Raw genomic sequence first — 57,671 nt, 5'->3', positions numbered from 1 at the left:
ATCGCGACCGGATACGGCGTGTTAGTGCGCGGTGAACGCCACGTGCGGCGCGGCGTGAACTCGACCTCGTTCGGGGCGAAAGTCGTGACATGTCCATCACGATCGCGCATTGCAGCGTGCGCCCAAATAGCGTGTCCGTCGCGGCTGCGTACCTTGAAGGCCATTAAAGCCGATCCGTCGAACAGATTAGCGCCCAACCAGTCCCATCCCACTGCATTCGCATCGAGCAGGGTGCTCGACCATTCGTGATCGAGCCACGCAATGCCCGTTACCGCAGTGGCAGCTTGCGATGAACCGCCTCCAGTGACGGGCCTTGTCACGCTGCCCGACACACGCAGTTGCGGCTCGCTGTAGTAGTAGCTCGCCTGTTCCGGTCGCGGGCCCTTGCGGGAGTAGCCGCGCTCGCCTTGAATCAACGGTGCCTGTGTCGGTGTCAGCGTGAGATGCAACGTGAATTCGCCCGCATCGACGGCGACCTCGTAGCGGCCATCCGCGGCACGGACGATTTTCCATGCATCGAGCTTCACGTCGGTGTTGGCGGGCTTCGCATACGCAAGCCCGAACCCCTGGCGCGCAATCCGTTGATCGTGCACGAGATGACCCAGTGCCGGATCACTCAGCGCCGCGTGCGCAATGATCAATTGAGAAGGCGCAAAAGTACTCGGGTCCGCGGCATCGTGGCCCGTTGCGGACCGGAAGAAAGTGATCTGGAAACCAAGCGGCTTGTTGTCCGGCGTGTTGAGCCAGCCCGTCGCGTACCACCACTCGGTGCGAAAATCGGCGTGAGCGCCAGTGTCCATCGGCAGCACGATGGGACGTTCTTTCGTGACGACGGCAAACTCCGGCGCTGCGCCGAATGCTGGCGAAACAGTGAGTACGGTAGAAAGGAACAAGACAGAAACTCGCGGACGTACACGCCAAAACCGCGCAATGCGAAGCCTGATCTCAACCGCAAGGCGAAGAACCGCCGCGCGCCGCACGAGTCCGCACGTCGACGAGAAGCGCAGCCGCGTTCGCATCACCAGTCCTCCTTGACGGCGCGCAGCGCATCGACGGAAACCGCGCCGCGTCCCGCGAGCACGGCCGTCGAGCACGACGACGCCAGCATCACCAGTGCAACGGTGCCGAGAATAATCCACGGAACATGCAGCGACATGCTCCAATGAAACGATTGCGGATTGACGACGAATACAAGAATCAGGCTGATCGCAAACCCGAGAACGAAGCCCATTGCAATGCCGCATGCCGTGAGCAGACCGCCCTCGAGTGCGAGTACTGCGAGGATCTGCGAGCGCGTTACACCGACATGCCGCAGCATGCCGAACTCACGAGCGCGCGCGAGCGTCTGTGCGGAGAACGTTGCGGCCACACCGAACAAGCCGATAACAATCGCGACCGCCTCGAGAAGATAGGTGACCGCAAAGCTCCGGTCGAAAATCACGAGCGTGCGCGCACGAATGTCGCCGGGCTGCGCGATCTGCAACATCGCGCCGAAAGGTAGTGCGCGCAATCCGGCTATTACGCTTTCGACGCTCGCGCCTCGTTCGACGCTTACCGCGACATCGGTCGCACTCATGTCGGTGGTGAGGCGCCGATAATCGGCGAGCCGTATCTGTATCGCACCGCTTTGCCGCACATAGTCGCGCCACACGCCGGCCACGACGAACGCGTGTCCGCGCTCGCCAATCGGCAAGTGAACACGCTGTCCGAGCTTATAGCCGTATAGATCGATCATTGCTTCGGATACCCAAACAGGTGTTTCGTCGCCGTGCAGATCACGAATACCGAGTACAGGTCCCGTCATTTGCAGATTCGCGCCGGGATCGGCCACATCGATTTCGCGGGCAAGTATCGCGATGTCGGGGCGCGCGGGGTCGAGTGTGATATGCGACGCGCGCGTAAAGGCCGCTCTCGCAACGCCTGGGACGCTTGCAAGCCGGCGCTGCTCATCGGCGCTGAGGCCGCCGGTGTCGCCGTTCTGTGCGACCCGTACATAGAGATCGGCCGATAGCAGATGCACGAGCCAGTCTTCGACGGACACGCGAAAGCTCGCGACCATGATCGCCATCGCCACGATCAGCGCGAAGCTCGACAACACGCCGCCCATTGCAATCGACGCATGACCCGGCGCATTTGCAAGGCGTGCGAGCGCAAGCGTACTCGCGACGCCGCTGCGCGGCCGCGCAGCCAAACCGCGACTCGTTGCACCGAACACAAGGGCGGTCACGCGCGGCATCAATGCAATGCCGCCGATAAGTAACAACGCGACGGCCACATAACCGCCAATGGGCGCGTCGAACCAGGGCGGCGCTTGCGTCAGCAGCGCCGCGATCAGCAGGCATAGCAATGCAGGCCACGGCGTGGCGAGCCGCGCGAGCGCGCCTTCTTCGGCGCCTGCCTTCAGTGCCGACGCGGGCCGTGCGCGTGCCGCTTCGAGTGCCGGCGCGAGACTGCCGAGAACAGCCACCGCGATGCCGAGCGTCAAAAAGAGTGCGCTTGCAAGCGGTTCGAAGCCGACCTGCGGTTGCACGCCGGGAAAATAGCCGCCACCGAGATCGCTGCCAAAAAAGCGCAACGCGCCCGCAGCAAGCGCATAACCCAGCGCAAGGCCGCATAGCGAACCGAGCAAGCCGAGCAGCGCGCCCTCGAAGAGAATCTGACGCAATAGCTGGCCGCGTGTCAGCCCGAGCACGCGCAACATCGCGAACTGCGCGCGACGACGCACGACACTCAACGCCTGCGTCGAAAAGACGAGAAACGCGCCGGTAAAAAGCGCGACGAGCGCGAGCACGTTCATGTTGATTCGATAGGCACGCGAGAGCCTGTCAGTGCGGCTTTCGACGTCGCGCGTTTCCGCAATGATCCATTGGCTACCTAGCTCTTTCTGCAGATCGCGCTTGAAGCGCTCGCGGTCGACGCCACGTTTGAGCTGCACGTCGATGCGCGACAGTTTGCCGACCTTGCCGAATTTCCACTGAACGGCCGCAATATCCATGATGGCGAGCCGTTGTCCTGGCCGTGTTCTGGCGATGCCGCCGGCCACGCGCAAATGCACGAGCGCGGTGCCGTTTTGCAGCACGATCTGGTCGCCCGTCTTCACATGCAGCCATTGCTGCGCGGCGGTGGAGAGAAACACGGCGTCGGAGGCGAGCGTGTCGAGCGGCTGCGCGGCTGACGGAACGCCGATCAGATCCGGCGCAATGCGGCTCGCCCTGAACACGTCGATGCCGAGCACGGGCAACGCGGCGTTATATTCATGCACGCTGACGTCGAGCGCCAGTACGGGGCTCGCGAGCGCGACGCCCGCTCTTGTGGCCACGCGCGGATAAATTGACTCGTCGAATAAAGGTTGTGCGCCGCGTACTTGCAAATCTGCCTGGCCCGAAAGACTGCGCGCCGCAGCGGAGAACTCGTTGAAGGCTGCACTGTTGATGAGTTGCACTGCATAGCCAAGCGCCACGCCGAGCGCGATCGTTGCAATTGCAACGAGTGCCCGTCCGCGATGACTGCGCCATTCGGCGCCGAGCAGCCAGCGCGCGAGAGTGCGATGCCCGCGCGTGCGCGCGGGGCGGTACGAATCAGCGGGCGTCATCGACTGAACGCGCTGCAGGTTGCGAGCCGTATTCCGCGCCTGAACGCGCCTGTGCTTGCGATGCGGGATGCAAGGCGCCGTCGCTGAGAATCAGAATGCGATCGGCAATCGCGGCCGCGGCCTGCGAGTGTGTGACCATCATCGTTGCCGCGCCGGTCGCCTTGCTTTGCGCGCGAAATAACGCGAGCACGCCATGCGCTGTGTCGGGGTCGAGGTTGCCCGTCGGCTCGTCGGCGAGGATCAAAGTAGGGCGATGCACGAGGGCGCGCGCGATGGCAACGCGTTGCAGTTCGCCGCCCGACAGTTGCCGCGGAAAATCGTCGCCACGGCCTTCGAGCCCGACTGTCGCGAGCATGTCGAGCGCGGCGGAAACGGGCAGTTCATTTAACAGCAGCGGCAATGCGACGTTCTGCGCTAGCGTCAGATGTGGCAGCACGTGAAAGGCCTGAAAGACAAAGCCGAGTTTCTGACGACGCAAACGCGTCGCGGCATTGTCATCCAGACGCGAAACGGCAGCACCGCCGATCATCACCTCGCCGCTGTCCGCCTGATCGAGGCCGGCGATCAGATTGAGCAGCGTCGATTTGCCGACGCCCGAGTCGCCCATGATCGCAACGAATTCGCCGGGCGCGAGCATGAAATCCAGATTGGCGAGTACGACTCGACCGCTGCCGTACTTCTTGCTCAGCCCGCGGCACTCGAGCGCGGGAATCGCATCTTCGTCACGAAACTGCATGCATGGTCCGCAAAGTACTGTTGATCGCTGAGTATATTCGGCTTCTGTAAGGTGCGTCGGCGCATCGGCTTATTAGTGTCGCGCGGCGCCTTGCGCGAAAGTTGGCTGACGCTCGCGCCTTCTTTCGGGCGCGCGACAGAACAAAAATCTTTCGCGCTTTATAAAAAAGCTCTCCGCTACACGCCGAAAAAGAGCAATCGGGGAATGCCGTACGACGAGTACCGCGAGTGCCTTGCGTGCGGCGCCTTGAGCGGACCCAAAAAAGTTCTCCCAAAGAGCCGGCAAAAGTCCGCTTCCTTCAGCAACTGCGCGACGTCGCCACCAGGTTTCGTGGGATTGTGCAAACGCACATTTTAATTCGTTGCGCAAGAGGCCACGGGCGCAACAATCCATTGTCTACGGCATTCGCGCATTGTTGCGATGCAAAATTATTCTTATCTTGGTAACCTTCCACCCTTGTCATTCGACTGCGGGTAAACGTGAACTCCGGCACTGCCGATTCACGCGAGTCCGATCAATAGAAGCCTACATTTTCGCTTCAATACTTTCCAAATAGAAAGCATTGCGGCGACGTTTTGTACTCCAAGTTTCGATAGAGCACATGCCATTGCCTCTTCTTAGTCTACTTATCTGGATCCCTATCGTCGCCGGCCTGGTGCTTCTGCGCGCGGGCTCCGACGCCGCACGCGGCCGCACGCGCTGGCTCGCGTTGATCGGCGCCGTCGCGGGTTTCGTGCCGGTGATTCCGCTGGTCGCGAACTTCCGCAATGACGTCACGTCGATGCAATTTGTCGAGAACTTCCGATGGTCGCCGACATTCGACATCGCGTGGCACGTCGGCGTCGACGGTATTTCGCTGTGGCTCGTCGCCTTGACCGCGCTGACGACGATCATCATCGTGGTCGCTTCATGGGAGTCGATCACCGAGCGAACCGCGCAGTACTTCGGCGCCTTTCTGATGTTGTCCGGCTTTATGCAGGGCGTATTCACGTCGCTCGACGGCATGATGTTCTTTGTCTCGTTCGAAGCCACGTTGATTCCGCTCTATCTGTTGATCGGCACATGGGGACATTCCAATCGCTCGTATGCCGCAGTGAAGTTTTTTTTCGTGTCGTTCCTCGGCTCGCTGATGATGCTGATGTCGATGCTGTATCTGTACAGCGAGACGCATAGTTTCGATCTCGCGTTGTGGCGCGAAACGCGGCTTGGCACGATGCCGCAAGTACTCATTTTCCTCGGCTTTCTCGCGGCATTCGGCGTGAAAGTGCCGATGTGGCCGCTGCATACGTGGTTGCCCGACGTGCACCTCGACGGCCCCACCGGCGCGGCGGTGATGATCGGCATGCTGAAACTCGGCGGCTATGGCCTGCTGCGCTTCGCATTGCCGATCGCACCGCAGGCCAGCCACTTTTTCGCGCCGATGATGATCACGCTCTCGCTCGTCGCCGTGATCTACGCAAGCCTTCTCGCGCTCGTGCAGACCGACATGCGCCGACTGCTCGCGTATTCGACGGTGGCCCATATGGGACTCGTTACGCTGGGTCTTTTCGTGTTCAACCGCATCGGTCAGGCCGGCGCGATTGTGCAGATGTTGTCGTATGGCGTGGTGTCCGGCGCGATGTTGTTGTGCACAGGCATGCTTTACGATCGCACGAAAACTGCCGCCATTGACGAGTACGGCGGCGTTGCGAATACGATGCCGCGTTTCGCTGCTTTTGTGATGTTGTTCTCGATGGCGAATATCGGTCTGCCGGGTACTTCCGGTTTTGTCGGCGAATTCATGGTGCTGATGGGCGCGATTCGCTTTAACTTCTGGATCGGCGCAATGGCGGCGTCCACGCTGATTCTGAGCGCGGCTTACACGTTGTGGATGTACAAGCGCGTGATTTTCGGCGCGATCGCAAATGCGCGAGTCGCGGGATTGAAAGATCTCGGTAAGCGCGAGTTCGTATTGCTCGGCGCAATGGCGTTGCTGGTGCTTGCAATCGGACTGGATCCGAAGCCTTTCACCGATGCAATCGATCCGTCGGTCGGTACGCTGCTGGCGCAATCGGAGCGCTCGATGCGTCCTGAGCCGACGCGTCGCGATGGCGTCGAACACCTGCAAGCAGCGGCGCCGGCGGCGGTTGTTGCGGTGACGCGCACGCCAGGGTGATAGGGTAGTGTAAGGCCGGAATAGTCGATTCCTGTTCGGCAAAATGCGCGCACAATAGACGCGGACGCAGACGCAATATGCGGCATAGGCCGCATATGTCGCATCTGCCGAACCGAGCACGAATCGCACTTTTCATGCAGTCAAACACAGGAGAGCCCATGAGTCAGCAGAAAGCCGTGGAGTATTCCGCAGCGTCACCCGAAGTCAAAGCCGTGTACGACGATATCAAGGAGACGCGTCAGGTCGACGACGTCAACAACTTCTGGAAGTACATCGCGCAGCATCCGCCGACTCTCGCGCGCACATGGGACACTCTGAAAGACGTGATGAAGCCCGGCGCGCTCGATCCGTTAATGAAAGAGTTGCTCTACGTGGCCGTGAGCGTGACGAACAACTGCGGTTATTGCGTTGCGAGTCACACGGCCGCCGCTCGCCGTGCGGGTATGACCGACGAGATGTTCGGCGAACTGCTTGCAGTAGTTGGCATGGCTAACGAAACCAATCGCCTCGCGGTGGGATACCGCGTGCCGATTGACGCAGCGTTCGAGTAGCCCGATTCACGCCTTGCCGCGCCACGCGGCAAGCAAGCCGGGCAAGTCGCTCATGTCCCGAAACACCTGCACGACGCCCGCCGCGCGCAACGCGGCTGCGCTGCTGTGCCCGAATTCATTCGGGCAGTAGCCGAACACCGTCGCGCCCGCCGCGACGCCGGCAGTCGCGCCTGTCACCGTATCTTCGACGATCGCGCAGCGCGCCGGGTCCACGTTCAGCGCCGCCGCCGCTGCCAGATAAACATCGGGAAATGGCTTGCTGCGGGGCGTTTCGTGACCGCTAAAGATGCGGCCCTCGAAGCACTCTAGAATGCCCGCCTTCGTCAATTGCAATTCGACTTTCACGCGGTCCGCGCCGGACGCAACGGCAATGCGTCCATTCAACGCTGCATGAATAGCGCGAACCGCTGTGACAGCGCCCGGAATGGCGGCCAGTTCTTTATCGAGCGCTGCGTTGCGGCGCGCGCGGAATTGCATTAGCCAGTCGGTGGTGATCGCCACGCCGGTCCGCGCTTCGATCAACGGCGCTTCATCCTTCACGGCCTTGCCGACGAAAATCCGCATGGTCTCTTCGATGCTCAATTGCCAGCCTAATTCGCCGAGCATTTCGGTGAGCACGCGGTTCGTAATCGGTTCTGAATCGACGAGCACGCCGTCGCAATCGAAGAGTACGGCGTCGAAGGGGAAATCGGCCATCGGTTGGAGTAGGGCAAGAGGTCGCGGAACCGGCAAGAATACCTCAACGGCCCGCGAGGCGCTGCGCAGCCTCATTCACGAGCCGCCCTCGCGATAGCCATCGCTCAGCGTCTTCATAAACGCGATGATGTCCTGAATGTCCTCCTCGCTCATCGCGGGCTGGTCGCCCGGTTTGCGGTCGAAAGGCGCGTCGGAAACATCCACGTTCGCGTGATATTGCGCGGGCAAATCGTTGTACTTCTGCACGTGGCCCGATGCATCGCGCGGATAGATTTTTTCCGGCGACGTGTTACGCAGATTGTAGAAGTCCATCACCTGCTTCAGGTCGTGATAGACGCCATTGTGGAAAAACACCCTGCGGTTCGCGACATTGCGCAGCGTCGGCGTGAGGAACATGCCGCAGTATTGCGTCTGTTTCGCGAGATCATCACGAAACGGCCCACATACCCCCATATCGAAGAACTTCGGGTCCCTGTTCGCGGGAATGGCGGGATTGCGCGGCACGCCAAGCGCTTCATATTGCGTGTCGGTGAACACGGGCGGCAGGCCGTCCCTGGTCGGCTGACTCAAATGGCAGCCCGCGCAGTTGGCCTTGTCTTTATCGTTGAACAATTGCAGGCCGTGCAGTTCGGCATGCGTGAGCCGCGCTTTGCCTTCGAGCCAATAATCGTACTTGCTGGTGAATGCGTGAAACGACGGATCTTCGATCTGATAGCGGCCCACTGCGAACATCGCCTCGGAGATCAGCAGGCTCGGGTTCGCAGCAATCGCCGGCCCGAAGATCTGTTTGAACTGATCGATGTACTTTGTCTGTAGCAGCTTGTGCGCGACGTCTTCCGGCGTCTTGTTGGCCATTTCCACTGGATTCGTCAGCGGGCCAATTGCCTGGTCCTGCAAAGTATCGGCGCGGCCGTCCCAGAAGAGTCCGCCTTGCGGCACCATCGCCGGAGCGGCGGGCGCGGCGAGGGCGGTCTTCTGTGCGCGCTGCACGCCGGCGGCTTGCGAAGCGAGTTGCGTGAGATCGACGGGCGCGTCGGTGTCGCCCTGATCGGGGCCAATGCTGAACGGCGCCTGCCGATACAGATAAGTGAGCGACGGCGGCGGACGATAACCCGCTTCATTCATATGCGCGCCACCGAGCTGAACCGGAAATGCGTTGTCCGGCGAATAGGAATTCTTTGGCGAGTGGCACGACGCGCAGGATTGCGTGCCCGAAGCCGACAGCGACGGGTCGAAGAAAATCTGCTTGCCGAGCAGTGCGACGGCGCTCAACGGCGCGCGAGCCGGTCGCATTAGATGCACGGGTTGCGGATTCGCACCGGTGATGTCTTCAACGATTGCGCCGACAGCAGCCGGCATGCGCTCGGGATAAACCAGTGCATACGCGCCAAGCGCAACGGCCGCAATCACGCTGCACACAGCGCCCCATGCCGCGAGTTTCAGCAGCGAGCGGCGCGTGACAATGGGACCCGGTTCGCCGCCGGCGGGAAGGGTCGGCGGCAGGGCGGCGTCTGAAGATCGGTTCATGGCGATGATGACGAATAGTGCTTCGTATACGATGAAAAAAGCGAATCGAGCCAGCATGCAGGGGCTGGCTCGACGCCTGATTACGCTTGTGCGATGAGTTGCGCGCGGCCGTCGAAAGACGGCAAGGTTCACGCGCAACCCAGGCTCACGCTTACGCTCAGATTGCCGGCGCGGTCGCGAGCTTCGTGCCGAGGTTCTGATCGAGATACAACGGCGGATTGTTGCCCGACCCCGCGAAGTCGAACATGTTCATGATGCTGCCCGCGGTCGCATCGAATGAACCGCCACCAATGCGCTGGCCACCCAGCCAGTTGTCTTCGATGAACTTCACGACCGATGCCTGCGTGATCGCCGTGTCGTCGACGAAATTAGCCTTCGCCCACGGCGACACCACGACAAACGGCGTGCGCGTGCCCGGACCGCAACGGCCGTTCACCGCGCCGCCGTTCACGCCTTGCGGCTGCACCGCGCCGGCTGCCGTGCATTGGCCCGCCGCGCTCAGGTTGTCGCTGCCCGCCACGGTCTTGCCGCCCGCCGATTGCGCGGTCGTCGAGTCGAACGACGAACTCGTCGGCGCCTTGTAGCGATGGTCGTACCAGCCGTCCGAATCGTCATAGGCGATGATCACGGCCGTGTTCTTCCAGTCAGGCTGCTGTTGCAGGAAGTTGACGACCTTCGTGACGAATGCCTGTTCGTCGATCGGGTCCGAGTTGCCCGGATGGCCGTCCTCGACAGCCGGCGCCTTCAGGAAGCTGACCGACGGGTAGTTGCCCGCCTTCACCGCGGCAAAGAAATCATCGGTGTCGTACTGGTGATGAACCGGCGTTGCCGTGTTATCCAGCGGATCGGTCGCACCGATCACAGCCGTCGACGAAGGACGCGTATGCGCGAGGTTCGCCGTGCTCGCGTAGTACTGGAACCACGCATGGTGCTGCACGTAGTCGGTCTTCGTCGCGTTGAGCACCTGCGAGAACGTCGAGCGCGCGCAACCGGTGGTGCCGTTTGCGTTGACCGTCTGCAGATTGAAGCCGCCCATGAAGCCGCCCCACGTGATGTTCTTCGCGTTGAGCAGGTCGCCGATATTCTTGTTGTTCGACGACATCGTGCCCGTCACGGCGCTGTTCGCCGCGAGGGTGCAGACGTCGCCCGTGGGATCCAGGTCGCCGACCATCGTGAAGCCGCCGGCCGAATCCGGAATCGCGTTGCCCGACGTGCCGCCCGCAACGATCACACCGTTGTTCTGTCCGGACACGACTGCGAGCGCGCCCGGTGTCGACGGACCATACGTGTCGGTGTACGCGTTCTGGTTCATCGCGAAGTGCTGCGCGTAGTTCCATAGCGCCGTGACTGTGTTGCCGTCGAAATAGCCGAGCACCTGGCCCTTGGTCGCGAATGCGCCCGTGCTGCCGGCGATGGTGGAACCGGCGGCCGTGAAGAGCGGGAACGAGTCCATCGCGCCGTTGTTGTACGCGAGCTGTTCCGCGGCGTACGCGTGGTTCTGGCTCGACGTGTTCGCCTGCGAGCGGTCGAGGCGAAACGGCAGCAGATCCGCGGCGGGAAGGCCGAGACCGGCAATCGTCACGGCACCGACCGTGCGGCCCGCCGTATTCGGCGACGTGGAAAGCGCATTCGGATTCGTCGCGATCAGATTGTTGTTCGCGAGGTTGTTGACCGCCGGTGTGCCCGCGGCTGCCGTGAACTGCGGCTCGCCCACGGGATTCGCCGCTTGCGGATAAGTGGCGAAGTAGTGATCGAACGACACGTTCTCGCCGAAGATCACGACGACGTGCTTGATCGGCGTCGCGGTCGCCACGGCGTCCTGCGCGGTCACCGTGGGCGCCGGCGACGAAGCCGGCGTCGACGACGCGGTCGAATTGACGCTGTGATCGCTGCACGCGGCGAGCGTCAGCAACGCGGCAAACGGGATGGGTAACAGGGTTCTGCGCAACATGTGACAGGCTCCAGATTCGACTTCGCCGTTCAGCGCTTCCATTGATGCACGTGTGGAGTCCGCTGAAGATCTTGTTTATTGGAAATGGTGCTGTGCCTGTCGACGTGCGCGCGGCAGCCCCGACAGGCTGCGCGCATTGAAGCATTCGATGATTAAGATTTAAGGGCGCGCATATTACGCTGGCTCTCGATCGCCATTCATTTGCATAACGCTTCCTGACGGTCTGCTGTCATGCTGTGCCGCGAGCCGCGCGGCAATTGGCGGGAGCGGGGCGCCGCGCGCGGGATTTGCTCGAGCAACACGAGTCGGCACGCCAGATGCTGCAACACGCGAACCCGGCTCGCGCAGTGCGCCGTCTCCACGGTTAGCTGCCGCCATTCGTTACTTCTTTCGAGGACTTTGCCATGACAGTGAAGCTCAAACCCGTCTCCCAGCAGGTCATCGTCATTACCGGCGCGACGAGCGGCATCGGTCTTGCGACCGCGCGTCTTGCCGCCAGCAGGGGAGCGCGCCTGATGCTGATCGCGCGCGACGAGGAAGCGCTCCGCACGCTCGCCACCCAACTCGGCGATCAGGGGGCGCTGGTTGAATACGCGGTCGCCGACGTGAGCAACCAGGCGCAATTGCAGGCCGCCGCGGACAAGGCCATCGCGCGCTTCGGCGGATTCGACACATGGGTGAACAACGCGGGCGGCTCGATTTTCGGACGCTGCGCCGATGTCCCCATCGACGAGCAGAAGGAGTTGTTCGAGACCAACTTCTGGGGCGTCGTGCAGGGATCGATGATCGCGCTTGCGCACCTGAAGCAGCGCGGCGGTGCGCTCATCAACCTGGGAAGCGAGCTATCCGATATTGCATTGCCGCTGCAAGCCGCTTACGTTGCGTCCAAACATGCAGTGAAGGGATACACCGACACGCTGCGCATGGAGTTGATCGAAGAGCGCGCGCCAGTTTCCGTCACGCTGATTAAACCATCGGGCATTCATACGCAGTTCGTCGAGCACGCGCGCAATCATCTCGACGTGCAGCCGAAGTTGCCGCCGCCCGTCTATGCACCGGACATCGTCGCCAAGGCGATCCTGCATGCGGCGTGCACGCCGGTTCGCGATCTGTATGTGGGCGGCGCATCGGCGGCGATGGTGACGTTCGCTCGTCGCGCGCCGAATCTGTACGACCGTGTGATGAGCCGCATCGGCATTGCTTCGCAACGTACGCAGGAACCGCCGCGCACGCCGGACGGCAATCATGGCGACGACGGCGCGTTGCGCGAGCGTTCGGGACAGAAGCGCAGGGTGCTGGAGTCGAGCCTGTACACGCAGGCGTCGATGCATCCGCGGCAAACCGTCATGCTCGCTGCCGGTGCAGCCGCGGTGTGGATGCTCGCGCGCTATGCGAGGTCGTCGCATGCGGGGCGCGTGTGAGCGGCGCGCCGTTGGACTTGTGATTCACATACCGGGACAAAGGGTAGCGCCGTATGCGCGTAAAGCAGTGCGAGGCGCAACCCTTCGTCGTCCGATGCAATCCGGCAGGACGCCGTTGATCATGTGAAGCCGGGCGTTCAACCTCCGCCGTTCGGCGTGGCCACGGTCAGCTTGTTGGACACCGATTTCACACCGGCGACATTCTTCGCCACGTCCTCGGCCTGCGGAATCTGCGCGCCGTCAGGCACCGATCCGGTCAGCGTAACCGCGCCGCCGCGAGCCCGAACGTATACGTTCGACACGTCGAAGCCTTGTGCCTTGGACAACGCCTTGCGCACGTCGAGGCCGAGCTTGCGGTCCGTCTTTTTCACCGCTTTTGTGCGCGCAGTCGACGATGCGGTCGTGTCGGCCATTGCCGCATCGCTCGCTTGCGCATACGCGCTCGACGCCGTGGCGACGCACAATGCAATGCCGAGCGCCTTTAAAAGATTGACTGTTTTCACGTTTTCTCCATCCTGGAAAAGTTAATGTCGCTTCGTTGCATGCAAAAAAACACACGCCTGTGAGCGGTTTTCTTCTCACTGGGAGCGTCCTGTTTTGTTCAAGCGTGCCGCGGCGGCGCTCCCGGCGCGCTTAAACAATAGCTCAGCACGCGCGCTCATGCAGAAAAAAACTGGCCGTGGCGCGAACTGCCGAGGTGCTGGCAACCACACGCGCGATGCGGTTTGGCATTAAGCTCTGACTGCGGCCGTGCATGGCATCATCGCGCGGTATCCGCGGCAGTGAACGATGCGTTCTGAGCAAACTGAATGCAATTGCCAACTTGAGAGGAGTTAGCCATGAAGCCCATTGCCATCAAACAGATGATGCTCGGCCTCGCCGTATCCGCGCTGGTAGCAGGCGGCATGCCGCTTGCCGCCGCGCAAACCACGACCGACACGAACGCGCAGACCGCCCAACCTGGCGCGACCGGCGCGACCGGCGCGAGCAGCACCGCCAAGCCGACCAAGGCGGAGCGCAAAGCGGCACGCAAACAGGCTCGCGCAAAGAAGAATGCCGAGTTGAAGAAGCTCGAGGATGCGGGCTATCAGCCGTCGCGCAACGACCCCAACTATCCGGACGATCTGCAGAAGGCGCAGAAAAAAGCGGGCATCGGTACGGGCGCGAGCCAGTAGGTCCTCATCCGCAATCATTGCAGTCGTGCGGCGCGATGCTCGTGCTGCACGCGTAAAAACGCATGATAAGGCGCTGACATCGGCAGCCTTCGCAGGCGGCTGCTGCAATGGCTCGCCGCTCGTTGAGAGCCCTTAGCGGACGCGTTGTCTCCTGGCGTTTCGCGTGTCATCTGCGTTTCGCCAGACGATTCCCGACGCGAGTTGGCGTTGACCACCAACGTCTGTTGCGCCGCGACACCCCCGCATTTCGTATTTCCTCGCCGTTTTTTTGCTCCAAAAAAGCCTTCATTTGGCTTGGAACGACATCTTCGGCGCACTTCGTCGATATGCGTCAAACCCTTGCGCAGCAAGGCTTCCACGCTGGCGCGACAGCAACCACGCGACATAGGTGTCGTATTTCCACATGTGGTTGTCGCAAATAGTCGGCTAGTCGCACTTTTTTCTGGCAACTATGTATGCACAGCGCGGACGGACGTCCGCCACAGCTTTGCATGGGACCAGAGTAAGGTGCTAAAGCACCAACTCTGCCCGACAGCTTTGCATGGGACCAGAGTAAGGTGCTAAAGCACCGACTCTGCCCGACAGCTTTGCATGGGACCAGAGTAAGTGCTTTGCACCAACTCCGGCCCACATAGGAGAGCATTCAATGAATTCCCCCAAGGTCGTGGTCGAAGGGCTGTGCAAGGTGTTCGGCACCAACCCGAAACAGGCGCTCGGCATGCTGGCAGGAGGCGCGACGAAAGAAGAAGTGTTCGCGCGCACCGGTCAGATCGTCGGCGTTCACAACGTATCGTTCGAGGTCAAGGAAGGCGAGATCTTCGTGCTCATGGGCCTGTCCGGCTCCGGCAAGTCGACGCTGATTCGCCTGATCAACCGGCTCGTCGAGCCGTCGGCAGGCAAGGTGCTGATCGACGGGCGCGATGTCGCCAGCGTGCCGCGCGGCGAACTGACCGCGCTGCGCCGCAAGGACATGAGCATGGTGTTCCAGTCCTTCGCGCTGATGCCGCAACGCACGGTGCTCTCGAACGCGGCGTTCGGGCTCGAGGTGGCGGGCATCGGCCGCAAGGAACGCGAAGCGCGCGCGATGGCGGTGCTCGAGCAGGTCGGCCTCGCGCCGTTCGCGCAGAAGCTGCCCGCGCAACTCTCGGGCGGCATGCAGCAGCGCGTGGGTCTCGCGCGGGCGCTGGCCGTGAACCCGTCGCTGATGATCATGGACGAAGCGTTCTCCGCGCTCGATCCGCTCAAGCGCAAGGAAATGCAGAACGTGCTGCTCGATCTGCAACGCGAGCAGCAGCGCACGATTCTGTTCGTCTCGCACGATCTCGAGGAAGCGATGCGCATCGGCACACGCATCGCCATCATGGAAGGCGGCAAGGTCGTGCAGATCGGCACGCCGCAGGAGATCATCACCAATCCCGCCGACGATTACGTGCGCGCGTTCTTCGAAGGCATCGACACGAGCCGCTATCTGACGGCCGGCGATCTGATGCAGACCGACGCTGTGCCGCTGATGCATGCGCACTCGCCGCAGATCGACGTGTCGAGCGTGGCCGCCACGCTGAACGGCAGCGCCGATTACGCTTTCGTGCTCGACAGCGAGCGCAAGATTCGCGGCTTCGTGTGCCGCGACGAAACGGGCAACGCGTCCGCGAAGCTGAACTACGTCGAGTGCATCCGACGCACGACGCCGCTCGACGATGTGGTCCAGCGCGTCGTCGCGAGCCGCGCGCCCCTGCCGGTCGTCGAAGCAGACGGCTCCTACTGTGGTTCGGTCAACAAGACGAACGTGCTGCACGTTCTCACGCGCCATCGAGGTTCCCATGTCTGAAATCATTCCACTTGGCGCCTGGGTCGATCACGGCGTTCACTATCTGCTCGACCACGACGCAAAGACTTTCGATTCCATCGGCAAGGTCATCGAGAGCTTTGCGGCGATCGTCGAACACGGTCTGCAAGCGGTGCCCATGTGGGCGCTGATGGCGTTTTTCGTCGGCATCGGTTTGTGGCGGGTGGGCTGGCGTTTCGCGCTCTTCACGTTGCTCGCGATGCTGCTGATCTACGGCACCGGCTTCTGGGATCAGATGGTCATCACGCTCGGCCTCACGCTGTCGTCCACCTTCATTAGCCTCGTGCTCGGCGTGCCGCTCGGCATCTGGACCGCGAAGAGCCGCACCGTCGAGATGATGGTGCGCCCCGTGCTCGATCTGATGCAGACCATGCCCGCGTTCGTCTATCTGATTCCGGCCGCGATGCTGTTCGGTCTTGGCCGCGTGCCCGGCATTCTGTCCACCGTGATCTTTGCGATGCCGCCCGCAGTGCGTCTCACGTCGCTCGGCATCAAGCACGTGAACCGCGAAATTGTGGAAGCGGGACAGGCGTTCGGTTGCACGCCGTGGCAGTTGCTCTACAAGGTGCAGTTTCCGAACGCGCTGCCGTCGATCATGACGGGCGTGAACCAGACCATCATGATGGCGTTGTCGATGGTGATCATCGCGTCAATGGTCGGCGCAGGCGGTCTCGGCAACGACGTGCTCGCCAGCATTCAGCGGCTCGACATCGGGCTCGGTTTCGAGAGCGGACTCTCGGTCGTGATGCTCGCGATCATTCTCGACCGCATCACGGAGAGCTTCGGCCGCTCGCCCGGCATGGCACGCGCGCCGCTGCTTTCGGGTGTGCGCAATCTGATGAAGGTGCGCCGGGCGCCGGCGGCGCAGCATAGCTGAGCCGCCCATGAAGCGCGACGCGATCACTCCGATAGAAGCCCCGTCCGGGTCGCCGCTTTCCCGACTCGCGCACGTCGGCTTCCTGACGCTGCCGAATTTTTCGATGATCGCGTTCACGAGCGCGGTCGAAGTGCTACGGATGGCTAACTATGTTGGCCGCGCGGAGCACTACAGATGGTCGGTCATTACACCGGACGGCGAGCCGGCGCGGGCCAGCAACGGCATCACCGTCAAGCCGACCACCACGCTCGAACAGGCCGGCATGCCCGATGTGCTGATCGTCTGCGCCGGATGGCACGTGCGCGATTACGTGGACGACACGGTGATCGCGCTGCTGCGCGACGTGGCCGCGCAAGGCATTCCGCTCGGCGGCATCTGCACCGGACCGTATGCGTTGCTCGCGGCGGGTCTGCTCGACGGTTATCGCTGCACCGTGCATTGGGAAGACATGTCGCCGCTGCACAAGAGCTTCCCGCATGTGCGTTTCGCCGACGAGCTGTTCGTGATCGACCGCGACCGCATGACGTGCACGGGCGGCACGGCGCCGCTCGATCTGATGCTGAACCTGGTCGGCATGCGTCTTGGTCACTCGGTGGCGGCGCAGGTGTCCGAGCAGTTCATCGTCGAAAGGATTCGCGGCTCGACCGACTACCAGCACATTCCCGTCGATGCGCGCGTCGGCTTCACGCGCGCCGAACTGATCGAAGTCGTGCGGCTGATGGAGGCCAACATCGAAGAGCCTCTGTCGCTCGACGAACTCGCGCGGCTCGTGCGTTTGTCGCAGCGTCACTTGCAGCGCATGTTCAAGATGTTCCTGAGCGTATCGCCGACGCACTATTACCTGACGCTGCGCCTGCGCCGCGCGCGTGAACTGCTGCGTAACACCGACGCGTCGATCGCGCGCGTGACGGCGGTCTGCGGGTTCCATTCGCCGTGCCATTTCAGCAAGGCGTATCGCGCGCAATTCGGTCATGCGCCGAGCGTGGAGCGGCGGCTGTCGGCATAAAGAGCAGTCAAGCATTCATCACCCTGAGACCCTGAGGAACCGCCATGAAACGTTTGTGGGCTGCGTCGTTGTGCGCGCTGTCTGTGTCGTCCGTCACTTCCGCTATTGCCGCCGAACCTGCCGCGTGCCGCGACGTGCGCTTTGCCGACGTCGGCTGGTCCGACATTGCGGCGACGACCGGGCTTGCATCGACGGTGCTCGAGGGACTCGGCTACAAGCCGACCAAAACGATCGCTTCGGTGCCGATCACGTTTGCCGGCGTGAAGAGCAAACAGATCGACGTGTTCCTCGGCTACTGGTCGCCGACGATGGACCCGATGATCGATCCGTTCAAGAAAGCCGGCCAGGTGAATGTGCTGCCCACACCCAACCTGACCGGCGCGAAGTACACGCTGGCGGTGCCGGATTACGCGTATCAGGCGGGCATCAAGTCGTTCGCCGACATCGCGAAGAATTACGACAAGCTCGGCGGCAAGATCTACGGCATCGAGCCGGGTAACGACGGCAATGCGCTCATCAAGAAGATGATCGACAGCAATCAGTATGGGCTCGGCAAGTTCAAGCTCGTGGAGTCGAGCGAGGCGGGCATGCTGGTCGAAGTGAACCGCTCGATTCGCGACAAGAAACCGATTGTGTTTCTCGGCTGGGAACCGCACCCGATGAACGTTCAGATGAAGATCGATTATCTGTCCGGTGGCGACGACGTGTTCGGTCCGAATTACGGCGAAGCAAAAGTGATGACGGTGACGCCGACCGACTATGCGACGCGTTGCCCGAACGTCGCGAAGCTGGTGTCGAATCTGCATTTCACGACCGACATCGAGAACCACGTGATGATGCCGATCATGAACAAGGTCGATCCGAATAAAGCCGCGCGCGAGTGGCTGAAGGCGAATCCGGCGGTGCTGGATCAGTGGCTTGCAGGGGTGAAGACGTTTGATGGTAAGGATGGGTTGCCGGCGGTTAAGGCGTTTGTGGCGGGGAAGTGAAGCGGGAGTTTCGCGCCGCGTTAGGTATGCGGCGCGAAAATTGGTGCTGCGCGATTTGAGGCCATGAATAAGGGCCTCAAATCGAGATTTCGAATTGGACGCTTCGATCCAATACCTCAAATCGCCTGCGCCCGCCCCGGAAACGTCTCATCATAATCACCGCTACCTTCCGCTTCCGCCGCCGTGCCGCGCTGCTCGCGGTACATCATCGGCGGCAAACCGAACTGCTTGCGAAATTCGCGTCCCAGATGCGACGCATCGGAAAAGCCGCAACTCGAAGCAATGTCAGCCACCGTTTTGTCCGAACTCGTCAACAACCACGCAGCCGTGCGCAACCGCACCTGCTTCGCGTAAGCCTGCGGCGCCTTGCCGGTTTGCGCCTTGAAAAGCCGCTCCAATTGACGCGGCGACAAGTCCAGCTTGCGCGCCAGTTCGTCGAGCGATAACGAACGCCCCACGTGCTGTTCCATCAGCAGAATCGCACGCTTAACCTTCGGATGCGCGGCAGGCGCAAGTCCCGGCGGATGCGGCTGCGGCGCGTTGCCTTTTTGCATGTCGTCGACGAGCAGAATGCGCAGCGCCTTCTGCACCGTCGCCGTTTCGAAGTGGCGCAACAGAATGGCTGCGGCCACGTCGATGGACGCGCGTCCGCCCGAACACGTAATACGCCGCCGATCGATCACGAACAGCCGGTCCGCCACCAGCGCCTCTTCATTGACCGACGGAAATCGCTCGATGAAGTCCCAGTAGTGAAACCAGCTCACGCAAATCCGATAGCCGTCGAGCACGCCCGCGCGCATTAGCGAGAACACGCCGGTGCACATGCCGACGAGCGTGGCATCGGCCGCGGCAGCGCGTCGAATGAAGGCGAGTGTCGCGTCGCTCGCAGCCGGTCCCGAATGCAGCAGGCCGCCCACCACGACCACGTAATCGAATGGCTCGGCGCCGTCGAACGTTTCCCACGGCGTGATCTGGATGCCGCAGCTCGCGCGCACCGGAGCAAGGGTTTCCCCTATCACGCTCCACGAGCAACGCACGGGTTTACTGAAGTCGCCCTCGTCCGCGGACAGACGCAGCAGGTCGACGAAACCCGAGAACGCCGTCAGCGTGAAGTTCGGCAGAAGAATAATGCCGAAGCGGATGCGCTGCTTCGGCGCACCGTCGATAGATTGAAGGGGAAGCGGTTCAGCGGAGTTCATGCAATGCAGCCGGAGCGAAAGAAGAGTTGAGCCAAGCATAGCACCGCGATGCGGCGCGGCATGCATCGTAATGCGGCCGAAGCGGCAACGGCAATCGCCATCGGGCCGGGCCAATGCAGCGCCAATGCAGCGCCAATGCAGCGCCAATGCAGCGCCTGTCGAAAATACGTCAGAAGCCTTCGTAAATACGCCGCGACGCTTGGCGCGCAAGGCGCTTGACGCCACTATCCCACTGTCATGCCGTTTTTATTCTATCGGTTCAATTTGACGTGCGGTGCAATAGGGCCTGTTTCAACGGATATCCCGCCAAACCGGCATTGCAACGCACAAGGAACGCCATGAACGTCAGCGTCTTCGATCTCTTCAAGATCGGCATCGGTCCCTCAAGCTCGCACACGGTCGGGCCGATGATCGCTGCTTGCCGCTTCGCGTCGCATATCGAAGATGCCAATCTGCTCGCCTTCGTGCGCCGCGTGAAGGTCGAGCTGTTCGGCTCGCTCGGCGCGACCGGCAAGGGGCACGGCACGGACAAGGCGGTGTTGCTCGGACTCGAAGGCAACCTGCCGGAACTGATCGACCCCGACACGATCGAGCCGCGTTTGCAGGCCATCCGCGAGACGAAGCAGCTTGCGTTGCTCGGCAAGCACACGGTGAAATTCGACGAGCGGGAACACATCGGCTTTTTCCGCAAGCTGATGCCGGGCGCGCCCGGTTCGAGCATCGTGCATCCGAACGGCATGCGCTTTCAGGCATTCGACGAAAACGGGCAACTGCTCGTCGAAAAAGAGTATTACTCGATTGGCGGCGGCTTCGTGGTGAATCGCGAAGGCGATCGCGTGAACGGCGTGCGCGCCGGCGCGGAAGTGCCGCATCCGTTTCGTACCGGCGATGATCTGATGCGCGTGTGCCGCGAAACCGGCCTGTCGATCGCGCAAATCACGCTGAAAAACGAATGCGCGGCGCGCCCGGAACAGGAAGTGCGCGACGGCCTGCTAGCGATCTGGCGCGCGATGTCGGCTTGCGTCGAACGCGGCTGCAAGGTGCGCGGCGAATTGCCCGGACCGATGCATGTGAAGCGCCGCGCCGCCGACCTCTGCGCACAATTGCGCTCGCGTTCGGAAGAGTCGCTGCGCGATCCGCTTTCCATGCTCGACTGGGTCAATCTCTACGCAATGGCCGTCAACGAAGAAAACGCCGCGGGCGGCCGCGTCGTGACCGCGCCGACCAATGGCGCAGCCGGCGTGATTCCCGCCGTGCTGCACTACTACGTGAAGTTCATGCATGCATCGAACGACGAGGGCATCGTCGACTTCCTGCTGACCGCTGCCGCTATCGGCATCATCTACAAGGAAACCGCGTCGATCTCGGGCGCCGAAGTGGGCTGCCAGGGCGAAGTCGGCGTGGCCTGTTCGATGGCCGCCGCGGCGCTCGCCGCCGTGATGGGCGGCACGCCGACGCAAGTGGAAAACGCAGCGGAAATCGGCATGGAACACAACCTCGGCATGACCTGCGATCCAGTCGGCGGACTCGTGCAGATTCCGTGCATCGAACGCAATGCAATGGGCGCGATCAAGGCGCTCAACGCCGCGCGCATGGCGATGAAGGGCGACGGCCAGCACTACGTGTCGCTCGATAACGTCATCAAGACGATGCGCGAAACCGGCGCGGACATGAAGACGAAATACAAGGAGACGTCGCGCGGCGGCTTGGCCGTGAACGTCATCGAATGTTGAAGCAAGCATTGCATATTCCATGAAGCATCAGGCAGCAAGCACCGACAGTACCCACAAGGATCAATGATGAGCCGCTATTCGATATTCAGCCTATTGCGCAACGGGATGTCGTATCACGAGAACTGGGAACGACAGTGGAAGAGTCCCGAGCCCAAACGCGAGTACGACGTGGTGATCGTCGGCGGCGGCGGGCATGGTCTGGCCACGGCCTATTACCTCGCGAAGGAACACGGCGTGCGCAATGTCGCCGTGCTCGAAAAAGGCTGGATCGGCGGCGGCAATACGGCGCGCAATACGACCATCGTGCGCTCGAATTATCTGTGGGACGAGTCGGCCGCGCTTTACGAAAAGGCCATGAAACTGTGGGAAGGACTCTCGCAGGATCTGAACTACAACGTGATGTTCAGCCAGCGCGGCGTGATGAATCTCGCGCATACGCTGCAGGACGTGCGCGACACCGAGCGCCGTGTGAATGCGAACCGGCTGAACGGCGTCGATGCCGAATTCCTCACGCCCGCGCAGATCAAGGAAATCGAGCCGACCATCAATCTGAATAGCCGCTATCCGGTGCTCGGTGCGTCGATTCAGCGGCGCGGCGGCGTCGCGCGTCACGATGCGGTGGCCTGGGGCTTCGCACGCGGCGCGGATCAGGCCGGCGTCGACATCGTGCAGAACTGCCAGGTCACGGGCATTCGCCGTAACGGCAGCCAGGTGACGGGCGTGGACACCACGAAGGGTTTCATCAAGGCGAAGAAAGTCGCGATCGTGGCCGCGGGCAATACGTCGACGCTCGCGGACATGGCCGGCGTTCGCTTGCCGCTCGAAAGCCATCCGTTGCAGGCGCTCGTCTCGGAACCGATCAAGCCGGTGGTGAATACGGTCGTGATGTCGAACGCGGTGCACGCGTATATCAGCCAGTCCGACAAGGGCGATCTGGTGATCGGTGCGGGCGTCGATCAGTACACGGGCTTCGGTCAGCGCGGCAGTTTCCAGATTATCGAAGGGACGCTCGAAGCCATCGTCGAAATGTTCCCGGTGTTCTCGCGCGTGCGGATGAATCGTCAGTGGGGCGGCATTGTCGATGTGTCGCCGGACGCCTGCCCGATTATCAGCAAGACCGACGTAAAGGGCCTTTACTTCAATTGCGGCTGGGGCACGGGCGGCTTCAAGGCGACGCCGGGTTCGGGCTGGGCGTACGCGCACACCATCGCGAAAGACGAGCCGCATGAACTGAATGCGCCGTTCTCGCTGGACCGCTTCTATACGGGCCATCTTATCGACGAACACGGCGCCGCCGCCGTCGCCCACTAACGCACTCAGGCACTCACGCACTTGAGCCAGATAGAGAGACAACCATGCTGCTGATCGAATGCCCCTGGTGCGGGCCACGCGCCGAAACCGAATTTTCCTGCGGCGGCGAAGCGGACATCATGCGTCCGCTCGACACCGAAAAACTCACCGACAAGGAATGGGGCGACTACCTGTTCATGCGCAAGAATTCGCGCGGCGTGCATCGCGAGCAATGGATGCATGCGCAAGGCTGCCGCCGCTGGTTCAAGGCGCAGCGCGACACGGTGAGCTATGAGATTCAGGGCTACGAAACGTTCGACCGTCCGCTGCTGAAGATGGACAGCAACGACGGCAACGCACAAGAGGGCAAGACGCAATGAGCCAGAAAGACCGACTCCCGAATGGCGGGCGCATCAACCGCGCATTGCCGCTCACGTTCACCTTCAACGGACGCCAGTATCAGGGCTATCAGGGCGACACGCTTGCTTCCGCGTTGCTCGCGAACGGCTTGCATTTCGTCGCGCGTAGCTGGAAGTATCACCGGCCGCGCGGCATCGTGACCGCCGGCGTGGAAGAGCCGAATGCCGTCGTGCAACTCGAAACGGGCGCGTACACGGTGCCGAATGCGCGTGCCACTGAAGTCGAGCTGTATCAGGGGCTCGTCGCGAATAGCGTGAACGCGAAGCCGAGCATCGAGAAGGATCGCATGGCGGTCAATCAGAAGATCGCGCGCTTTATTCCGGCGGGCTTCTACTACAAGACCTTCATGTGGCCGCGCAAGTTCTGGCCGAAGTACGAAGAAGTGATTCGCGACGCGGCGGGTCTCGGCAAGGCGCCGGAGCAACTCGACGCCGATCGCTACGACAAGTGCTTCGCGCATTGCGACGTGCTGGTGGTCGGCGGCGGGCCAACGGGTCTCGCGGCCGCGCATGCGGCGGCGCTGTCGGGCGCGCGCGTGACATTGGTCGACGATCAGCCGGAACTCGGCGGCTCGCTGCTGTCGTGCCGCGCGGAGATCGACGGCAAGCCGGCTTTGCAATGGGTTCACAAGATCGAAGACGAATTGCGGCAAATGCCCGGCGTGAAGATTCTGTCGCGCAGCACCGCGTTCGGCTATCAGGACCACAATCTCGTGACGGTCACGCAGCGTCTGACCGATCATCTGCCGGTGTCGCAACGCAAGGGCACGCGCGAACTGATGTGGAAAATCCGCGCGAAACGCGTGATTCTCGCAACCGGCGCGCATGAGCGTCCCATCGTGTTCGGCAACAACGATCTGCCTGGCGTGATGCTCGCGTCGGCGGTGTCGACGTATCTGCATCGCTACGCCGTGCTGCCGGGCCGCGACGCGATCGTGTTTACGAACAACGACGACGGCTATCAATGCGCGCTCGATCTGAAAGCAGCCGGCGCGCAAGTCACGGTGATCGACCCACGCGCGGGCGAATCGAAAGGCACGCTGCCTGCACTCGCACGCCGCTACGGCGTGAAAGTGATCAGCGGTGCGGTGATCACCGCGGCGCACGGCAAATTGCGCGTGGCTTCCGTCGATGTCGCTTCGTACGCGAACGGTCAGGTCGGCGCCAAGCAAGGCGAGTTGCCGTGCGATCTGCTCGCGATGTCGGGCGGCTGGAGCCCTGTGCTGCATCTGTTCGCGCAATCGGGCGGCAAGGCGCATTGGCATGACGACAAAGCCTGCTTCGTGCCCGGCAAGGTGATGCAGCCGGAAACAAGCGTGGGCGCCTGCAATGGCGACTTCACGCTGGGCCAGGGCATTCGTTTCGCCGTCGATGCCGGCGTCGAAGCGGCGCGCGCGGCGGGCTATATCGTCAAGCGGCCGAACACCGTGCAGGTCGCCGAGATCACCGAAGCGAAGATGCAGCCGCTGTGGCTCGTCGGCGGACGCGAACTCGCCACGCGTGGGCCGAAGCAGTTCGTCGACTTCCAGAACGACGTATCGGCCGCGGATATTTTCCTTGCCGCGCGCGAAGGCTTCGAGTCGGTCGAACACGTGAAGCGTTATACCGCGATGGGCTTCGGCACCGATCAGGGCAAGCTCGGCAACATCAACGGCATGGCGATTCTCGCGCAGGCGCTCGGCAAGACGATTCCGGAAACCGGCACGACGACGTTCCGCCCGAACTACACGCCGGTCACGTTCGGCACCTTCGCAGGGCGCGAGCTCGGCGAGTTTCTCGATCCCGTGCGCAAGACGGCGGTGCACGAATGGCACGTCGAAAACGGCGCGGAATTCGAGGACGTCGGCAACTGGAAGCGCCCCTGGTACTTCCCGAAGAAGGGTGAAGACCTGCATGCGGCCGTCGCGCGCGAATCGCTCGCGGTGCGCACGAGCGTCGGCATTCTCGATGCGTCCACGCTCGGCAAGATCGACATTCAGGGCCCCGATTCGGCGAAGCTGCTGAACTGGGTCTATACGAATCCGTGGAGCAAGCTCGAAGTCGGCAAGTGCCGCTACGGTCTGATGCTCGACGAAAACGGCATGATCTTCGACGACGGCGTGACCGTGCGCCTCGCCGACCGGCACTACATGATGACGACCACGACCGGCGGCGCCGCGCGCGTGCTCACCTGGCTCGAACGCTGGCTGCAAACGGAATGGCCCGACATGCGCGTGCGCCTCGCGTCGGTCACGGATCACTGGGCGACCTTCGCCGTGGTCGGCCCGAATAGCCGCAAGGTCTTGCAAAAGGTTTGCCACGACATCGACTTCGCGAACGCGGCGTTTCCGTTCATGAGCTATCGCGAAGGCACGGTCGCGGGCGCGGCGTCGCGCGTGATGCGCATCAGCTTCTCGGGCGAACTCGCGTATGAAGTGAACGTGCCGGCGAACGTCGGACGCGCGGTGTGGGAAGCGTTGATGGCCGCGGGCGCCGAATTCGACATCACGCCGTACGGCACGGAAACGATGCACGTGTTGCGCGCGGAGAAGGGCTACATCATCGTCGGTCAGGATACCGACGGTTCGATGACGCCGCATGACGTCGGCATGGGCGGGCTCGTCGCGAAGTCGAAGGACTTTCTCGGCAAGCGTTCGCTCACGCGTTCGGACACGGCGAAGGCGGGGCGCAAGCAACTTGTCGGACTGCTCGCGGACGATCCGTCGTTCGTGATACCCGAAGGCTCGCAGATCGTCGCGGGGCCGTTCCAGGGCGAGACCGCGCCGATGCTCGGACACGTCACGTCGAGCTATTACAGCCCGATCCTGAAGCGCTCGATCGCGATGGCGGTCGTGAAGGGCGGCCTCGACAAGATCGGCGAAACGGTCACGGTCCCGCTTTCGAGCGGCAAACAGATTGCAGCGAAGATCACCAGTTCGGTGTTCTACGACAGCGAAGGAGCGCGTCAACATGTGGAATGAAACGAAAACGGCGGCGTCGGTGGTGGATCGCGCCGTCGGCAAGCAGACCGGCGTGTGGCAGGAGTCGCCGCTCGTGGGCGTGGATGCGCTCCTGAAGAAGCATCAGGCTTCGGCGACCGCGGCATTCAGGCTGACCGAGCGGCCGTTTCTTCAGCTCGTGAATGTGCGCGGCGATACGCGCGACGCCGCGTTCGTGCAGGCAGTCGAACAGGTGCTCGGCTGCAAGCCGCCGGAGACACCCAACACGATCGCGCGCGGCAACGGCTACGACATGCTGTGGCTCGGCCCGGACGAGTGGCTCGTGCGCTCGGCGATGACGCACGACGCGACGCGCACCGCGCCGTTGCAAGCGGCGCTCGGCACTGCGTTTGCAGGGGTATTCGCGTCGGCGGTGGACATCGGCAGTGGTTATACGGTGCTCGAAATCAGCGGCACGCGTACGCGTGAAGTGCTGTCGCGCGGCTGTCCGCTCGATCTTCATCCGAAGCTGTTCGGCGAAGGGCAGTGCGCGCAAAGCCATTATTTCAAGGCGTCGATCACGCTCGTGCCGACCGGCGCGGACAGCTTCGACATCGTCGTGCGCCGCAGCTTCGCGGATTACTTCGTGAAGATCATGCTCGACGCAGCCGAGCCGCTGATGTCGTGACCGCCGTCACGCCGCGAGCGCTGCTCTCACGCGCCGCTCGCGGTTTTCCCGTTGCGGGACTCACATGACGTCGACCCGTGTCGTCACCGCGCGACTCACCGAGCGCGCGTGCCACCAAGGCGATGCCGATGCCGCGCTCGCGCTGCTCGATCAAAGCATGCTGCTGCGGCACCGGCGCATTGCGCTGATCCGCTATCTGCTCGCGCAGCAACTCGGCGCGCCGTTGCAGGCGCGGCATCATGACTATGTGCGGAAAGTCGCCGCGCGTTTGAGTGCGGAGACGCTCGCGCGCATTGCGGGCGCGGCGCGGGCGCGCATGCGTTCGTAGGCGTTGGCTTTCGATTCGGCGTTGTGATGTGTTGGCCGCGCTGTTACCGGGCACTGACCACGCACCGCGTTGTCTTTGACATCGTAAGACGTGCCCGCGAGTGGGCTCATCGAGCCTACGCGGGCTGCTCTGGAAATGACGCGCTTGCTGTCGAACCGCTCGCGGCCTCGATCGCGACAATCGCCCGCTGCGCGGACGGCGACAGCGCGCGCTGCGTCAGGCTGACCACGGCAAATTGCGCGGAAAGGTTGAATATCGCCGGTGCGGTCAACTGCACGAGGCTGCCTGTCTGCAATTCGTTCTGCACCGCGCGCGTCGGCGACAGCAGGACGAGATCCGAGCGACGCGTGACGTGAACCAGCGCATGAAAATCGTTGGTGACGACCTGAAAGCGCAGGTTCTCGCCCGGCAGACAACCGAGAACCTCACGCATCCTTTGCTGCGCACTATGCGGCGCGCGCACACAAGCGAGCGCGGCTTGCCGCAGACGTTCCACTGTCATCTCGCCCGCCAGCAACGGATGCTGCGGACGAACGAAACAGCCGGCAGGCTCGACAGGCAAGCGGTGAATTTTCAGTTCCGCGGAGAGCGGGGCGTAACGATGTTCGACCACGACGAAGTCGAGCCGCTCCGTGCGCAGCGATTCGACCAGCGCTTCTCCTTCATTGACTTCCGCGTTCACGCGCAGCCCAGGCCAATCGCGATTGAGCGTGCAGAGCACCTCCGGCAGCATGATCGCGGCCGGCAGCGGCCCAAGCCCGAAGTCCACACTCCCCACTTCATGCTGCTGTAGAAGAACCAGATCGCGGGCGAGGCTGTTGGTCTCGAACAGAATGCGCCTTGCCCGTTCGGCCACCATCTGCCCCGCGGCGTTCAGTTTGACGCCGCGCGGGCCTCGCTCGCACAGCGGCAAGCCGGCTTGCGCCTCGAGCGCCTGAATGCTGCGCGTCAACGCGGGTTGCGACAGGTGAACGCGCCGCGCCGCGGCGGCGAGCGACCAATCGGCTTCGTCCGCGCTCAGCGATAACCACGCGACGTCCGCGCCCGCCTTCACGCATCGCTCGCGCCATTGGGCGAGGAGGGTGGTCTTGCCGTAGCCCGCGCTCCCGGTGACGAGCGCAAGCGTGGCGTGCCGCATGCGCTCGAGATGCGTGAGCAGGTCGGCGCGCCGGACCGTTTTCGAGCCGATGCGCGGCGGCGAAAACCTCGTGGATGCCACTTGTCTGGTGAATGCGGTCGTCAAGTCGTTACCCGAATCAGTGCCCAGTCCGAACAGCCATTGTCCCTAGAAAATCGCGCGCGCCGCAATCGGAGCCAACGTCAGGAGGCAACGTCAGGACCGTGCCTTCGCGTAAAAAAATCCGCAAGAAAAAAAGGAGGCGATCAACTTAACACAACGTCCTCACGACGCCCTTGTTCCATCCGGATGACGTATTTCTTCTATGTGGCCGATTTATGTCGGCGTCTACTGAAAACGCTGCTCGAAACATCACTCGCGGCCGTCGCCGCATCATTCAGGGGATGCCATGCCTACCGTTTCTCAGCCTCGCGCAACTGCCGCCGCGCGACTCGAACGGCTGCCGTTCTCCGGTTATCACCGGACCATCTTCATCATCATCGCGATTGCGTTCTTCTTCGATTCCGTCGATCTCGGCACGATGACCTTCGTGCTCGGTTCGATCAAGACCGAATTCGGCTTGTCGACGGCAACCGCGGGGCTCGTCGCGAGTGCGAGCTTCTTCGGCATGGTGGGCGGTGCGGCCGTGGCGGGACTGCTGGCCGATCGCTTCGGACGCCGGCCGGTTTTTCAGTGGAGCATGGTGCTGTGGGGCCTCGCATCGTATCTCTGTTCGACGGCGCAAAGCGTCGAAGCGCTGATTTTCTATCGCGTGCTGCTCGGCTTCGGCATGGGCATGGAGTTTCCGATCGCGCAAACGCTGCTGTCGGAATTCGTTCCCGCTTCGTCGCGCGGACGCCTGATTGCGTTGATGGACGGCTTCTGGCCGCTCGGTTTCATCACGGCGGGCGTGGTGTCGTACTTCGTGCTGCCCGCCTATGGCTGGCGCACGGAGTTCGCGTTGCTCGCGATTCCGGCCGTGTTTGTGCTGATCGTGCGCCGTGTCGTGCCCGAGTCGCCGCGTTGGCTCGAACATCGCGGACGTCACGGCGAGGCCGATAAAATTCTCGCCGACATCGAGGTCAAGGTGATGAAGGCCGCCGGTCTGAGCCGTTTGCGCGAGCCGGTCATGCTGGTCGAACCGGTGGCCGCCAAAGGCGCGGGCGCGTTTCGCGAGATCTGGAGCGCGGCTTACCGGCGTCGCACGATCATGGTGTGGACGTTGTGGTTCTTTGCGCTGCTCGGCTTTTACGGATTGACTTCGTGGCTCGGCGCGTTGATGCAGCAGGCGGGCTTCGCGGTGACGAAGTCGGTGCTGTATACGGTGCTGATTTCGCTCGGCGGCATTCCCGGATTTATCTGCGCGGCGTGGCTGGTCGAGCGTTGGGGACGCAAGCCGACATGTATCGCGTCGCTCGCGGGCAGTGCGGTGATGGCCTACGTCTATGGACAAACCGCGCTGCACGCGCAAACGCCCACGCTGCTGATTTGCGCCGGTCTCGCGATGCAGTTTTTCCTGTTCGCGATGTGGGCGGTGCTCTACACGTACACGCCGGAACTGTACGGCACCGGCGCGCGCGCGACGGGCTCCGGTTTCGCGTCGGCAATCGGCCGCGTGGGCTCGCTGATCGGGCCGTACGTGGTCGGCGTCGTGCTGCCGATGTTCGGACAGGGCGGCGTGTTCTCGCTCGGCGCAATGTGTTTCGTGATCGCGGCCGCGGCTGTGTGGATACTCGGCATCGAAACACGCGGACTCGCGCTGGAGACGCTCGTCTCGGAAGCGGTGGAGACCGACGCGCACGGCGTGCTGAGTCCGGTGCGCGATTGACGACCCACCCGCGAAGAGCGCAGTCGTTGTCGGCTGCGCTCTTCACAGCTAACCGGGCATCGGCGCTTACTGTTTGCTCGCCACCAGTGCCGACACGATCCGATACGCAGCGCTCACGCGGTCCTCGATCGGGAAATTCCTGTTGGCAAGCAAAACGACGCCGACGTGTTTCTGCGGAATGAAGGCAACGTAGGTGCCGAACCCATTCGTCGAACCGGTTTTGTTGATCCACACATTCTGCTGCGGCAGCAAGGGCGGCTCGATTGCGATGACCGGCGTCGCCGTGGTGGCCATCGCGGGCGCATTGCCTTCGTGCAAGGTCGTCAACGTGACGGGATACGCGTACTGCTCCCATATCAGGTCCTGCGTCAGCACGCCGGCCTTGAAGTAGCCCGTGTGTGTCGCCGTGATCGCGCGCTGAAGCTGGCTGTCGACGTCGATCAGATTCATGTTCGCTTGCACGAAACGCAGCATGTCGGCGGCGGTGGTCCTCACGCCGTACGCTTCGTCGGCGAGCACGCCGCCTTTCATGCGGATCGGCGCGCCGTCCTTCGTGTAGCCCTGCGCGTAGTCGGACATTTTCGTCGGCGGAACATGGATGTAGCTGCTCGTCATGCCGAGCGCCGGAAACAGGCGCTGCTCCATCAGCGACGCAAAGTCCTGATTCATGCTTTTCGCCGTGATCAGACCGAGCGTGCCGATCCCCGGATTCGCGTAGGTACGATACGTGACCGGCGCGTAGGCCGGTTTCCATGTGCTGAAGTACTGCAACAACTGCGCGTTGTCGTGGATCTCGTCGGGCACCTGGAGCGGCAGACCGCCGGGCGTGTGCGTGGCGAGATTCAGCAGGCTAACCTTGCCGAATGCGCTGCCTCGCAAGGACGGCAAGTATGTTTGCGTCGGGTCCGATAGCCTCAGATGGCCGTTCAACTGCGCATATTCGGCGAGCGTCGCGGTGAATGTCTTGCTCACGGAGCCGATTTCAAAGAGCGTGCGCTGCGTGACCGGCTTGCCGGTTTCCGCCGATGCCATGCCGTAGTCGAAGACGTAGGTTTTGCCATTGGCGACGATTCCGACCGCCATCCCGGGCACATGATGTTTCGCGATTAGCGGCTCGATTGCGGAGTCCACTACGGATTTCACCTGGCGTTCGGCTTCGCCTTCGCTTGCCGCGCGGCTTGCCTGCGCAGGTGCGCCCAGCGCAAACAGCAGGGTGACCATCAGGCTCACGGCTTTTAGCTTCATGTGCAATGCTTCCTCGAACGGTTATCGGCGGGTGTCCAGACGCAGCACTATCCCGCTTTGGCAAAGCGCTGACAATCGACGATAACTTATGCGAGGGTCAAGAAAAACTGAGGGCGTGCAGTTGCAGTTCGCGGTGAGCGCAATACGGTCTCCTCGCAACCGTAATCGCGCCGTTGGAAAATGCTTACGGTTCCGCGATAGAAAACCAGTAATCGAACTTATCGAACATTCCGAGCATTTCCCGGAACTTCGCTTTATCGCCGTCGAACTTCACCTTACCCGTCTCGGACAATTGCTGCAGCTTCACATTGCCGAGCGCGATGTCGTCCAGGGTCGACTTGTCGAACGTGATCGTTCCGTCGGCATGCTCCAATGGACGGCCTTCCACATAGTTCATCACACCGTTGCGCACGGTAAGCGCAAATTGCTTCTTCACGTCGGGGAGGATCAGATTGAACGCATAGTTTTTATTGGCCGCGCGCGGGCCGTTCAGGTGGATCGCCAGGAAGTCGAGGAACATTTCCGGCGACATGGCCGTGATGATGTCGGGTGCCGCCGTGTTCACGCCGGCCATCTTCTTCACGCCACCGCGCAACTCGTGAGCGCCGCTCAGATAAACATTGCGGACGGTGCCCGATTCCGACTGATAGCCCAACTGTTCAAGTGCATCGGCTTCGAGACGCCGCGCGGCCTGATTATCAGGTTGCGCGAATACCAGCTTGTTGGTGATGGTGGCGACCCATCGGTACTCGCCTTTGCTATAGGCGTCACGCGCGTTCGCCATGATCTTGTCGGCGCCGATAAGCTCGACGTATTTCTTCGCTTCTTCGGTGGGTGGAAGCGGATCGAGGTTCGCGGGATTGGCATCCCACCATCCCAGGTAGAGTTGATAAGTCGATCTGACGTCGTGTTTCAGATTGCCGTAATAGCCACGGTTATAAAATTCCTTGGCGAGCGAATCGGGAAGCACGAACTGTTCGGCGATTTCATGCATGGTCAAGCCTTCGTTGGCCATGCGCAGTGTCTGATCGTTGATGTACTTGTACAGGTCCCGCTGTTTCGACAAATGCTCGACGACGCGTTCATTTCCCCACTGCGGCCAATGGTGGCTTCCGAAAGACACTTGAGCGTCGTTGCCGAACATGGCAATGGTTTGATCGAGCGCCGCAGCCCACTTCTGCGCGCTTCTCGCCTTCGCGCCTCTGAGCGTCAGAATGTTATGCAACGAATGATTCGCGTCTTCGGCGAGATCGAGCGCCTTGAACTGCGGGAAGTAGAACAGCATCTCGGCGGGCGCTTCGGTGCCTGGCGCCATCTGAAAGACGACGTCGACGCCGTCCACCGTCAGCTTCTCGCCCGTCTTCTTGATGAGGCGGTTCGGTTGAAGCAGCGTGAGCGTGCCGGTCGCATTGACGAGGCCGAGGCCGCTGCCGACCGTACCTTTCGGGTCTTTCTCGAGAAGATCGCCGTACATGTACGACGCGCGGCGGCTCATTGCGTTTCCAGCGAAAATGTTCTCGCTGATTGCTTCTTCCATGAAGCCTTCCGGCGCGATCAATGGAACCTTGCCCGAGGCCACGTCTTTTTCGTCGACCACGCCTCTGATGCCGCTGAAATGGTCGACGTGGCTATGCGTGATGATGACGGCGCTAACCGGCCGGCGTTCGACCTTTTCATTGACCAGTTCCAACGCTGCCTTCGCTGTCTCGGCTGAACTTCCGGTATCGACTACGATCCAGCCGGTCGCCCCTCGAATAAACGTGATGTTGGCCAGGTCGATATTGCGCACCTGATAGATGCCGTCGACCACCTTGAACAGGCCGTTCATCGTCAGTATCTGCTCCTGACGCCACAGGCTTGGATTGACCGTTGGCGGAGCTTCGGTTCCGGGACGCAGGAAAGCTCAGCGTGTGAGGTCGACCACCGTACGGCCCGACGCGGTGGTCAGAACTGGTTGCGGCAGGGACGATATGAAGCCGCGTCCTGCATCCTCGAAATCCCGTTTGTCTGCGAGATTCAGGTAACTCCCGATCTGCTGGTTTACCTGCCTGGTCTGTGTCGTTGCGTCGTTTCTCGCGGGACTAGTCGCGCCTGCTTCGTTCGATTGTGCATATGCCTGCGCACCTATGCTTAACGGCAACAGCCATGCTAACCATTTCATCTTGCCTCCGGGCCTACGCTAGCGGTTTGCCAACAACATCCATCTGCTGACAACGAGTCCTCAGAGAGCTTTCAATACTCCTGATCTAATCTGGATGTTGGGTAGGAGGAAGTCAAGAACGAGATGCGTGACCGCCTGACGGCCTCATGATTCGCAAACAGAATCGGGCGGCTGACGCAATGCGCTAAACGGTCACACGTTCGCGCTTTCTGAAGGGCGCACCGTTCGCGACGAAGTAGGGCGTGTCCACGCGCGCCAATGCCTCGCGTCCACGAATCCGGTCGGCGATCTTCTCGGCCAGCATGATGGTCGGCGCGTTCAGATTGCCCGTGGTGATAAGCGGCATGATCGACGCATCGACCACGCGCAGCCCCTCCATGCCATGCACGCGTCCTTCGTTGTCCACCACGGCCATGTCGTCGTAGCCCATCTTGCACGAGCACGAAGGATGAAACGCCGTCTCGGCGCGTGCCCGCACGAAAGCGTCGAGTTGCGCGTCGGTAGTCAGCTCGGCGCCGGGATTCAGCTCGCGTCCGCGATAACGCTCCAGCGCCGGCTGCCGCATGATCTCGCGTGTGATGCGAATGCCGTCGCGGAACTCGCGCCAGTCGAGCGGATCGGCCATGTAGTTGAATAGGATGCTCGGATGCGCCGCCGGATCGCGCGACGTGAGCTTCACGCGTCCGCGGCTTGGCGAACGCATCGAACCGACATGTGCCTGAAAGCCATGCATCTTGATCGCGTTCGAGCCGTTGTAGTTGATCGCGACCGGCAGAAAGTGATACTGGATGTTGGGCCACAAGTCGTCGTCGCGTGTACGGATAAAGCCGCCCGCTTCGAACTGATTGCTCGCGCCGATGCCGGTGCCGTTCACCATCCATTCGAGCCCAATAGCAGGCTGATTCCACCATTGCAATGCGGGGTAGAGCGAGACGGGCTCCTTGCATTCGTACTGGATATACATCTCCAGATGGTCCTGCAAATTTTCGCCGACGCCCGGCAAGTCGTGGACGAGCGGAATGTCCAGTTCGCGCAGCCACGTCGACCGGCCCACGCCGGAGCGTTGCAGCAATTGCGGCGATGCAATCGCGCCGCTGCAGACTAGCACTTCGCGGCGCGCATGCGCGTTGACGGCCGCGCCATGCTGCAGATACGCGACGCCGACCGCGCGCTTGCCGGAGAACAGCACGCGATCGGTCAGCCCGTGCGTGACGATGGTCAGGTTCGAACGCGCCTTCGCGCGGTCCAGATAGCCGCGCGCCGTGCTCGCGCGCCGGCCTTTGGGCGTGACTGTGCGATCCATCGGGCCGAAGCCTTCCTGCTGATAGCCGTTCAGATCGTCGGTGCGCGGAAAGCCGGCCTGCACGCCGGCTTCGACCATCGCCGCGAACAGCGGATTGTTGCCGGGCTTGCTGGTGGTCACATGCACCGGACCGTCGCCGCCGTGATAGGCGTTCGGGCCTACGTCGCGCGTTTCCGCCTTGCGGAAGTACGGCAGGCAGTCGAGATACGTCCAGTTTTCGAGGCCTGGGCGCTGAGCCCAGCCGTCGTAATCGAGCGCGTTGCCGCGGATATAGCACATGCCGTTGATCAGCGACGACCCGCCGAGTCCCTTGCCGCGTCCGCATTCCATGCGGCGGTTGTCCATATGCGGCTCGGGGTCGGTCTCGTACGCCCAGTTATAGCGGCGCCCTTGCAGCGGATAGGCGAGGGCGGCGGGCATCTGCGTGCGGAAATCGAAGCGGTAATCGGGACCGCCCGCTTCGAGCAGCAGCACAGTGACGTCGGCGTCTTCCGTGAGACGCGAGGCCAGCACGTTGCCCGCCGAACCCGCGCCGACGATGATGTAATCGTATTCGTTGGAACTCATGGCAGCGCTCTCAGAACACCGGTTGATAAGGGCCCAGCTCGACCTGCACGGACTTGATGCGCGTGTAGTGCTCGAGTGTCGTGATGCCGTTTTCGCGGCCCACGCCGGATTGCTTATAGCCGCCCACGGGCATTTCGGCGGGCGACTCGCCCCACGTGTTGATCCAGCAAATGCCTGCTTCCAGCCGATGAATCACCCGATGCGCACGCGCCAGGTTTTCCGTGACGACGCCGGCGGCGAGGCCATACGCGGTGCGATTCGCGCGCTCGATGGCTTCGTCTTCTTCGTCGAATACGAGAATGCTCATGACCGGCCCGAAGATTTCCTCACGCACGATTCGCATGTCGTCGTGGCAACCGGTGAAGATAGTTGGCTCTACGTATTGACCTTGCGCATAATGATTTTCTGTCAAACGCTTGCCGCCCGCGATCAAACGCGCGCCTTCCTTAACACCGCTTTCTATATAGCCGAGCACCTTTTGCAATTGCGCGGCGCTCACGAGCGGGCCAAAGTTGGTGGACGCCCCGGTCGGCGCACCGACGCGAATACGCTTCACGCGTTCGAGCAGCAATGCCTCGAAGCGCTCGATCACATTGCGCTGCACGAACACGCGCGTGCCGTTCGTGCAGACCTGGCCCGAGCTGAAGAAGTTGGCGCTCATCGCGATGTCGGCGGCGCGTTCGAGATTCGCGTCGTCGAACACGAGCAACGGGGACTTGCCGCCGAGTTCCATCGTCACTTCTTTCAACGACGACGCGCCCGCCATCGACATCACCTTCTTGCCCGTTTCCACTCCGCCCGTGAACGAAATCTTTTCGATGTCCGGATGCGCGGCCAGCATCGCGCCTACGCGGCCGTCGCCTTGCACGACGTTGAACACGCCAGGCGGCACGCCGGCTTCGGTGTAGATTTCCGCGAGTTTCAACGCAGTAAGCGGCGTGACCTCGCTCGGCTTGAATATCATCGCATTGCCTGCGGCAAGCGCGGGCGCGGACTTCCAGCACGCAATCTGAATCGGATAATTCCATGCGCCGATGCCCGCGCAAACGCCGAGCGGTTCGCGCCGCGTGTACACGAACGACGACGGCCGCAGCGGAATCTGCTGCCCTTCGATAGCGGTCGCGAGTCCCGCGTAATACTCGATGACGTCCGCGCCGGTCACGATGTCCACCGCCTGCGTTTCCGCGATCGGCTTGCCGGTGTCGCGCGTTTCGAGCAGCGCGAGTTCGTCGTTGCGCTCGCGCAGAATCTCGACCGCGCGGCGCAGGATGCGCGAGCGCTGCATTGCCGTGAGCGCGGCCCACTCGCGCTGACCGTCGCGCGCGGACTGCACTGCGCGATCGACGTCCGCGGCACTCGCCTGCTGCACGGTCGCGAGCGTTTCGCCGGTGGCGGGGTCGACGGTGTCGAAGGTTTCACCGCTGGTCGCGTCGACGTAAGCGCCGCCAATGTACAGACGTTGCATTGCGAATACCGCCATCATGTGCTCCTTTGTAGAGATGTCGCCGGCTGCTGCGCGCTATTCGCGCGCCGCCAGGACCAGGTCGATGTATTCGTTGGCGACGCGCAGCGCCGCTTTCGTGTCGAACGGTTCGCCCGACAAGGCGCCACGCAGCCACAATCCGTCGATCAATGCCGCGAGACCGCTGGCCGCGCGCCGCGCCGCCGCACGCGGCAGGGCTTTCGAAAAATCCGCGCACAGATTGGAGTTCAAACGGCGCGTGTTGACATACTGCAGACGCCGCAATTGCGGCTTGTGCATGCTCTCGGACCAGAACGCAAGCCAGGTCTTCATGACGGGCGCGCTGGTTTGCTCGGCATCGAAATTGGCGGCGACGACCGCACGCAGTTTCGAGCGCGGGTCTGTTTTTGCCGCGCGACGACGACGCGACGTGGCCTGCCACAAATCGCGCAACACATGGCGCATGGTGGCTTCGAGAAGACCGTCCTTGTCGCCGAAATAGTGGCTCACGATGCCGGTGGAAGTGCTCGCGCGCTGCGCGACCGACGCGAGCGTGGCGCCCGCGAGGCCGGTCTGGTCGATGGTGAGCAGCGTCGCGTCGATCAACTGCGCGCGGCGAATTTCGCGCATTCCGAGCTTGGGCATGGCGTGACTGTAAAGATCAGACGGTTCGCTGCCGGCACCTCGCCCGCAGGTTCGATCGACGCATGGTAGTTTTTTTATATTGAACGGTCAATCAATAAAAACCTGCGAAGAAGGGCCATGTCGGTTTCGGCCAAACTCGTGTCGGGTTCGGTGCAGGTGGTTGGCCGCGGCGGGCGCTACGCTCGTTGAACGGCGTGCGGCGCATAGGCCGCGCACCGCTCACAAGACATGGAGACATTCAATGAGCAGCAATCGCGGCGTCGTCTATCTGGGGCAGGGCAAGGTTGAAGTGCAATCGATCGACTATCCGAAGATGGTCGACCCACGCGGCCGTGCGATCGGTCACGGTGTGATTCTGAAGGTGGTCAGCACGAATATTTGCGGCTCCGACCAGCACATGGTGCGGGGCCGCACGACCGCGGAAGTCGGCCTCGTGCTCGGCCACGAGATTACCGGCGAAGTGATTGAGGTCGGCCGCGACGTCGAGACGCTGAGCGTCGGCGATCTCGTCTCCGTGCCGTTCAACGTGGCATGCGGACGGTGTCCGACCTGCAAGTCGCAGCATACCGGCGTGTGCCTGAACGTGAACCCGTCGCGTGCGGGCGGCGCTTATGGATACGTGGATATGGGCGGCTGGATCGGCGGCCAGGCCGAGTACGTGATGGTGCCGTATGCCGACTTCAATCTGCTGAAGTTTCCCGACCGCGCGCAGGCGATGTCGAAGATTCGCGACCTGACGTGCCTGTCCGACATTCTGCCGACCGGTTATCACGGCGCGGTCATGGCAGGCGTGAAGCCGGGCGCGACGGTTTATATCGCAGGCGCCGGGCCGGTGGGCATGGCGGCGGCTGCGTCGGCGCGTCTGTTGGGCGCGGCGTGCACGATCGTCGGCGACATGAACGAGGAGCGCCTTGCGCATGCTCGCAAGATGGGATTCGAGACCGTCGATCTGTCGAAGGATGCGACGCTCGGCGAACAGATCGAGCAGATTCTGGGTAAGCCGGAAGTGGATTGCGCGGTGGACTGCGTGGGCTTCGAGGCGCACGGCCACGGCAGCAGCGGCTCGCACGAGGAAGCACCCGCCACTGTGCTGAACTCGCTGATGGAAATCACGAGGGCTGCGGGGGCGATCGGTATTCCGGGGCTCTATGTCACCGACGATCCGGGCGCCGCGGACGCTGCCGCGCGCAAGGGGAGTCTGAGCATCCGCTTCGGGCTCGGCTGGGCGAAGTCGCATTCGTTCCACACGGGCCAGACGCCGGTGATGAAGTACAACCACAATCTGATGCAGGCGATTCTTTGGGACCGTCTGCCGATTGCGGACATCGTGAACGTGACGGTGGTGTCGCTCGATCAGGCGCCGGACGGTTATCGCCAGTTCGACGGCGGTGCGCCGCGCAAGTTCGTGATCGATCCGCATGGGCTGTTGAAGGCGGCTTGAGCTTCGGACGAAGTTAGAAGCCTGTAGTAAGGAAACGCGTTGAACGTGGTCACGTTCAACGCGTTTTTTGCTTGTGGCGAGCGATCCCAAAAACATGGGTGTCGGGCGATCTGCCAGGGTTACGCCGTCATAAGCGACGAGGCTCGCGATGGGTGGAACCGAACTGAAGACGGATTCGTTTCAACGGTGGGTGATGTACCGTAAGGATGACTATGGAAGTGGGCGTATCTTTCTTTCTACCGAGCAGAAAGAGGCGGTTGAAGAGGGCAAGAAGTTCTCACAACGCGCATATGCCGATGTGTGGGCTAAAGACGCGGCGCTCGTTCGGCGGGTCCGCGCGTTTCTCGGGACGAATTTCTATTGGCACGAGCGGTTGGCAAAGAATGGCGCTGACGTTGAGGTCGTAGAGACGTTGCAGTCGATGATCCGTGGCGAGAGTGTTGTGCTGATTGCCGAGCAATCGCGGACGGGAGGCGCGGTGGGAAATCCGGTGCCTAAGCCGGAGAGGGTCCCGAGCTTCCGCAGCTCGTTAATGAACGATTGCGGAATGTCCTACGATGCCGCGACGGCATACATTGACCGCTATAACGACATTGTGGACCGGGCGAATGCGGTTACGGCTCGGTATGCGAATGCTGCTCCTTCGTCATTGGTCGACGCCGCGAGCGATTTAACCGAAACCGCTACGCCGCTTGGCGATGCGCAGCCGTTCGATTACGCGCCGGATCCGGTGAGCGGCGACACAGAGGAACTGGCGGCTAGTACGAATAATCCACGCTATGCGGCGAAGATGCTTGGCTACGACTACAAAACGTTCGGGACTATGCTCCACAAGTTCAAAGATGCCAACCGTCTTGGACCAGCGGATAACAGCATCTTTCACGACAATGGCAACGTGGAATTCAACGGGAAAATATTTGAGGACAGCATTCACGACTATGCACCATAACCAGTCTTCAACATCAAATGCGAGCGCGGACGCCGGAGCCTACGCGTCTTTCCTGATAACCGGAGACGCCGTATCACCGGAATTCTGGACGCAGTACTTTCAGATAGCCCCTGACACCGCGATCGTCAAAGGAAAGTCATTTGCCCTTCCTTCCGGAAAGTCCAGTAAAGCTTTGGGGAAAACGGGCCTGTGGGGAGTAAGCAGCGAATCGGCGGTGGAAAGCGATCTGCTGGAACCGCATTTGCGGTATCTCATAGCGCGCCTTGGTTTGCCCCGCGAGGGTTTGAAGGAGATCGCGCAACAGAACGGTGCGAGGGTTGGGTTCTCCTGCTTCTGGTTTAACCCCTCCGGAAACCGCGTGCCCGACGTACCCGACGACATCCGCTCAATAATCGAAGCAATACGCGGAACGATCGAAATCGACGAATATCGGTAGGATGGAACCCACTTCGCCCGAAGCATTGCAGCGCGCTGCACATCCCCCGGCAGCGCCACACCCGCCGCCCCCTAATGCGAAAACTCACTACCCGGCGGCTGCAGCCGTGCACGTTCCCCAACCTGAAGCGACCACGAGTAGTACGTCGAATGCGAATGCGTCTGCAGTTCCGGGTGTTCCGCCAGCATTTCGCCCATACTTTTCTGGTCATCGCTCAACGCGCCGACGCGAGACCAATGGTGCAGCATTCGTCTCGGCGCCGCGGTGACAGCCGTGGGCATATCGACAGTCGGCGTGACTTCGAGGGGCAACGTCGGCTCTGCAATGCCTGAATGGTCCTGCGCATACGCAAGGTGAGCCACAAGGCTTCCCCCAACGAACCAGAGCCTGCTCATCTGCATCAACGTTTTCTTTTTCATTCTCAAAGTGGAAACGGGTGTCATCGGGACCGCAACGATGCACAACCAGAGCGGAACCTGAAATAGGACTCTTCCGATTCACGCCATCGCGTCTCCGTTCTCGATGACGGCCGTCCAGCTCACTGCAAGCTGACAACGCTTTACGTCCAACGCCGATATTTTGCAAATATCAACATATAACCCCATGGGCCAGTGCCATAATTCGGCCCCCTAAACGCTGCGGGCAACTTTGCCGGCTCGATCGACGCGCGCAGTCATATATTTCAGGAGTAGTAGATGGCCGGCCTTCCACGCCGTAGCTTTCTGAAGGCCAGCGTCATCGCCGGCATTTCCGTGTATCTCGCGCCCGTCGGTGGGCGTGCCTTTGCCGCGTTGTTCGAAGAACGCATACTGACGCCGGTCAATTGGGACCCGGCGAGCGGCCAGCCCAAATTCCGCATCGACGGCATCGCCAAGGTCAAGGGTGAAAAAGTGTTCGCTCGCGATATGCGTGCATCGGATATGCCGCATTGGCCGCAGCAGCAATCACACGCGATGATCCTGCGCGCGACGCGTGCAGACTGCCTGTACGAAGGCTTCAATCTCGCGGGACTGGGCGACGACCTGATGCCGGACCGCCTCGTGACCGCCGACGACCTCACGCGCGACGGTCTGCAATTTCCCGCGTTCTACGGCAGCGACATGCTTCTGCCGAAGAGCAACACGCCTGCTTATCTCGGCCATGCCGTTGCAATTCTGATCTTCCACGACTTCGCGCGCTTTCGCCTCGCGAAGGACTATCTCAAGTTCCGCGACGACGTCATCCAGTACGGCCAGCAGACGGGACCGCTCGAACGTGATCCGTGGGGCACGTTCCGGTTCGTTCGTGTGGGCGGCAAGACTCCGTATGACGACGACGTCTTTTCAAGCCTGAAGAACGCGCCGTTGTTTCCCGGCTCGATGCGCAAGCATCAACCGGTATGGCCGGATGGCGTCGAGCGCGGATCGCTCGGCGAACAAGGCATTTTCTTCGCAGACGGCATCGCCGAAGAACTCGCACATCCGCCTGCGGACTGGCTGGTGATGGAGCGCGACTACAGCACGCAGTCGATCGATACCGCCGCACTCGAGCCGGACAATGCGAACTGTTGGTATGACGCCGACTCGCACGCGCTTCACATGATCGTGCCCACGCAAGGCCCTGCCGAAGTGGCTCAAAGCGTGGCGGAAATGGTCGCGAAGTGCCGCTTTGCGGTGAAGAGTGTGTTCCTTCACCCATGCTACACGGTCGGTTATGGATCGAAAGATCACTACAACATGCCGTTCTATGGTCTTGTCGCTGCGATGTATGGCGATGGCCGACCGGTGCGCCTCGCTAACGATCGCTACGAGCAGTTTCAAAGCGCGCTCAAACGCCATGCGTTCAACATGAAGTACCGCATTGCTGTCGACAGAAAGACGGGACTGCTTCAGTCGTTCAAAGGCGATCTCGAAGCGAATGGCGGCGGGCGCATGAACTTCTCGCCGTCTGTGGCGATGGTCGGTGCGACCGCCGCGCAATCGATCTACTACTTTCCGAAGAGCGATCTCACTGCAACCGCCATTGCGTCGCGCGCAGTCGATGCCGGCTCTGCGCGCGGCTACGGCACGCTGCAAAGCATGGCCGCAACCGAGATGATGATCGACGAAATCGCCGAACAACTGAAGCTCGACCCAATCGATTTCCGTCTCACGAACGCATTGCGGTCGGGAATGAAGAATACGCAGGGCGCAATACCGGCTGGCGCTGTTCGCGTCGATGAAGTTCTGCAAAAGGCAAAGTCGCATCCATTGTGGAAGAACCGCGCGCAGAAGAAAGCGAAGTACGAAGCGGAGCATCCCGGCAAACGCTATGGCGTGGGCTTCGCGTGCGTGCAAAAAGACTTCGGCACAGGCGCCGAATGTTCTTTCGCCAAAGTCGAGATGAGTGAAGACGGCAAGATCACGCTGCATCATTCGGGCTCGGAAATCGGCACGGGTATGTCGACATCGCAAGCCATTGCCGTGGCGAAATGGCTCGGCGTGCCGGCGTCGACCGTGCATTTCGCGTTGGCGGACTGGCCCGATCTTCCGGTAATCACGAGCGGCGATCCTTACCTGATGTCGCAGGCGGATCAGGATCGCCTTTCGAGGAATCCGCGTTGGTCGCCGGACTTTATGTCGCCGTCGAGTGCGACTAACTCTGCCTATTACTTCACGCACAGTACTCGCGAAGCAGCGCGCGTTCTTTTTGTGCACGGCTTATGGCCGGCGGCAATGTCGATCTGGTCGAGCGGCGCGGGCGGCGGCCAGGCCGCATCGCTTGTCGTGCGCATAGAAGACGCGCGCTGGGTGAACGGCAAGCTGTCGGCGGATGGACTGGAAGCATTGCCGTTCGAGCAGATTGCGAAAAAGGCGCACGAACTCGGACTCGTGACGGGCGCCACCGTGCATGTATTCAATCGCTGGCAATGGACCGAGGCCGAGTTCGAAGTCGGCGGCAAGATAGAGCGCTTGCCAATCGACGGACTGTCGCTTCGCTACGGCAACGGCGCAATGCCGAACGGTCCGAAGTCCGCGACGACGCTCAATAGCTACCGTGTGCTCGACCGAAAGCGCGTGTTCATTCCGCCCGTGCAGCGCAATAACGCAATGGTCACGTACTACAGCGCGGTCGGCACGCTCGTCGAACTTGCAGTGAACGAGTCGAGCGGCGAGGTCGAAGTATTGACGCATCACTCCATTCTCGAATGCGGCAACCAGTTGTCGCCTCAACTGGTTTCGGGCCAGTTGCAAGGCGGTCTTGCGATGGGCATCGGCCATGCGCTGCATGAGTATTTGCCGCTCTACGAAGACGGCCCCGGCAACGGCACATGGAATTTCAACCGCTATCGTTTGCCACGTTCGACGGACGTTGCCGTATGGAGCCAGACGAGTGAAGTACTGCCTCCGCTAACAGAAACCGACCCGCCAAAAGGCATTGCCGAAGTGGTGATGATTCCGGTCGTCGGCGCCATCGTGAACGGCATTGCGCATGCGGTTGGACATCGTTTCCGCGACCTTCCCGTTACGCAACAAAAAATTCAGGAGGTGCTCGTATGACACTGCCCATATCCGATTCCACAGAAGTAGCCTCCGCAATCGCAAGCGTTGCCGAAAAGCCTCTGACGCGTTACGCCATGCAACCTGTGTCGATGACGGTCAATGGCCGATCCGTCGGGCTGATCCGCGTACCGGAGCAGCTCATGCTGATCGACTTTCTGCATGAGTACCTCGGGCTGACAGGCTCGCGCCTGGGGTGCGGCCAGGGCGTGTGCCACGCATGCGTCGTCATTCTCGATAACGCCGATGGCAGCAGTGAAGAAGTGCGATCGTGCATTACCGGCGCGAGCTTTTTCGACGGCAAAAAAATCCGCACGGTCGAAGCTCACGCGACGTGTGACGAGAGCGGCAAGCCTGTCGCACTCTCGCCGGTCCAGCAGAAGTTTCTCGAACACTTCAGCTTTCAGTGCGGATATTGCACGCCGGGATTCGTCAACGCGACGACGGTGCTGATCGAGCGCCTCAAGCGTCAGCCCATTGAACGCAGCAAGGTCGAGGAGACGATCACCGAGGCGCTCAACGCGCATATTTGCCGCTGCACGGGCTACGTACGCTATTACGAAGCGGTGAAGGACCTCGTACTGAACACAGCCGGACTGGTGAGGAACGTCTAAAGATGATTTCCCACAAGAGTACTTTTTCGTTGTTTCGCGCGGCGTTGGTGACACTCGCCGCGGCGATGTTGACAGCCTGCGGCAACGCACCTGATGCTGCCGCCCAGCGCACCGCGACTACACAAGATGCGCACGACGCCGCCTTGATCGCCCGCGGTCGTTATCTTGCCAAAGCGGCGGACTGCGCGGCATGCCATACGTCGCCCGATAGCGCGCAATTCGCAGGAGGCGTGAAGCTGGTCTCGCCGTTCGGTACGTTCTATGGATCGAACATCACGCCGGATAAGCAGCGTGGCATCGGACAATGGAGCGCCGACGAGTTCTACACTGCGCTCCACGACGGCAAGTCGCCCAATGGCCAACTGTATCCGGCGATGCCGTACACGTCGTATCGCCAGATGTCTCGCGAGGATAGCGACGCGATCTACGCATACCTGATGTCGCAAAAGCCGGCGGCCGTCGTAAGCCGCGAGGCCGATCTGTCGTTCCCGTTCAATGTGCGTTTCGCCGTGCGCTTCTGGAAAATGCTGTTTCTCGAAGACACGTTGCCCGATGCATCGCGGGGTCATTCGGCGGACTGGAATCGCGGACGTTATGTCGTGAACGCGCTCGGACACTGTACCGAATGCCATACGCCGCGCGGCCGCTTCGGGCAACTCGACCTCACCGCGCCCTTTGCAGGCGGCACGCTTGGCCGGGTCATCGCGCCGAGCCTCACACCGCAAGGGCTCGCCGAGCGCGGATGGTCCGCGGCCGATCTCACGACGTATCTCGCAACGGGCATCGCGTCGCAAGGCTCGGCGTTTGGCGAGATGCATTCCGTCGTGCATCTGAGCAGTCAGTACATGACGCCGGACGATCTGCGCGCGGTTTCGACGTACCTGCTCGGTGATCGTCCGAGTGAGCCGGTGCGGGTGCAAGCTCAGGCGGTCGATGCTACTCAATTCGCGCCGGGCCGCCGCCTCTATCTGTCTCTATGCGCAGGCTGTCATGGCGCGGATGGAGAAGGCGTGCCTCACGTAGCCGTACCGATGCGTGGAAACTCCACCGTCCGTCAAAGCAATCCGCACAATCTGATCGTGTCGATGCTTGATGGCATCGCCGAACAAAGCTTCCCCGGACTCGAACGCATGCAGGCCATGCCCGGCTTCGCGAGCAAGTTGAGCGACGACGAACTGGCGCAACTCGCGAACTATCTGCGGGCGACGTGGGGCGCGCAACCGGCCGACGTAAGCGCGGATTCGGCACGCGGACTAAGGCATTAATCCGCGTGAAGCGATCAAAGGCGGTATAAACCTTGGGGAGTGCTGAGGCGCTTCTCAGGCCGCCATCACCGGCGGCGAAGAAAGCGACGGTGCCTGCTTGCGACGCTCGCGCGTAGGCGCGGTGCCGAATGCATCGCGATAGCTCTTCGAAAAGTGGCAGGCCGACTGGAAGCCGCACGCCATCGTGATGTTCATGATCGACATGTCGGTTTGCAGCAGCAGTTCGCGCGCGCGCCGCAAACGCAGCGTCAGATAGTAATGCGTCGGGGTCATCCCGAGATGCTCGCGGAAGAGGCGTTGCAATTGCCGTTGCGACATGCCGGCAAGCCGCGCGAGTTCCTCGCGCGATAGCGGCTCTTCGATGTTGTTCTCCATCAGCGAGATCACTTCGAAGAGCGACTTGTTGGCCGAGCCGAGCCGCGCGACGAGCGGCATCTTCTGTTGCGCGCTGGTATCGCGCACATGCTCGACGATGAACTGCTCGGCGATCTGCGTGACGCGTGCAGTGCCCACACGCGGCGCAATCAGGTTAAGCATCATATCGAGCGGCGCAACGCCGCCGGTGCAGGTCACGCGATCGCGATCTATCACGAAGAGTTCTTTCAGAAAGCGCGTGTCGGGAAACTCTTCCTTGAGCGCCGACATGTTCTCCCAATGAATCGCGCACGCATAGCCCGCTAATAGTCCGGCGCGCGCGAGCGCATACGTTCCGGTGCACAGGCTCCCGAGCACGCAACCCATGCGCGCGAAGCGGCGCAATGCCGACAGATGCGCAGGCGTGGTCGCGCGCTGCACGTCGATGCCGCCGATCACGAACACGATATCCGGCTGGCCGACGCATTCGACCGGACCCGTATCGACCGACAACCCATTGCTTGCAGTCACCGGCCCGCCTTCGGGACTCACGATCGACCAGCGGTAAAGCGTTTGCCCTGTCAGGTAATTCGCCATGCGCAGCACTTCGATCGCGTTGGTGAATGCGATCATCGTGAAGTTCGGGACGGGCATGAAGGCGAAATGCGACAGTGACGCCGTGCGATCGGTGGACATGATGAGGAATGATTCCTTCGAATCTATAGTGCCGCGTCGCTGTGGGGAACTGCGACTTATGTAATTTTGAGGACGAGCGCAACTACCATGCCATCAGGCTAAACCCTCGGTTGCCTATGCTTGCCCATCAAACAGATAAGAAACGGCACCAGAAGCGCGCGGCGGCCATCGCGAACCGCACCGCAAACGCGCACTGCGTTCAGCCGCAGTGCAGCATCGCGTCGCCAGCGAACGACCGTTCGGCATCGGCGCGATGATCCGCCGGCGGTATGAACCAAGGGATCCGCAGAGGCGACTTGTCGAAAAAGGTCGCCTATGGCGGAAAAGGCAAAGAACGCGTCTGAATTCATAAATTGACGCGCGATGCAAGCGTCAAGAATAGACGTACGCAATCCGGCGGCGGCAGGGCAGAAACGAAGGCCCACCAACGCTTCCGGCGCCTAACGTCAATGACCCCACGGACCTTCCATGTCGAACCCGAATCCTTTCTTCGAAGAACCGCTGAGCACGCGCGATGCGGCGGTGCGCGGCGCAATTTTGAAAGAGCTCGAGCGTCAGCAGTCGCAAGTCGAGCTGATCGCGTCGGAAAACATCGTGTCGCGCGCGGTGCTCGAAGCGCAAGGCTCGGTGCTGACCAACAAGTATGCGGAAGGTTATCCGGGCAAGCGTTACTACGGCGGTTGCGAATATGTCGACGAGATCGAGACGCTTGCACTCGATCGCATCAAGCAACTGTTCAACGCGAAGTTCGCCAACGTGCAGCCGCATTCGGGCGCCCAGGCCAACGGCGCGGTGATGCTCGCGCTGGTGAAGCCAGGCGACACAGTGCTCGGCATGTCGCTCGATGCAGGCGGCCACCTCACGCACGGCGCCAAGCCGGCGCTTTCGGGCAAGTGGTTTAACGCGGTCCAGTACGGCGTGAATCGCGACACGCTCCTGATCGATTACGAGCAGATCGAGGAACTCGCGCAGCAGCATAAACCCGCGCTGCTGATCGCCGGCTTCTCCGCTTATCCGCGCGCGCTGGATTTCAAGCGGCTGCGTGCGATCGCCGACAGCGTCGGCGCGAAGCTGATGGTCGATATGGCGCACATCGCAGGCGTGATCGCGGCGGGACGTCATGCGAATCCGGTCGAACATGCGCACGTGGTTACGTCGACGACGCACAAGACCTTGCGCGGCCCGCGCGGCGGCTTTGTGCTGACGAATGACGAAGATATCGCGAAGAAGATCAACTCCGCCGTGTTCCCCGGCCTGCAAGGCGGCCCGCTGATGCATGTGATCGCCGGCAAGGCGGTCGCGTTTGGCGAGGCGCTGCAACCAGGCTTCAAGACTTATATCGACAGCGTTCTCGCGAATGCGCAGGCGCTCGGCGAAGTACTGAAGGCAGGCGGCGTCGATCTCGTGACGGGCGGCACGGACAACCATCTGTTGCTGGTCGACTTGCGCCCGAAGGGTCTCAAAGGCAATCAGGTCGAGCAGGCGCTGGAGCGCGCCGGCATTACGTGCAACAAGAACGGCATTCCGTTCGACACGGAAAAGCCGACCATCACCTCGGGAGTTCGCCTCGGCACGCCGGCCGGCACCACGCGCGGCTTCGGCGTGAACGAGTTCCGCGACGTGGGCCGTTTGATTGTCGAAGTACTCGACTCGCTGCGCGATCGCCCCGAAGGCCATGCCGCCACCGAACAACGCGTGCGCCGCGAGATCTTCGCGCTGTGCGAGCGCTTCCCCATCTACTGAGAACGCCTGGAGCAAACGATGAGCAATCTGCACGAAAACAGCATCATCATCGACGGTTTGAACATTTCGAAGTTCGAGCGCTCGGTGTTCGAGGATATGCGCAAGGGCGGCGTGACCGCGGTGAACTGCACGGTGTCGGTGTGGGAGAGCTTTCAGAAGACGGTCGACAACATCGCCGAAATGAAGCAGCAGATTCGCGAATACGGCGAGATCCTGACGCTCGTGCGCACGACCGACGACATCTTCCGCGCGAAGAAAGAGAACAAGACCGGCATTATTTTTGGCTTCCAGAACGCGCACGCATTCGAAGACAACCTCGGCTATATCGAGGCATTCAAGGATCTCGGCGTGAACGTGGTGCAGCTTTGCTACAACACGCAGAACCTCGTCGGCACCGGTTGCTATGAACGCGACGGCGGCCTCTCGGGTTATGGCCGAGAAGTGATTCAGGAGATGAACCGCGTCGGCATCATGGTCGATCTCTCGCATGTGGGCGGCAAGACTTCTTCGGAAGCGATTGCGGCTTCTAAAAAGCCGGTGTGCTACTCGCATTGCTGCCCGTCGGGATTGAAAGAGCACCCGCGCAACAAGAGCGATGAGCAACTGAAAGAGATTGCAGATGCAGGTGGTTTTGTCGGCGTGACGATGTTCGCACCGTTCCTCAAGCGTGGTGCCGACGCGACCGTCGAAGACTATATCGAAGCAATCGAATACGTAGTGAATCTGATCGGCGAAGATCAGGTCGGCATCGGCACGGACTTCACGCAAGGCTACAGCACCGAGTTCTTCGACTGGATCACGCACGACAAGGGCCGTTATCGCCAGTTGACGAACTTCGGCAAGGTCGTGAACCCGGAAGGCATTCGTACGATCGGCGAGTTTCCGAATCTGACCGCCGCGATGGAACGTGCCGGCTGGAGCGAAACGCGCATCAAGAAGATCATGGGCGAGAACTGGGTGCGGGTATTCGGCGAAGTGTGGAAGGTCTGATCTTCCGCCTCATTCAATCAACGAAATCACCCTATAAAAAGCGGAGTCCCACATGCAACCCCAACTGCCTATCGACGTCGATCCGAACACCGGCGTCTGGACCACCGACGCGCTGCCGATGCTCTACGTGCCGCGCCATTTCTTCACGAACAATCACACCGCGGTGGAAGAAGCGCTCGGCATCGACACGTATGCGGAGATTCTCTACAAGGCCGGCTACAAGTCCGCGTACTTCTGGTGCGACAAGGAAGCCAAACAGCACGGCATTGCCGGCATGGCCGTATTCGAGCATTACCTGAAGCGGCTTTCGCAGCGCGGCTGGGGCATCTTCTCGATTACCGAAGCCGACCCGTCAACTTCGCATGCGCGTATCGAGTTGCACCATTCGTCGTTCGTGCTGGCGCAGCCGGGCAAGGTCGGCAAGCTCTGCTACATGTTCGCCGGCTGGTTCGCGGGCGCAATGGATTGGGTCAACGACACCGCGCCCGATTCGTCGCGTAAGGGACCGCCTTCGCAATCGCGCGAAGCGCGCTGCGCAGCAGAAGGCCACGAGCATTGCGTATTCGAAGTCTCGCCGCTCGCTGCATAACGCGTACGGCACAGCACCACCAGCCATATCATTCCGAGGTCGATCGCGATGCGTTACCCGAACCTTTTCAAGCCTCTCACGCTGAACAAGCTGACCTTGCGCAACCGCATCGTGAGCACTGCGCATGCGGAGGTGTATGCGGAGCCGGGCGGCCTGCCTGGCGACCGTTATATCCGCTACTACGAAGAAAAGGCCAAGGGTGGTGTCGGCCTCGCCGTGTGCGGCGGTTCGAGCCCGGTGTCGATCGACAGTCCTCAAGGCTGGTGGAAGTCGGTGAATCTGTCGACCGACAAGATCATCGATCCGTTGTCGCGCCTCGCCGAAGCCATGCATGCGCACGGCGCGAAGATCATGATCCAGGCCACGCATATGGGCCGTCGCTCGGCATTTCACGGCGAGCACTGGCCGCATCTGATGTCGCCGTCCGGCGTGCGCGAGCCGGTACATCGGGGCAACGCGAAGATCATCGAAGTGGAAGAGATTCGCCGCATTATCACCGACTTCGCCGCGGCCGCTAAGCGTGTGAAAGACGCGGGCATGGACGGTGTCGAAATCTCGGCGGCGCACCAGCATCTGATCGACCAGTTCTGGAGCCCGCGAACCAATTTCCGTACTGACGAATGGGGCGGCTCGCTCGAAAACCGCCTGCGTTTCGGCGTCGAAGTGTTGAAAGCCGTGCGCGAAGCAGTCGGCCCCGATTTCTGCGTCGGCTTGCGCATGTGCGGCGACGAGTTTCATGAAGACGGGCTCGATCACGAGCAGTTGAAAGAGATCGCGCAGGCCATGAGCGAAAGCGGCCTCATCGATTATCTCGGCGTGATCGGTTCGGGCGCGGACACGCACAACACGCTCGCGAACTGCATGCCGCCGATGGCGCTGCCGCCCGAGCCGTTCGTGCATCTCGCAGCCGGCATCAAGTCGGTCGTCAAGATTCCGGTCATGCACGCGCAAAGTATTCGCGACGCAGGTCAGGCCGAGCGTTTGCTCGCAAGCGGCATGGTCGATCTCGTCGGCATGACGCGCGCGCAAATTGCCGACCCGCATATGGTCATCAAGATTCGCGATGGCCGCGAAGACGAGATCAAGCAATGCGTCGGCGCGAACTATTGCATCGACCGCCAGTACAACGGGCTCGACGTGCTGTGTGTGCAGAACGCTGCGACATCGCGTGAAGCGACGATGCCGCACGTAATTACACGCACGAGCGGGCCGAAGCGCAAGGTTGTCGTGGTCGGCGCCGGTCCTGCCGGACTCGAAGCCGCTCGCGTCGCGAAGTCGCGTGGTCATGACGTCGTGCTGTTCGAAAAGAACGACTACGTGGGCGGCCAGATCATGCTCGCGGCCAAGGCGCCGCAGCGCGAGCAGATGGCGGGCATCGTCCGCTGGTTCGACATGGAGACGAAACGGCTTGGCGTGGACCGCCGTCTCGGTGTTGCCGCCGACGAAAAGACCATCATGGCCGAGAAGCCGGACATCATCGTGCTGGCTACGGGCGGTTCGTCGTTCACGTCGCAAGTCGCGGCATGGGGTGTCGACGAAGGTCTCGCTGTCAGTTCGTGGGACGTGCTCTCGGGCAAGGTCGAGCCGGGCAAGAATGTACTCGTGTATGACGGCGTCAGCACACATGCCGGCGCAGGCGTGGCCGATTTCATCTCGAGCCGCGGCTCGAATGTGGAGATCGTCACGCCCGACGTGAAAGTCGCCGACGACGTAGGCGGCACCACGTTCCCGATTTTCTATCGCCGTCTCTATGCGCAAGGCGTGGTTCACACGCCGAATTACTGGCTCGACAAGGTGTACGAAGAAGACGGCAAGAAGATCGCCGTGCTTCGCAACGAGTACACCGAGGAGCAGGAAGAGCGCGCGGTCGATCAGGTGGTGATCGAAAACGGCAGCACGCCGAACGACGAGTTGTACTGGAAGCTCAAGCCCGAGTCGGTGAATCGCGGCCAGGTGGACGTGCATAAGCTCTTCGCATCCGAGCCGCAGCCGTCGCTTTCCGAAGAACTCGGCAATGGCCGCTTTCTGCTGTTCCGCGTCGGCGACTGCATCTCCATGCACAACATTCACGGCGCGATTTACGACGCGCTGCGCCTTTGCAAGGATTTCTGACGATGAGCCCCGTGTCTGTCATCACCGTGCTGTTGTGGTTGTCGATGGCGGGTCTGGCGTTCGCGCTCGCGAAGCGCGCCGCGTATTGGCGCGAGGGCCGCGCGACGGCGGCGGGCGCGTACGGCTGGGCCAATCTGCTGTCCATTCCAAAGCGCTACTTCGTCGACCTGCATCATGTGGTCGCGCGCGATCCGTACATTGCAAAGACGCATGTCGCGACCGCGGGCGGTGCGATCCTCGCGATGGCGCTCGTGTTCGTCAACTACGGTCTCGCGATCTACTCGCCGTGGCTCGACAAGCTGATCTTTCTGGCCGCGCTCGTGATGCTGGTCGGCGCCGTGTTCGTGTGGCGCCGCCGTCATGGTGCGAAGGCGGTGCCCGCGCGGCTTTCGCGTGGACCGTGGGATCACTTGCCGCTGCTGCTCGGCTCGTTCGCGCTCGGCCTCGTGCTGTTCGTCGCGCTGCCGGCTTCGGCGATGTCGGGCGCGCTCGCCATCATCGTCGCGCTGCTGATCGCGGTGGGCGCCTTCACGATGACGTTCGGTGCGGCGCGCGGCGGTCCGATGAAACATGCGCTCGCGGGTCTTTTGCATCTGGCTTTTCATCCGCGTCAGGAGCGCTTTGCCGAGCGTAACTCGAAGGATGTCGTGCCGCCCACCGCATTGAAAGTGCCGCTGCTCGACGCGAAAGAATATGGCGTGGGCAAGCCGGTTGAATTTCGCTGGAACCAGTTGCTCAGTTTCGATGCGTGCGTGCAGTGCGGCAAGTGCGAAGCGGCATGTCCCGCGTTCGCCGCCGGCCAGCCGCTTAATCCGAAGAAGCTGATTCAGGATCTGGTCACGGGCATGGTCGGTGGCACCGACGCGGAATACGCGGGCAGCCCGACGCCCGGCATTCCGGTCGGCAAGCACGGCGGCGCACCACAAAAGCCCTTGATTTCCAGTCTCATCGAAGCGGAAACGCTGTGGTCATGCACGACCTGCCGCGCTTGCGTGCAGGAGTGCCCGATGCTGATCGAGCATGTCGACGCAATCGTGGACATGCGCCGCAATCAGACGCTCGTCGAAGGCACGGTGCCCGGCAAAGGTCCGATCACGCTCGCGAATCTGCGTGAGACCGGCAGCGCGAATGGTTACGACATCGGCGCGCGTTACGACTGGGCCGTCGATCTTCAGGTGCAGGTCGCGCAGCCCGGACGTCGCGTGGATGTGCTCTTGATCGCAGGAGAAGGCGCGTTCGACATGCGCTATCAACGCACGCTGCGCGCGCTCGTCAAGGTGCTGAACCGCGCGGGCATCGACTATGCGGTGCTGGGCGGAGTGGAAACGGATACCGGCGATACAGCCCGGCGTCTCGGCGACGAAGCCACCTTCCAGCAACTCGCGAGCAAATTGATCGGCACGCTTTCGCAGTATTCGTTCGGCAAGATCGTGACCGCGGACCCTCACGTGCTGCACAGCCTGCGCAACGAATATCGCGCGCTGGGCGGCTTTTACGAGGTCCAGCATCACACTGCGCTGATCGACGAACTCATCGCGAGCGGCAAGCTGTCGCCGCGTGCCGCCGCCGCTTACGCGGATAGCAAGATCACGTATCACGATCCGTGTTATCTCGGCCGCTATAACGGCGAAACGGAAGCGCCGCGCCGCGTGTTGAAGAGCATCGGCATCAAGGTCGTCGAAATGGAGCGCAACGGCATGCGTGGACGTTGCTGCGGTGGCGGCGGCGGTGCACCGTTGACGGACATTCCGGGCAAGCGGCGCATTCCCGACATTCGCATCGACGACGCACGCGGCATCGGCGCAAACATCGTCGCCGTGGGTTGCCCGAATTGCACGGCGATGCTCGAAGGCGTGGTCGGTCCGCGTCCCGAAGTGCTGGACGTCGCCGAACTGGTTGCAGCGGCGCTGGAGTAACGCGATGAACACAATCAAACGAATCGATCCGCGCCGGCCGTTTACGATCACGGCTGACGGACTTCGGCGCATTACGTTGGGCGCTATCGGTGTGGCCGGTGCGCTGGATTTCACGGCCGCGAGCGGCGCACATCGCGAACAGCCGAAGCCGCGCCGCACGACAGCGGCGCCTTCGCACACGATGCTGGTCGCCGCGCACGCGGACCGCGGTGCGCTTGACGAGCATGCGCGCCAGACACTCGCCGCCGCTGCATTGGTTGCGGATGCATCGACAGAAGTCGTGCTGCTGGTATTCGGCGAGTTCACCGGCGACGCTGCGGCGCTCGGCGCCGACAAGCTGATCGAATTGCCCATGTTCGATAGACGCAAGTTCGCGCCCGTCGATGAACTGAATGCGCTTGCGGCGTGCGTCGCGGCGTATGCGCCCGTGCATGTGTTCCTGCCCGACAACGCGACCGGCGACGGCGATCTCGGCCGCCGCTATGCAGCCGCGGCGAATGCGAGCGTCGCGACGCATGTGGTCGAAATCGACGCCTCGCACGTGGCCGCGTATGTGCATGCGAATACCGCGTTGGCTTCGCGCGCGTTGCCCGAAGTGGTTCTGCTCGCAGCGAATGCGGTCGATCCGAAGTTGCCGTTCGTCGGCGCGGGCGAGCGAGTGGTGTGGCGCTTCGATGGCGAGTCGGCCAGCGCGAAAGGCACGGTGCGCGATCTCGGCATCGAGGAAATGGACGCGGCGCAACTTGCATTGGAAGAGGCGGACTTCATCGTGTCCGCGGGCAACGGCGTGAGCGACGTGCCGGCGTTCGAGCGTCTCGCGGCCACGCTGGGCGCGGCGATCGGTGCAAGCCGCGTGGCCGTCGACGACGGCAAGTTCACGCGCGACAAGCAGATCGGCGCAACGGGCAAGACGGTCGAAGCGAGCGTGTATATCGCGTTCGGCATCTCGGGCGCCGTGCAGCATTTGCAAGGCATCAAGGATTGCCGTCATGTGATCGCCGTGAATCTCGACGCGAGCGCGCCGATTGCCAAGCGCGCGAATCTGACCGTGATCGCGGACGCGCAGGAAACCATTGCGGCGCTCAACGATGCCGCGGCTGCAGCGCGTTCGGCGCGCGGCACCGGCGCGGCGTTACTCAATTCGAAGGCCGTTGCGGAAGGAGCGCTTGCATGAAAATCGCCGTACTCGTTTCGGTGGGCCGGCATCCGGTAAGCGGCGTTGCGCGTTACAGCCGCAACGACGCAGCCGCACTCACGCTCGCGTTGTCGCTAGTGAAGCAGCACAACGCCACGCTCGATGTGCTGCATGCAGGCGACGCAGCGAATCCCGCGTTGCAGGAATATCTGGCGCTCGGTGCGCGCTCGGTGGAAGTGCTTGCGGTTCCCGCAGTTGGGGACGACGCGCAAGCGGATGCTTCCGCGCCGCTCGCCGCGCGTTTGCATGGCTACGATCTGGTATTGACCGGAACGCGCGCGGAAGGCGCATTCGACAGCGGCATGCTGCCGTATCGCGTCGCCAATGCGCTGAATATTCCGCTCGTCGGCGCGGCCGTCGACGTGACGTTGAACGACGGTTGCGCGCAGGTTCGCCAATTCATGCCGAAGGGTTTGCGTCGACGTGTCGAAGTTCAATTGCCTGCGTTGATCGCGGTGCATCCGATGGCGAATGCGACGCCGACGTATGCATACGCACGACTGCGCGAAGGCACGATTCGTCCGGTTGCGAGTACGGCAGGCGCGGGAACAGCCGCGAGCAATGCCACCACAGAACCCGCCTGGACGATCCGCCCCGCAACCGCCAAACCCGTGCGCCTGGCCGCCGCTGAAAAGCGTTCCGGCCATGCCCGCATGCTTTCGGCAACCACGACGGAAAGCCGCGGCGGAAGCGTCGTAATTGAAGGGAGTTCCGTCGAAAAAGCACAAGTGATTCTCGCGTATTTGCGCGAGCATCAACTCGTGGATTACTGATTTCCGGTTCAGGCGAACCAGCGGCCAGGAGGGCCTGGCGCGGCGCCAGACGTGACACGCAACGGAGCACACAATGAAAGTTTCCGCAGACGTTCGCGCAATGATCGAACGCCGCAAAAAGAATCACACGCTGGAAGCGCCGTTCTATACGAGCGAGGACATCTTCGCGCTCGACATGGAAGCGATCTTTCGCCAGCACTGGATTCAGGTCGCAGTCGAGCCGGACGTGCCCGAACCGGGCGACTACATCACGGTGGAGATCGGTCATGATTCCATCCTGATCGTTCGCGACGACGACATGCAGGTGAGGGCGTTTCATAACGTATGCCGTCATCGCGGCTCGCGCCTGTGCAATACCGACAAGGGCTCGCTTGGCAACATTGTGTGCCCGTATCACAGCTGGACGTACAACCTGAACGGCGATTTGATGTTCGCCGAGCATATGGGCGACCAGTTCGACCGTTGCAAGCACAGCCTGAAGAAGGTTCATGTCGAGAACCTCGCGGGACTCATCTTCATCTGCCTCGCTGAGAATCCGCCCGCGGACTTTTCGGTGATGCGCGCTGCAATGGAGCCGTATCTGCTGCCGCACGAACTGGCCGGCTGCAAGATCGCGGCATCGATCGACAATTATCGAGGAAGGCAACTGGAAGTTGACGATGGAAAACAATCGCGAGTGCTATCACTGCGTCGCGAACCATCCCGAACTCACCATTTCGCTTTACGAATATGGCTTCGGCTATCAACGCTCGCCGGCCAACGAAGAAGGCATGGCCGCATTCGAAGAGACCGTTGCACGGCGCACCGCGCAATGGGAAGCGATGAAACTGCCGTCGGCGGAAATCGAACGGCTCGCGGATCTCGTGACCGGTTTTCGCACGCAGCGCCTGCCGCTCGATCGCGACGGCGAATCGCAGACGCTCGACGCAAAAGTGGCGTCGAAGAAACTGCTGGGCGGCTTCGAGCAGGCGGATCTCGGCGGGCTTTCTTTCTGGACGCAACCTAATTCGTGGCATCACTTCATGAGCGATCATATCGTGAGCTTTTCGGTGATTCCGCTTTCGGCCGGCAAGACGCTCGTGCGCACGAAATGGCTCGTGCACAAGGACGCACGCGAAGGCATCGACTATGACGTGAACAACCTCACGGCAGTCTGGCGCGCGACCAACGATCAGGACCGTGCGCTCGTCGAATACTCGCAGCGCGGCGCATCGAGCAGCGCGTACGAGCCGGGTCCTTATTCGCCGTTCACCGAAGGTCTCGTCGAGAAGTTCTGCGAGTGGTATATCGGCCGCATCGCGGATTACAGCAATGCACCGCAAACCCACGATGCCACGCCGCTTGCGCATGGCGAGAACGTCGTGTCCTTCGTGCGCTGAGCGCCGAGCGCAACCAGGAGCGGGAGAAAACAATGATGCGCGATCAGGCGGCGTTTCAGCCAGGCGGTGAGCCGGCCACAGACCCTGCAACAAGCCGTGCAAGCCGTGTTACGCAGCCGCGCTTCTGGGACGCGCTGCCGGCGCGCTGGAACAGCGACGTCGACGACACGCTGGTGTGCTGCCACGTCCGTCAGGAAACGCATGACGTGAAGAGCTTTTTCTTCCGCGCGCCGAATGAACGGGCGTTCGTGTTCGAGCCGGGGCAATTCATCACGC

Annotated in this window: 45 protein-coding genes and 1 pseudogene (2 of these 46 only partly in view); 30 read left to right on the top strand and 16 right to left on the bottom strand. The window is 61.8% G+C overall.

The features are described 5' to 3' along the window. The 3 genes in view from ABIE53_RS30040 to ABIE53_RS30030 are tightly spaced (each overlapping or abutting the next) and all read right to left on the bottom strand, a layout consistent with a single transcriptional unit that may run on beyond the window. Positions 1 to 1,019: the 5' portion of a lipocalin-like domain-containing protein gene (locus ABIE53_RS30040; RefSeq protein ID WP_192698912.1), read on the bottom strand. Its footprint begins 193 nt before the window's first position; 1,019 of the gene's 1,212 nt are visible here — the first part of the coding sequence; it begins with the start codon at positions 1,017 to 1,019; its stop codon lies off the left edge, out of view. Next, the gene (locus tag ABIE53_RS30035) at positions 1,019 to 3,592 is read right to left on the bottom strand and encodes an FtsX-like permease family protein (RefSeq protein ID WP_006052210.1); all 2,574 of its coding nucleotides are present in this window, start codon (positions 3,590 to 3,592) and stop codon (positions 1,019 to 1,021) included. Before ABIE53_RS30035 ends, ABIE53_RS30040 begins: the two co-directional genes overlap by 1 nt. Further along, on the bottom strand, positions 3,579 to 4,328 hold the full coding sequence (locus ABIE53_RS30030; protein ID WP_192698913.1) for an ABC transporter ATP-binding protein: 750 nt from the start codon (positions 4,326 to 4,328) through the stop codon (positions 3,579 to 3,581). The genes ABIE53_RS30035 and ABIE53_RS30030 overlap by 14 nt, the downstream gene beginning before the upstream one ends. Positions 4,329 to 4,929: 601 nt before the next feature. Between ABIE53_RS30030 and ABIE53_RS30025 the strand changes: the two genes are divergently transcribed. Next, on the top strand, positions 4,930 to 6,483 hold the full coding sequence (locus tag ABIE53_RS30025; protein WP_192698914.1) for a complex I subunit 4 family protein: 1,554 nt from the start codon (positions 4,930 to 4,932) through the stop codon (positions 6,481 to 6,483). A 158-nt stretch (positions 6,484 to 6,641) separates the two neighbouring features. After that, positions 6,642 to 7,034 (top strand): carboxymuconolactone decarboxylase family protein, encoded by a 393-nt coding sequence (locus tag ABIE53_RS30020; RefSeq protein WP_006052207.1) that lies wholly within the window; start codon positions 6,642 to 6,644, stop codon positions 7,032 to 7,034. A 6-nt stretch (positions 7,035 to 7,040) separates the two neighbouring features. Here the strand turns inward: ABIE53_RS30020 and ABIE53_RS30015 are convergent, their stop codons facing one another. From ABIE53_RS30015 to ABIE53_RS30005, 3 genes are all read right to left on the bottom strand, one after another. After that, positions 7,041 to 7,730, bottom strand: a complete 690-nt coding sequence (locus ABIE53_RS30015) for an HAD family hydrolase (protein ID WP_192698915.1) — start codon at positions 7,728 to 7,730, stop codon at positions 7,041 to 7,043. A 75-nt stretch (positions 7,731 to 7,805) separates the two neighbouring features. Then, a complete protein-coding gene (locus ABIE53_RS30010; RefSeq protein ID WP_192698916.1) occupies positions 7,806 to 9,257 on the bottom strand; it encodes a cytochrome-c peroxidase in 1,452 nt (483 codons plus the stop codon). A gap of 157 nt (positions 9,258 to 9,414) precedes the next feature. Continuing rightward, positions 9,415 to 11,208 (bottom strand): phospholipase C, encoded by a 1,794-nt coding sequence (locus ABIE53_RS30005; protein ID WP_006052204.1) that lies wholly within the window; start codon positions 11,206 to 11,208, stop codon positions 9,415 to 9,417. A 404-nt stretch (positions 11,209 to 11,612) separates the two neighbouring features. Between ABIE53_RS30005 and ABIE53_RS30000 the strand changes: the two genes are divergently transcribed. Next, on the top strand, positions 11,613 to 12,629 hold the full coding sequence (locus ABIE53_RS30000; RefSeq protein ID WP_006052203.1) for an SDR family oxidoreductase: 1,017 nt from the start codon (positions 11,613 to 11,615) through the stop codon (positions 12,627 to 12,629). A 137-nt stretch (positions 12,630 to 12,766) separates the two neighbouring features. Here ABIE53_RS30000 and ABIE53_RS29995 read toward each other — a convergent pair whose 3' ends face one another. Further along, positions 12,767 to 13,132 (bottom strand): BON domain-containing protein, encoded by a 366-nt coding sequence (locus ABIE53_RS29995; protein WP_006052202.1) that lies wholly within the window; start codon positions 13,130 to 13,132, stop codon positions 12,767 to 12,769. 336 nt (positions 13,133 to 13,468) lie between these two features. Here ABIE53_RS29995 and ABIE53_RS29990 point away from each other — a divergent pair, with 336 nt between their 5' ends. From ABIE53_RS29990 to ABIE53_RS29970, 5 genes are all read left to right on the top strand, one after another. Continuing rightward, positions 13,469 to 13,804 carry a hypothetical protein gene (locus ABIE53_RS29990; protein ID WP_192698917.1) on the top strand — a complete coding sequence of 112 codons (336 nt, stop codon included), beginning with the start codon at positions 13,469 to 13,471 and terminating at the stop codon, positions 13,802 to 13,804. A 646-nt stretch (positions 13,805 to 14,450) separates the two neighbouring features. Next, on the top strand, positions 14,451 to 15,632 hold the full coding sequence (locus ABIE53_RS29985) for a quaternary amine ABC transporter ATP-binding protein (protein WP_192698918.1): 1,182 nt from the start codon (positions 14,451 to 14,453) through the stop codon (positions 15,630 to 15,632). Next, on the top strand, positions 15,625 to 16,527 hold the full coding sequence (gene choW, locus ABIE53_RS29980; protein WP_006052199.1) for a choline ABC transporter permease subunit: 903 nt from the start codon (positions 15,625 to 15,627) through the stop codon (positions 16,525 to 16,527). The genes ABIE53_RS29985 and choW overlap by 8 nt, the downstream gene beginning before the upstream one ends. Positions 16,528 to 16,534: 7 nt before the next feature. Further along, a complete protein-coding gene (locus tag ABIE53_RS29975; RefSeq protein ID WP_053860604.1) occupies positions 16,535 to 17,533 on the top strand; it encodes a GlxA family transcriptional regulator in 999 nt (332 codons plus the stop codon). A gap of 44 nt (positions 17,534 to 17,577) precedes the next feature. Beyond that, complete coding sequence (locus ABIE53_RS29970; protein ID WP_006052197.1) at positions 17,578 to 18,522, top strand: choline ABC transporter substrate-binding protein; 945 nt, start codon at positions 17,578 to 17,580, stop codon at positions 18,520 to 18,522. A 116-nt stretch (positions 18,523 to 18,638) separates the two neighbouring features. Here the strand turns inward: ABIE53_RS29970 and ABIE53_RS29965 are convergent, their stop codons facing one another. Then, positions 18,639 to 19,721, bottom strand: coding sequence for a GlxA family transcriptional regulator (locus ABIE53_RS29965; protein ID WP_192698919.1), 1,083 nt, complete (start codon positions 19,719 to 19,721; stop codon positions 18,639 to 18,641). A gap of 338 nt (positions 19,722 to 20,059) precedes the next feature. Between ABIE53_RS29965 and ABIE53_RS29960 the strand changes: the two genes are divergently transcribed. From ABIE53_RS29960 to ABIE53_RS29935, 6 genes are all read left to right on the top strand, one after another. Continuing rightward, positions 20,060 to 21,454 carry an L-serine ammonia-lyase gene (locus ABIE53_RS29960; protein WP_107710905.1) on the top strand — a complete coding sequence of 465 codons (1,395 nt, stop codon included), beginning with the start codon at positions 20,060 to 20,062 and terminating at the stop codon, positions 21,452 to 21,454. 66 nt (positions 21,455 to 21,520) lie between these two features. Then, positions 21,521 to 22,765 carry a sarcosine oxidase subunit beta family protein gene (locus ABIE53_RS29955; protein WP_006052194.1) on the top strand — a complete coding sequence of 415 codons (1,245 nt, stop codon included), beginning with the start codon at positions 21,521 to 21,523 and terminating at the stop codon, positions 22,763 to 22,765. A gap of 44 nt (positions 22,766 to 22,809) precedes the next feature. Then, positions 22,810 to 23,124: a sarcosine oxidase subunit delta gene (locus ABIE53_RS29950; protein ID WP_006052193.1), complete on the top strand. Its 315-nt coding sequence runs from the start codon at positions 22,810 to 22,812 to the stop codon at positions 23,122 to 23,124. Next, the gene (locus tag ABIE53_RS29945) at positions 23,121 to 26,123 is read left to right on the top strand and encodes a sarcosine oxidase subunit alpha family protein (protein ID WP_192698920.1); all 3,003 of its coding nucleotides are present in this window, start codon (positions 23,121 to 23,123) and stop codon (positions 26,121 to 26,123) included. The genes ABIE53_RS29950 and ABIE53_RS29945 overlap by 4 nt, the downstream gene beginning before the upstream one ends. Then, a complete protein-coding gene (locus tag ABIE53_RS29940) occupies positions 26,113 to 26,769 on the top strand; it encodes a sarcosine oxidase subunit gamma (protein ID WP_192698921.1) in 657 nt (218 codons plus the stop codon). Before ABIE53_RS29945 ends, ABIE53_RS29940 begins: the two co-directional genes overlap by 11 nt. 64 nt (positions 26,770 to 26,833) lie before the next feature. Continuing rightward, positions 26,834 to 27,097, top strand: a complete 264-nt coding sequence (locus ABIE53_RS29935; protein WP_006052190.1) for a hypothetical protein — start codon at positions 26,834 to 26,836, stop codon at positions 27,095 to 27,097. Between the two features lie 115 nt (positions 27,098 to 27,212). Here the strand turns inward: ABIE53_RS29935 and ABIE53_RS29930 are convergent, their stop codons facing one another. Further along, positions 27,213 to 28,316: a LysR family transcriptional regulator gene (locus ABIE53_RS29930; RefSeq protein ID WP_310075241.1), complete on the bottom strand. Its 1,104-nt coding sequence runs from the start codon at positions 28,314 to 28,316 to the stop codon at positions 27,213 to 27,215. 307 nt (positions 28,317 to 28,623) lie between these two features. Between ABIE53_RS29930 and ABIE53_RS29925 the strand changes: the two genes are divergently transcribed. After that, positions 28,624 to 30,042: an MFS transporter gene (locus ABIE53_RS29925; RefSeq protein WP_192698922.1), complete on the top strand. Its 1,419-nt coding sequence runs from the start codon at positions 28,624 to 28,626 to the stop codon at positions 30,040 to 30,042. A 66-nt stretch (positions 30,043 to 30,108) separates the two neighbouring features. On the opposite strand, the gene ampC is transcribed toward ABIE53_RS29925, so the two are convergent. From ampC to betI, 5 genes are all read right to left on the bottom strand, one after another. Beyond that, positions 30,109 to 31,287, bottom strand: coding sequence for a class C beta-lactamase (ampC, locus tag ABIE53_RS29920; protein ID WP_192698923.1), 1,179 nt, complete (start codon positions 31,285 to 31,287; stop codon positions 30,109 to 30,111). Between the two features lie 184 nt (positions 31,288 to 31,471). Next, a complete protein-coding gene (locus tag ABIE53_RS29915) occupies positions 31,472 to 33,115 on the bottom strand; it encodes an alkyl/aryl-sulfatase (protein WP_310075236.1) in 1,644 nt (547 codons plus the stop codon). A gap of 517 nt (positions 33,116 to 33,632) precedes the next feature. Next, positions 33,633 to 35,318, bottom strand: coding sequence for a choline dehydrogenase (betA, locus tag ABIE53_RS29910; protein ID WP_192698924.1), 1,686 nt, complete (start codon positions 35,316 to 35,318; stop codon positions 33,633 to 33,635). 10 nt (positions 35,319 to 35,328) lie between these two features. Continuing rightward, complete coding sequence (gene betB, locus ABIE53_RS29905) at positions 35,329 to 36,798, bottom strand: betaine-aldehyde dehydrogenase (protein WP_192698925.1); 1,470 nt, start codon at positions 36,796 to 36,798, stop codon at positions 35,329 to 35,331. A 39-nt stretch (positions 36,799 to 36,837) separates the two neighbouring features. Further along, a complete protein-coding gene (gene betI, locus ABIE53_RS29900; protein WP_107710899.1) occupies positions 36,838 to 37,425 on the bottom strand; it encodes a transcriptional regulator BetI in 588 nt (195 codons plus the stop codon). A 241-nt stretch (positions 37,426 to 37,666) separates the two neighbouring features. Between betI and fdhA the strand changes: the two genes are divergently transcribed. From fdhA to ABIE53_RS29885, 3 genes are all read left to right on the top strand, one after another. Beyond that, positions 37,667 to 38,866: a formaldehyde dehydrogenase, glutathione-independent gene (gene fdhA, locus ABIE53_RS29895; RefSeq protein WP_029971749.1), complete on the top strand. Its 1,200-nt coding sequence runs from the start codon at positions 37,667 to 37,669 to the stop codon at positions 38,864 to 38,866. A gap of 148 nt (positions 38,867 to 39,014) precedes the next feature. Further along, the gene (locus tag ABIE53_RS29890; protein ID WP_107710898.1) at positions 39,015 to 39,815 is read left to right on the top strand and encodes a hypothetical protein; all 801 of its coding nucleotides are present in this window, start codon (positions 39,015 to 39,017) and stop codon (positions 39,813 to 39,815) included. After that, a complete protein-coding gene (locus tag ABIE53_RS29885; protein ID WP_192698926.1) occupies positions 39,805 to 40,251 on the top strand; it encodes a DUF4279 domain-containing protein in 447 nt (148 codons plus the stop codon). Before ABIE53_RS29890 ends, ABIE53_RS29885 begins: the two co-directional genes overlap by 11 nt. A gap of 71 nt (positions 40,252 to 40,322) precedes the next feature. Here ABIE53_RS29885 and ABIE53_RS29880 read toward each other — a convergent pair whose 3' ends face one another. Further along, complete coding sequence (locus tag ABIE53_RS29880) at positions 40,323 to 40,670, bottom strand: hypothetical protein (protein WP_192698927.1); 348 nt, start codon at positions 40,668 to 40,670, stop codon at positions 40,323 to 40,325. Between the two features lie 276 nt (positions 40,671 to 40,946). Between ABIE53_RS29880 and ABIE53_RS29875 the strand changes: the two genes are divergently transcribed. From ABIE53_RS29875 to ABIE53_RS29865, 3 genes are read left to right on the top strand one after another with little or no spacing between them, the layout of a single operon-like run. After that, positions 40,947 to 43,769, top strand: coding sequence for a xanthine dehydrogenase family protein molybdopterin-binding subunit (locus ABIE53_RS29875; RefSeq protein WP_192698928.1), 2,823 nt, complete (start codon positions 40,947 to 40,949; stop codon positions 43,767 to 43,769). Beyond that, the gene (locus ABIE53_RS29870) at positions 43,766 to 44,383 is read left to right on the top strand and encodes a (2Fe-2S)-binding protein (RefSeq protein ID WP_181324960.1); all 618 of its coding nucleotides are present in this window, start codon (positions 43,766 to 43,768) and stop codon (positions 44,381 to 44,383) included. The genes ABIE53_RS29875 and ABIE53_RS29870 overlap by 4 nt, the downstream gene beginning before the upstream one ends. 2 nt (positions 44,384 to 44,385) lie before the next feature. After that, positions 44,386 to 45,648, top strand: a complete 1,263-nt coding sequence (locus ABIE53_RS29865; RefSeq protein WP_192698929.1) for a c-type cytochrome — start codon at positions 44,386 to 44,388, stop codon at positions 45,646 to 45,648. Positions 45,649 to 45,702: 54 nt separating this feature from the next. Here ABIE53_RS29865 and ABIE53_RS29860 read toward each other — a convergent pair whose 3' ends face one another. Continuing rightward, positions 45,703 to 46,698 carry a GlxA family transcriptional regulator gene (locus ABIE53_RS29860; protein WP_006052173.1) on the bottom strand — a complete coding sequence of 332 codons (996 nt, stop codon included), beginning with the start codon at positions 46,696 to 46,698 and terminating at the stop codon, positions 45,703 to 45,705. A gap of 468 nt (positions 46,699 to 47,166) precedes the next feature. Here ABIE53_RS29860 and ABIE53_RS29855 point away from each other — a divergent pair, with 468 nt between their 5' ends. The 9 genes and pseudogenes from ABIE53_RS29855 to ABIE53_RS29815 all read left to right on the top strand — a co-directional run. Next, complete coding sequence (locus tag ABIE53_RS29855) at positions 47,167 to 48,441, top strand: serine hydroxymethyltransferase (RefSeq protein WP_192698930.1); 1,275 nt, start codon at positions 47,167 to 47,169, stop codon at positions 48,439 to 48,441. Positions 48,442 to 48,459: 18 nt separating this feature from the next. After that, positions 48,460 to 49,431: a dipeptidase gene (locus ABIE53_RS29850; protein WP_027798645.1), complete on the top strand. Its 972-nt coding sequence runs from the start codon at positions 48,460 to 48,462 to the stop codon at positions 49,429 to 49,431. A gap of 52 nt (positions 49,432 to 49,483) precedes the next feature. Beyond that, positions 49,484 to 50,020 carry a DUF5943 domain-containing protein gene (locus tag ABIE53_RS29845; RefSeq protein WP_006052170.1) on the top strand — a complete coding sequence of 179 codons (537 nt, stop codon included), beginning with the start codon at positions 49,484 to 49,486 and terminating at the stop codon, positions 50,018 to 50,020. Positions 50,021 to 50,068: 48 nt separating this feature from the next. Next, complete coding sequence (locus tag ABIE53_RS29840) at positions 50,069 to 52,132, top strand: NADH:flavin oxidoreductase (protein WP_006052169.1); 2,064 nt, start codon at positions 50,069 to 50,071, stop codon at positions 52,130 to 52,132. 2 nt (positions 52,133 to 52,134) lie between these two features. Then, positions 52,135 to 54,048 carry a (Fe-S)-binding protein gene (locus tag ABIE53_RS29835; RefSeq protein WP_175130966.1) on the top strand — a complete coding sequence of 638 codons (1,914 nt, stop codon included), beginning with the start codon at positions 52,135 to 52,137 and terminating at the stop codon, positions 54,046 to 54,048. Positions 54,049 to 54,052: 4 nt separating this feature from the next. Further along, positions 54,053 to 55,222, top strand: coding sequence for an electron transfer flavoprotein subunit alpha/FixB family protein (locus ABIE53_RS29830; RefSeq protein ID WP_006052167.1), 1,170 nt, complete (start codon positions 54,053 to 54,055; stop codon positions 55,220 to 55,222). Further along, the gene (locus tag ABIE53_RS29825; protein ID WP_107710890.1) at positions 55,219 to 56,016 is read left to right on the top strand and encodes a drug:proton antiporter; all 798 of its coding nucleotides are present in this window, start codon (positions 55,219 to 55,221) and stop codon (positions 56,014 to 56,016) included. The genes ABIE53_RS29830 and ABIE53_RS29825 overlap by 4 nt, the downstream gene beginning before the upstream one ends. A gap of 73 nt (positions 56,017 to 56,089) precedes the next feature. Further along, a pseudogene (locus ABIE53_RS29820) lies at positions 56,090 to 57,395 on the top strand (aromatic ring-hydroxylating oxygenase subunit alpha). Between the two features lie 32 nt (positions 57,396 to 57,427). Then, positions 57,428 to 57,671, top strand: partial view of an FAD-binding oxidoreductase gene (locus ABIE53_RS29815; protein ID WP_192698931.1) — the 5' end (the start) only. The gene runs 1,025 nt beyond the window's last position; the window shows 244 of its 1,269 coding nt (coding positions 1–244); its start codon is at positions 57,428 to 57,430; its stop codon lies beyond the right edge, outside the window.

The organism is Paraburkholderia sp. OAS925, assembly GCF_040543975.1.
GTDB lineage: Bacteria > Pseudomonadota > Gammaproteobacteria > Burkholderiales > Burkholderiaceae > Paraburkholderia > Paraburkholderia graminis.
The sequence above is the reverse complement of the archived record's forward strand: the minus strand, read 5'-3'. Positions and strand labels throughout refer to the sequence as shown.

What these genes read in the sequence shown, in the direction of transcription:
- ABIE53_RS30035 (WP_006052210.1), bottom strand. Translation starts at nt 3,592, where the DNA reads ATGACGCCCGCTGATTCGTACCGCCCCGCGCGCACGCGCGGGCATCGC.
- ABIE53_RS30030 (WP_192698913.1), bottom strand. Translation starts at nt 4,328, where the DNA reads ATGCAGTTTCGTGACGAAGATGCGATTCCCGCGCTCGAGTGCCGCGGG.
- ABIE53_RS30025 (WP_192698914.1), top strand. Translation starts at nt 4,930, where the DNA reads ATGCCATTGCCTCTTCTTAGTCTACTTATCTGGATCCCTATCGTCGCC.
- ABIE53_RS30020 (WP_006052207.1), top strand. Translation starts at nt 6,642, where the DNA reads ATGAGTCAGCAGAAAGCCGTGGAGTATTCCGCAGCGTCACCCGAAGTC.
- ABIE53_RS30015 (WP_192698915.1), bottom strand. Translation starts at nt 7,730, where the DNA reads ATGGCCGATTTCCCCTTCGACGCCGTACTCTTCGATTGCGACGGCGTG.
- ABIE53_RS30010 (WP_192698916.1), bottom strand. Translation starts at nt 9,257, where the DNA reads ATGAACCGATCTTCAGACGCCGCCCTGCCGCCGACCCTTCCCGCCGGC.
- ABIE53_RS30005 (WP_006052204.1), bottom strand. Translation starts at nt 11,208, where the DNA reads ATGTTGCGCAGAACCCTGTTACCCATCCCGTTTGCCGCGTTGCTGACG.
- ABIE53_RS30000 (WP_006052203.1), top strand. Translation starts at nt 11,613, where the DNA reads ATGACAGTGAAGCTCAAACCCGTCTCCCAGCAGGTCATCGTCATTACC.
- ABIE53_RS29990 (WP_192698917.1), top strand. Translation starts at nt 13,469, where the DNA reads ATGAAGCCCATTGCCATCAAACAGATGATGCTCGGCCTCGCCGTATCC.
- ABIE53_RS29985 (WP_192698918.1), top strand. Translation starts at nt 14,451, where the DNA reads ATGAATTCCCCCAAGGTCGTGGTCGAAGGGCTGTGCAAGGTGTTCGGC.
- choW (WP_006052199.1), top strand. Translation starts at nt 15,625, where the DNA reads ATGTCTGAAATCATTCCACTTGGCGCCTGGGTCGATCACGGCGTTCAC.
- ABIE53_RS29975 (WP_053860604.1), top strand. Translation starts at nt 16,535, where the DNA reads ATGAAGCGCGACGCGATCACTCCGATAGAAGCCCCGTCCGGGTCGCCG.
- ABIE53_RS29970 (WP_006052197.1), top strand. Translation starts at nt 17,578, where the DNA reads ATGAAACGTTTGTGGGCTGCGTCGTTGTGCGCGCTGTCTGTGTCGTCC.
- ABIE53_RS29965 (WP_192698919.1), bottom strand. Translation starts at nt 19,721, where the DNA reads ATGAACTCCGCTGAACCGCTTCCCCTTCAATCTATCGACGGTGCGCCG.
- ABIE53_RS29960 (WP_107710905.1), top strand. Translation starts at nt 20,060, where the DNA reads ATGAACGTCAGCGTCTTCGATCTCTTCAAGATCGGCATCGGTCCCTCA.
- ABIE53_RS29955 (WP_006052194.1), top strand. Translation starts at nt 21,521, where the DNA reads ATGAGCCGCTATTCGATATTCAGCCTATTGCGCAACGGGATGTCGTAT.
- ABIE53_RS29950 (WP_006052193.1), top strand. Translation starts at nt 22,810, where the DNA reads ATGCTGCTGATCGAATGCCCCTGGTGCGGGCCACGCGCCGAAACCGAA.
- ABIE53_RS29945 (WP_192698920.1), top strand. Translation starts at nt 23,121, where the DNA reads ATGAGCCAGAAAGACCGACTCCCGAATGGCGGGCGCATCAACCGCGCA.
- ABIE53_RS29940 (WP_192698921.1), top strand. Translation starts at nt 26,113, where the DNA reads ATGTGGAATGAAACGAAAACGGCGGCGTCGGTGGTGGATCGCGCCGTC.
- ABIE53_RS29935 (WP_006052190.1), top strand. Translation starts at nt 26,834, where the DNA reads ATGACGTCGACCCGTGTCGTCACCGCGCGACTCACCGAGCGCGCGTGC.
- ABIE53_RS29925 (WP_192698922.1), top strand. Translation starts at nt 28,624, where the DNA reads ATGCCTACCGTTTCTCAGCCTCGCGCAACTGCCGCCGCGCGACTCGAA.
- ampC (WP_192698923.1), bottom strand. Translation starts at nt 31,287, where the DNA reads ATGAAGCTAAAAGCCGTGAGCCTGATGGTCACCCTGCTGTTTGCGCTG.
- ABIE53_RS29915 (WP_310075236.1), bottom strand. Translation starts at nt 33,115, where the DNA reads ATGAACGGCCTGTTCAAGGTGGTCGACGGCATCTATCAGGTGCGCAAT.
- betA (WP_192698924.1), bottom strand. Translation starts at nt 35,318, where the DNA reads ATGAGTTCCAACGAATACGATTACATCATCGTCGGCGCGGGTTCGGCG.
- betB (WP_192698925.1), bottom strand. Translation starts at nt 36,798, where the DNA reads ATGGCGGTATTCGCAATGCAACGTCTGTACATTGGCGGCGCTTACGTC.
- betI (WP_107710899.1), bottom strand. Translation starts at nt 37,425, where the DNA reads ATGCCCAAGCTCGGAATGCGCGAAATTCGCCGCGCGCAGTTGATCGAC.
- fdhA (WP_029971749.1), top strand. Translation starts at nt 37,667, where the DNA reads ATGAGCAGCAATCGCGGCGTCGTCTATCTGGGGCAGGGCAAGGTTGAA.
- ABIE53_RS29890 (WP_107710898.1), top strand. Translation starts at nt 39,015, where the DNA reads ATGGGTGGAACCGAACTGAAGACGGATTCGTTTCAACGGTGGGTGATG.
- ABIE53_RS29885 (WP_192698926.1), top strand. Translation starts at nt 39,805, where the DNA reads ATGCACCATAACCAGTCTTCAACATCAAATGCGAGCGCGGACGCCGGA.
- ABIE53_RS29880 (WP_192698927.1), bottom strand. Translation starts at nt 40,670, where the DNA reads ATGAAAAAGAAAACGTTGATGCAGATGAGCAGGCTCTGGTTCGTTGGG.
- ABIE53_RS29875 (WP_192698928.1), top strand. Translation starts at nt 40,947, where the DNA reads ATGGCCGGCCTTCCACGCCGTAGCTTTCTGAAGGCCAGCGTCATCGCC.
- ABIE53_RS29870 (WP_181324960.1), top strand. Translation starts at nt 43,766, where the DNA reads ATGACACTGCCCATATCCGATTCCACAGAAGTAGCCTCCGCAATCGCA.
- ABIE53_RS29865 (WP_192698929.1), top strand. Translation starts at nt 44,386, where the DNA reads ATGATTTCCCACAAGAGTACTTTTTCGTTGTTTCGCGCGGCGTTGGTG.
- ABIE53_RS29860 (WP_006052173.1), bottom strand. Translation starts at nt 46,698, where the DNA reads ATGTCCACCGATCGCACGGCGTCACTGTCGCATTTCGCCTTCATGCCC.
- ABIE53_RS29855 (WP_192698930.1), top strand. Translation starts at nt 47,167, where the DNA reads ATGTCGAACCCGAATCCTTTCTTCGAAGAACCGCTGAGCACGCGCGAT.
- ABIE53_RS29850 (WP_027798645.1), top strand. Translation starts at nt 48,460, where the DNA reads ATGAGCAATCTGCACGAAAACAGCATCATCATCGACGGTTTGAACATT.
- ABIE53_RS29845 (WP_006052170.1), top strand. Translation starts at nt 49,484, where the DNA reads ATGCAACCCCAACTGCCTATCGACGTCGATCCGAACACCGGCGTCTGG.
- ABIE53_RS29840 (WP_006052169.1), top strand. Translation starts at nt 50,069, where the DNA reads ATGCGTTACCCGAACCTTTTCAAGCCTCTCACGCTGAACAAGCTGACC.
- ABIE53_RS29835 (WP_175130966.1), top strand. Translation starts at nt 52,135, where the DNA reads ATGAGCCCCGTGTCTGTCATCACCGTGCTGTTGTGGTTGTCGATGGCG.
- ABIE53_RS29830 (WP_006052167.1), top strand. Translation starts at nt 54,053, where the DNA reads ATGAACACAATCAAACGAATCGATCCGCGCCGGCCGTTTACGATCACG.
- ABIE53_RS29825 (WP_107710890.1), top strand. Translation starts at nt 55,219, where the DNA reads ATGAAAATCGCCGTACTCGTTTCGGTGGGCCGGCATCCGGTAAGCGGC.